Here is a 57,671-nt window from a genome sequence, read left to right as displayed (position 1 = left end):
ACAACCTCGCCCGGATCGTGCAGGACAACGTCGCCGCCGAGATGGTCTTCGCGAGCGACGCCGAGATCGCCACGGCCCTCAAGGGCCGCCAGGATCTGCTGTCCGAGGAGATCCTCAACCAGCTCGGCACCAACGGCACCGCCAACCCGGCCTCGTACAAGGGGACCGCCGCCACGGCGGCCACCGCCGCCGCGCTCGCGGCCGGCAAGGACGCGTGCCCCTGGCACCAGGCCCGGCAGGCCGCCGCCGGCGTCTGACCTGACACCGCCCCACCCCGTCACGGCTCCCTCCGGACACCGACGCGGACCACACACCGCACCGGTGCCCCGGGGGGAGCCGTTTGCCGATGTCACCGACCGAACGACGCAGCACCTCACCCCAGGGAACAACCCGTGCCCTCCAGCACCACGTCCAGACGCACCCGCACCACCCCCGTCCCGCGCTCCGGCCGCCGCGCCGACGCCCTCCCCCTCGTGGGCCTCATCCTCCTGGCCCTGAACCTCCGCGCGGCGATCACCGGCATCCCGCCCGTCCTCCCCACCCTCCAGAGCGACCTCCACCTCACGGGCACACAGGCCGGCGTCCTCACCACGCTCCCCGTGCTCTGCCTCGGCGTCTTCGCCCCCGTCGCGCCCGCCCTGGCCCGGCGCACCGGGACCGAGACCGTCCTCGCCGCCGCCCTCGCCCTCATCCTCGCCGGCGTCCTCATCCGCACCCTGCCCACCCAGGCAGCCCTCTTCGCCGGCACCCTGCTCGCCGGAGCGGGCATCGCCCTGGGCAACGTGCTCATGCCCGCGGTCGTCAAACGTGACTTCCCCGACCGCATCGGCACCATGACGGGCCTCGCGATGACCCTCATGGCCGCCACCGGCGCCCTCGCCGCGGGCCTCGCCGTCCCCCTCACCGCCGCCGGCGGATGGCGCACGGCCCTCACCGTCTGGGCGGCCCCCGCGCTGGCCGCCGCCACCACGTGGAGCCTCCTCGCCGTCCGCCGTACTCCGCCCCGGCCGCCGGCCACCGGCCCGCTCACCACGGTCCGGACCACAACCGGGACGTCCGTACTGCGCTCCCCGCTCGCGTGGGCCGTCTCCGCCCTACTCGGCATCGTCTCCCTGGGCTTCTACGTCCTCGTGGCGTGGACACCCCAGATCATGCGCGACGAGGGCTACCCGGCGGCCGAAGCCGGCGCGATGACGTCCGTGATGCTCACCATCGGCATCCCGCTCGGCCTGGCCGTCCCCGTCACCGCCGCCCGGGTCACCGACCAACGCCCCCTCGTCGCCGGGGTGATCGCCCTCAAGGCGGCCGGACTCACCGGGATCCTGCTCGCACCCCAGCAGGCCTGGGTGTGGACCGGCGTCCTCGGCGCCGCCATCGGCGCCGCGTTCCCCCTGGCCATGACCATCCTCAGCCTCCGCTCACCCGACCCGGCCACCGCCGCACGCCTGTCCGCCATGGCACAGACCGGCGGCTATCTGCTCGCCGGCTGCGGCCCCGCGGCCATCGGCATCCTGCACACCCTCACCGGCGGCTGGCACGCGCCGATCCTGCTGCTGATCGCCTGCACGGTGCCCGAGCTGCTCGTCGGCCTCGTCGCCGGCCGCTCCGGCTTCGTCGGCGCCCGCTGACCTCGCCCGCCCCTGCCGGGCACGCCGGCAGGGGCCGGTTCGGACGTGTGGGCAGCGTGCCCGGGGGCTCTACCGCGCGGACCGCCGGGCCGGGAGGCCGAGGGCGGCATGGTCGCCGGTCCGTGTCACGAGCGGTCTTCGGCGCCCGTCACGACGCCGTAGGTCACCAGCCCGTACGCCAGGTGCGGAACGATGTCCGACGTCCAGTCCTTCGCCGACCAGGTCGTCGGATCGCTGACCCCCAGCCGCATCATGGGCAGGTCGGTCGCGGCCATGGCCAGGGCGCCGGTAGCCACCCCGCCCAGCCACCAGGGCATGCGTACGCCGGCGTGCCGGAGCAGGGCGACTGCCACACCGGTGCCGCACCCGACGGCGATGCCCGACAGGGCGCCGAGACCGGAGAGCCGGTTGTCCCGGGTGTCTCCCTACCCGGTAACGGGATGTCCGACGTCCTCGGCGATCTTCTCCACGACCTGGGCCGGGGCCTCGCTCGACGGCCTGCCCCGCAGTGCCATGTCGGCGTACGCCACCGCGTTCAACACGGTCGTCCCGGCGGCGCCTGCCGCGCCACCGCGCACAAGGCTCTTGATCATGCCAGGCCGAGTTCCCCCCGGTGGAGTGTCCGAACCATGCCCGGACACCTGACCGGACACCGAGCCGCCCGGCCTCGACGGACGCGTTCCCACCGGGTGCGCCGGCACGGCAGGCGAGGGGACGGCTTCGCCCTGGTCAGGCGCCCGTGCCCACGAGGTCGTTGGGGCTGAAGGTGCGGCGGTAGGCGGCGGGGGAGACCCCGAACGCCGATCGCATGTGGGCGCGCAGGGAGTTCGCGGAGCCGAAGCCGGAACGGTGGGCGACCAGATCGATCGGCAGGTCGGTGGTCTCCAGCAACTGCTTCGCCAGTTCCAGGCGTTGCGCGGTGATCCACTGCACCGGCGTCATGCCGACTTCGTCGCGGAAGCGGCGGGTGAAGGAACGCAGGCTCATCCGGGCGTGCTCGGCGAGCCGGGGCAGCGTCAACGGCTCGCCGAGGTGTTCCAGGGCCCAGGCGCGGGTGGCGGTGGTGCTGGCCACGGTGGGCTCGGGGACCGGGCGGTCGATGTACTGGGCCTGTCCGCCGTCCCGCCAGGGCGGCACGACGCACATCCGGGCCGCCCGGTTGGCGGCGGCAGCGCCGTGGTCGCGACGGATCATGTGCAGGCACAGGTCGACGCCCGCGGCCACACCCGCGGAGGTCAGCACGTCACCGTCGTCGACGAACAGGACTTCCTCGTCGACCTTGACCCGGGGGTACGCCCGGCGGAACTCCGGGGCCAGGTTCCAGTGCGTGGTGGCCGGCCGTCCGTCCAGCAGCCCGGCGGCGGCCAGCACGTAGGACCCCGTGCAGATGGAGACCAGCCGGGTGCCGGGCCGGATGCCGGCGATGGCCGCGGTGACGTCGGGGGGCAGCGGGCCGCCATGGCCCAGCTCGGGCATGGCGTGGGTGGGCGGGACGATCACCGTGTCCGCGGCGGCCAGGGCCTCGGGTCCGGCCGCCGGCTGCACGGTGAAGCCGGCGTCGCTGAGCACGGGGGCGCCGTCGGCGGTGCAGACGGTGACGTCGTACAGCGGGCGGCCCTCGGCGTCCTGCACGCTGCCGAAGACACGCGAGGGGATGCCCAGCTCGAAGGGCGGGACCCCGGGCAGGGCGAGCACGGCGATCCGGTGCCGCCGGGGCGCCACCGCCGCACGGTCCTGCTCCACCCCGTCTGTCACCTGCCACGTTCCACTCATGGCCGAATCCTGTCACATAGTGGCCGTACGGCCAACACCATGCGGGGCCGGGGTGCCGGATCGTGGACTGCGTCGCGCCGGGGATCTCCCGGCCCGGCGAACCGATCGAGACAGAGAGCAAGGCGGAACAGCGATGCGCGCGGTGGTCGTGGAGCAGTGGGGCGGACCCGAGAACCTGGTCGAGCGGGAGGTCGAGCGTCCCGAGCCGGGACTGAACGAGGTCCTGGTGCGGGTGCACGCGGCCGGAGTGAACCCGGTGGACTGGAAGACCCGGGCCAGTGGCGGTCTCATCGAGTGGGGCGGCGTGCCGGCGGTGGGCTGGGACGTGTCCGGCACGGTCGAGGCCGTAGGCCCGGGTGTGGGGATGTTCCGCCCCGGTGACGAGGTCTTCGGGATGCCGCTCTTTCCGCGCCAGGCCGGCGGATACGCCGAGTACGTGGTGGCGCCGGCCCGGCACCTCGCCCGCAAGCCGGCGGGCCTGACGCACGTGGAGGCGGCGGCGCTGCCGCTCGCGGCGCTCACCGCGTGGCAGGCGCTGGTGGACGCGGCGGACGTGCGGCCCGGTGAGCGGGTGCTGGTGCACGCGGCGGCCGGCGGGGTCGGCCACTTCGCCGTGCAGATCGCCAAGGCCCGCGGCGCGTACGTCATCGGCACGGCCAGCGCCGGCAAGCACGACCTGGTGCGGCGGCTGGGGGCGGATGAGGTGGTCGACTACCGCTCGGAACGCTTCGAGGACGTCGTGACCGATGTCGACGTGGTGCTGGACGGGCTCGGCGGGGAGACGGCCGAGCGCTCCCTGAAGGTGCTCCGGTCCGGCGGCCGGCTGATCACCCTGCCCGGCCCGGACGACGTACCCGCCGCCCAGGACGGGGTACGGGCGGTCTGGGTCCTGGTCGAGCCCGACCACCTGGGCCTGCGCGAGATCGCCGCGCTGGTGGAGCGGGGCGCGCTGAGGCCGGTGGTCGAGACGGTCCTGCCGCTGGCGGAGGCGGCGAAGGCGCACGAGATCGGGGAGCGGGGCCGCACCACCGGCAAGATCGTCCTGACGGTCGGCTGATCCCCGGGACGGACACCGGCGTCCTCCTCGCGCCTCCCGAGCCAGGGCTCTGCGGGTTCGACGGCCGCGGGTCGGGCCGATCCGGCCGGCGACCCGCGCGTCGGCCCCCCTCGCCGGGAACCGTCGCATCCGTTCGTGTGCGGACAGGCATGGGTGGAGGAAAAGGGGGTAACCGCGGCTCTGCCGGCCGTTTCACGGCCGGCACTGGCAAGGGCTCGATCTCGGGAGGGGTTTATTCATGGCGCTCATGAGCATGCCGGCGACGGATACGCGGATGGCCGGACTGCCGGAGGTCGTGGACCCCTCACAAGTGGCGCCCAAGGACGCCCGCGAGCTGTCCCGGCTGTTCTTCCGGCAGCTGGCGTTGCTGGAGGAGGGCACGGCCGAGTACAGCTACGCCCGCAACACGCTGATCGAGATGAACATGTCCCTGGTCCGCTTCGCGGCCGGCCGCTTCCGCAGCCGCGGTCCGGAGGAGATGGAGGACATCGTCCAGGTCGGCATGATCGGCCTGATCAAGGCCATCGACCGGTTCGAGCTGACCCGGGAGACGGAGTTCACCTCCTTCGCCATCCCCTACATCGTGGGCGAGATCAAGCGGTTCTTCCGCGACACCACCTGGGCCGTCCACGTACCGCGCCGCCTGCAGGAGGCCCGCGTCCAGCTCGCCCGCGCCACGGAGGAACTCCGCAGCCGGCTGGGCCGTATCCCGACGGACAGGGAACTGTCGGAGCTGATGAGCCTGCCCGAGGACGAGGTACGCGAGGCGCGCCTGGCCGCCAACGGCTACAACTCCTCCTCCCTGGACGCCACGATCGGCGGCAGCGAGGACGGCGAGGCCGTCCTCCAGGACTTCATCGGCAGCGAGGACCAGGCGCTGGAACTGGTTGAGGACTTCCACGCGCTGGCGCCGCTGATCGCCGGGCTCGAAGAGCGGGACCGGCAGATCATCCACATGCGGTTCGTGGAGGAACTGACCCAGGCCCAGATCGGCGAACGCCTGGGCGTCTCCCAGATGCACGTCTCCCGGCTCCTGTCGCGCACACTGGCCCGGCTGCGTGAAGGCATGCTCACCACGAACTGAGGCCCACCGCTCGACGGAGCCCGCCGCACCCGCGGCGGGCTCCGACCCATCGACGGCAGGGGACCGCTCGTGCCGGAACAGCGGATACCCGAGCCGGAGGAGGCGACGTGTTCGACGGCTTCGAGCTGACGCGATGCCAGGGCGACGGGGCGCGGCTGCGCGTCCGCCACGGCGGGCAGGGCTCGCCCGTGCTGCTCCTGCACGGCCATCCGCGCACACACGCGACGTGGCACCGCGTCGCCCCGCTGCTGGCCGCGGCCGGGCACACCGTCGTCTGCCCCGATCTGCGCGGCTACGGCGAGTCCGAGAAACCCCCGACCGGCGGCACCGCCCTTACTCCAAGCGCGCCATGGCCGGTGACTGCGTGGCGGTGATGCGCCACCTCGGACACGACCGTTTCGCCGTCGTCGGACACGACCGGGGCGCGTACGTGGCCACTCGCCTCGCCCTGGACCATCCCCAGGCGGTGTCCGCCCTCAGCGTGCTCGACGCCGTCCCCATCGGGGAGGCGCTGCGGCGCTGCGACGCGACGTTCGCCGCCAAGTGGTGGCACTGGTTCTTCCTCGGACAGACCGACAAGCCCGCCGAACGCGTCATCAGCGCCGACCCCGACGCCTGGTACCGGGGCACCGCGGAGCAGATGGGCGCGGAAGCTTACGAGGACTACCGTCGCGCGATCCACGACCCGGCCACCGTGCACGCGATGTGCGAGGACTACCGGGCCGGGCTCGGCATCGACCGGGAGCACGACGACGCCGACCGGCAGGCAGGCCGACGGGTCGGATGCCCGCTGCAGGTCCTGTGGGCCACCCGTGACGACATGGCCGACCTCTACGGCGACGTACTGGGCGTCTGGCGCGACTGGGCGGGCGACCGCCTGGAGGGTGGCCCGATCGAGTCCGGACACCACATGGCGGAAGAGGCTCCGGACGCGCTCGTCACCGCCCTGCGCGCGTTCTGGCGGCTGTGAAGGCGGCCCGTGGCCGGTCCGGTCGAGGCCGGGTGGTCCGGTCGAGGCCGGGTACGAGGACGAGTACACAGCGCCACACCGCCCGGCCCGTCGCCGGGCGGTGCCCTCCGCCGGCTGCCACAATCGGCCTGTCCGGCGACGGAGGAGGAAGTCGTGTGCCGCCTGTTCGGCCTCAGCAGCGCCCCGAACCGCACCCACGCCACCTTCTGGCTCCTGGACGCACCCGACAGCCTCAGCCGGCAGAGCCGTCGCGACCCGGACGGCACCGGCCTCGGGTACTTCGCCGCCGACGGCACCCCCCACATCGACAAGGCCCCCATCGCGGCCTACCGGGACCGCACCTTCGCCGAGGACGCCCGGCAGGTGCAGTCCGCCACCTTCCTCGCGCACGTGCGCTTCGCCTCCACCGGCGGCCTGGACCCCCGCAACACCCATCCCTTCCAGCAGGACGGCCGGCTGTTCGCTCACAACGGTGTCATCGAGGGCCTGGACCAGCTCGATGCCCGTCTGGGTGACGACCGGTCCCTGGTCGGGGGCGACACCGACTCCGAGCGGTTCTTCGCTCTGATCACCCGGGAGACACGTCAGCACGACGGTGACGTCACCGCCGGCATCGAGCGCGCCGCTCACTGGATCACCCGGAACCTGCCCGTCTTCGCCCTCAACCTGGTCCTGATCACCCCTGATGAGCTGTGGGCGTTGCGCTACCCGGCGACCCATGAGCTGTATGTGCTCGAGCGTCAGGCGGGCGGCCAGTACGGAAGCCGCCATCTGGACCACAGCGGCAGCCACGGCCGCATGCGCGTCCACTCAGAGCATCTCGCCGACCACCCCGCCGTCGTCGTCGCCAGCGAACGGATGGACGACAATCCCCACTGGCGCCTGATGGAGCCCGGCGAACTCCTCCACGTCGGCCCCGCCCTGCACACCGACCGCCGGGTGATCCTGCCCGATCCCCCCTCGCACCAGCTCACCCTCGACGACCTGCGCCCCGAAGCCGCCGCCTCCCAGAAAGCGGCATAGCCCCGCCGCGCACGGCAGCCATCGGCCGCCGGGCGGCATCCGCGGGGAGTCAGGCCCGCGTGCGTCCCTCAGCCGACGTGGAGGATCCGGAAGCGATCGGGCGCCACCGGATCCCGGTCGGCGACCTGGATCGGGGGCCGGGCCCATTGCCAGACGCCGATGCCTGGCCCGCGGGAGAACCGGATCTGCCCGCGGGTGCCTTCGACTGCCACGCGCGGCCAGGCCGCGGCCGTGCGGGCCCGGTCAACGCCCTGAGAACGCAGCACCTCGGCGAGGACGGTGATCGTGTCGTAGCCCTCGAAGGCGACGAAGGAGGGCGCTTCGGCCAGCCGCTCACGAAGGGCCGCCTCGACCCGTGCACCCAGTGGGCCGAGGCGCTCGGGCAGGTAGCGCAGGAACGGGATCGCGGCGCCGTCGCCGCCCAGCAGCGACGCCCATTCGGCGAACTCCGGTTGTCCGGCCGGAGCACCGATCATCACCTCGCCGAGGCGCCGGTCGCGGCGGACGGACCTGACGATCGGCACCGCCGGCTCCGGGTGGCCGACGAGAAGAAGGAGGGCTGTCGCACGGCTGTCGACGAGTTCGTCGCACACCGCTGTGGGAGCGAGCGCCGCCATGTCGAGCTCGACGACGGTGCCGCCCCGCGGACGCAGACGGTCCCGCAGAATACGGGCCCCGGACGCCCAGTAGACGCTCGGCTGGGCGGCCACGGCGACTCGCCTGTGTCCCGCGGCGAGGAGGAAGTCCGCGTAGACGCGCCAGCCGTGGGACTGCGCCGGGGCGATGCGCGCGACCCAGTTCGTCGGCTGTCCGGTGAGCGCGTCGAGAACCGCTGACGAGCAGAGGTACGGCAGGCCGAGCGCGTCGGCCCTCGCAGCGGCGGCGCGAGCGACGACGCTGTGGTACTCCCCGGCCAAGGCGGCCACGCCCAGGGCGGCCAGTTCCTCCACGGCCGCCGCGGCCCTCTGCGGGTCGGCCGCGGTGTCCCGGACCACCATTTCCAGCGGGCGCCCGGCGATCCCGCCCGCGTCGTTGACTTCACGGACGGCCAACTCGAGTCCCGCGAGCAGGTGTTGTCCTGCCCCGACCCAGCCGGGCCGGGTCAGCGGAACGAGAGTGCCGATCCGGACGGCGGACCCGCCGGTCCGCTCCGCCCCGGGCGGCGATGGTGGCGTGGCCATGCGTTGACGTCTCCCGAACGGCGATCGGGCCGCGATGTGCCCGGAACACGGAGTGAACCTCCGCCGAGCGTAGCCGAGCCGGGAACGGCCGGTTCGGGCACCCCGTCCCATGACCGCCGGCCGGCCCGTGCCGCCGGGGCACAGGAGACGGGCGCCCTGCGTGCCGGCGGGAGTACGATCGGTAACGATCTCGGCGCAGCCCTTGCGAGGAGTGTGATCCGTTCTAGCCTCCGGCCATGGGAATTCTTTCAAGCCGCCGCAAACGAGCCCGTCTCGCACCGGAACTCGACGACCAGGAACTGGGCAGGCTGCTGAAGTCCCTGCTGGCGACGACCAGGACAGGCACCATCGCCACCACCGACCTGTGCATGGCGCAGCTGTCCCGGCTCCTGGACCAGGACCCGGGCGACCGGGACCGCCGCACCCACCGCATCGGCGTTCTGGCCGACTTCCTCTCCGCGTCCCACCTGCCGAAGTCGTGGGCCGCGCGCGAGCCCGGCAACGCGACCGCACTCGTCCTCCACGCCTGGACCCAGGTCGCGCAGGCCCGCACCCACGGCCAGGGGGGCGACACGTCCGACGCCGCACAGAGCTGTCTGCGCGCCGCCGAACTCGCGCCGGACGATCCCGTCCCCTGGGTGGCCCTGCTCAAGGTGGCGCGCCGGGAACGCTGGAGGCAGCCCCAGGTGTTCGGCATATGGAACGAGGTGCTCGCGCGGGACCGCTGGAACCGCGAGGCGTACCTGAACATGCTGGCCTATCTCACTCCGGAAGAAGGGGGCTCCCGGCTGCAGGTCCTGGACTTCGTCGACGCGCTGGTCGCCCGAGTGCCCGCCAACGCACCCTGTGTGGCCACGGAACTCACCGCCCAGGTCCTGCAGTACCAGGCCATCCTCGGCCGGGGTGGCTACGAGGCGTTGGTGGCGCGGACCCACTGGTCCCAGGGGATGGGCGCCCAGGCGCTCGACAGGGTGGCGCACACCTGGGGGCAGCCGGGATTCCTGCGTCACGCCAAGGCGCTCGCCGACCTGAACCTCCTGGCCTACGCGCTGATGGCCGGCGACCGCCGTGCCGAGGCCCGGGGGGTGTTCGAGGCGATCGGTGGGGTCGTCACCGCCTGGCCCTGGGAGATCGGCGGCGATCCTCTCGCCGAGTTCGAACAGGCGCAGCGCAGGGCCACCGTCGGTCTGTGAGCCGGCGGCGTGGCCCGGCTCACCCGTTCGGTTCCGCATGCGCCTTGCCGGGCAGGGCACTTGGGGCTGTGCGTGGGTAGTGCCCTGGGGTGGGGTGCCGCGGTCGGTCCCCGAGTACGGCCGCGGCACTCCGGCAGCCGTGCGCCGGACCCCCGCCCGAGGGGCTCACACGGTGAGGTGGGGCTGGGCCGGGCTGAGGTAGTACACCCGGGTCTGCGTGCTGTGCGGCACGAGCAGGCCCTGGAGTTCCTCGGCGGCCGTTGTGAGCGCGTGACCGTCGTCGGTGGCGTGCACGGTTTCGAGGACGAAGACGACGTGGGCGGAGTCCTCGGTGACGCGGGTGCGGTGGGCGTCGCGGTGGTTCCAGTGGCGGGTCAGTACTCCGGCGGCGTCGGCGTAGATGATCTCGCCGGGCTTGGGGTTCTCCACGGTGTCGGGTTCGCCGAGCGGAGTGAAGACCTCACTGCCGTCCGCGTGCCGGATGTCGACGTCGCCGCTGACTTGGTCGAGGTCGAAGGCACCGGCGGGCAGCGCGTGGCGGACGGAGACCGTGTTGTACGAGTCGACGGCCGGGTTGATACGCGGCAGTGAGCCCCTCTTGGCGAGGCGGCGGCCGAGGGCGTCGACGCTGGGGCGGATGCGGCGGGGGTTGGTGCCGAAGGAACGGTAGGCGGTGTGCCACGCCCCGATGCGCGGGTCGGTCTCGTCGGCGGGCCGCAGGCTGCCGTCGGCGAGCTGCTGCTCCAGGTCCGCCATGGCGGCGATGGTGCCCGGCCACGGTTCGCGACCGCGCAGGCCGGTGGCGGTGACCAGGGCGATGAGGGTGTCGGGGAAGGCGTCGGCGACGGCGGGACCGATACGGAAGGAGGTCATGAGAGATGTCCTGTTTCGTGCGCGTGCTGGGGCGGGGGTCAGGGCTTCCACGAGCCGATGCGGTCCAGGCGGCGCAGCTGCCCGCGCGCGGTGGGCACGTCGAGGCCCAGGCCGCGCTCGGTGAGGCGCTCGGCGACGGCGGTGCGGTGCCCGACGGGTTTGTGGTCGTCGTACTTGAACTTGGCCCGCACGTCCACGACTTCCAGTTCCAGGCCCCGGATGCCGGGCAGCATCCGTCCGTAGGGCGGCCGGCCGACGTCGATGGGAGCGTGGTCGCCGTCCGGCTGGAAGTGGGCCATCTGACGGCGCAGCAGCTCGGCCTTGGCCTCGGGGGCGTCGACGACATGGGCGCGGCAGGTGAACTGCACGGCCGCGTAGTAACTGGTGGGCACTCCGTCGCCGGGCGGGGTACCGGGCTCGGCGCGCCACGGGCCGGGGACGAAGGCGTAGTCGCCGATGACGGTGAGGGTGACCGCGGGGTCGTGCTCGATGGCTTCCCAGACCGGGTTGGGCCGGGCCAGGTGGATCAGCAGCCGGGTGTCGTCGCGGCTGAAGTGGGTGGGGACGACGACGGGCGCCCGGCCGGGCGGACCGTTGACGCTGAGCTGCCCGAAGTCGTGGCCGTCGGCGATCCAGGCCTGCCACTCGGCGTCGTCCAGTGCGGCGTCCCAGGGGTGGACGAACATGGGGTGCTCCTTGGTGGTGAGTCGCTCAGGTGAGGGCGAGGAGGCTGACGGCGACGGCGGCGGCGCCCAGGCCGACGAGCTGCCCGCGGTGGATGCGCTCGGCGAGCACCCCGCGGGCGAGCAGCATCGTGCCGGCCGGATAGAGGGCGGTGACCACGGCGACGACGGTCAGGTCACCGCTGCGGGCGGCGAGCAGGAACAGAAGGTTCGCCACCGAGTCCAGCACACCCGCGGCGGCCGAGACCGCGTAGGCGGGCTTCTCCGGTCCGAGCCGGCGGTACAGCAGCGCGGCAGCGGCCAGCGTGACGGCCGAGGAGACCGCTCTGCCGGTGATCAGCGGTGCCACACCGCTGTCGGACGGTGCCTGGTGGAGGAAGACCAACTGGAGGGCGATGGCTGCTCCGGCACCGAAGGCCAGCAGCAGCGCCGTCCGCGACGGACGTGCCGAGCCCGCGCCGTGCCCGGCGCTGACCAGCAGCACCGCCACCAGCGCGAGCGGCAGACCCAGCAGCCCGGCCGGACCCAGCCGCTCGCCCTGCAGCAGGCCCACGGCGACGGGCAGCGCGGCGGAGACCAGTGCGGTCACCGGCGAGAGCACGTTCATCGGGCCGATGGCGAGGGTCTTGTACAGCAGCGCGAACGCGGCGGCGGAAGCGACACCGGAGGCGGCTCCCCAGCCCACGGCGGCCGGGCTGAACGAGGCACCGAGCACCGGCCACAGCAGCAGCTCGACCGCGAGGCTGGCCGGGGCGGCGACCAGCACGGTACGCAGGACGTGGGCCCGGCGGGCGCCGAGGCCGCCCAGGAAGTCGGCGCAGCCGTAGGCGAGGGAGCTGCCCAGAGCCAGCAGGAGAGCGATCACGGTACGGTCCTCGGAGTTTCTCAGTAGAACGACTTGACCGTACAATGAAACGACCGCCCTTTGTCAACCAAATGACCGGACGGTACATTGCAGTGGTCGGCTCGTTGGGGATGGTGATCAGGTGGCCGAGACAGAGGCGGCTCTGCGCACGCTCGCGCGGAACGTCAGGGCGGCCCGGACTCGTGCGGGCCTGTCCCTGGACGAGCTCGGCCGGCGCGCCAAGGTCAGCAAGGGCGCCCTGGTCGGGCTGGAGAAGGCGCAGGGCAACCCGAACTTCGCCACCCTGGTCCGGCTCGCCGACACCCTTGGTATCTCGGTGTCCGCCCTCATGGAGGGACCGGCGCAGGACCGCGTCCGCGTGGTGTCCGCCGACGCCGTGATGCCCCTGTGGGCGGGGGAGCGGGGCAGCGAGGCCCGGCTCATGCTGACGACCGCCGGACCGGCCCCTGTCGAGGTGTGGCGCTGGCGTCTGCAACCGGGCGAGGAATATCCCAGCCACCCGCACCAGGGCGGGGTCGTCGAGACCGTCAGCGTCACCGCCGGGCGGATGACCCTGCTCGTCGACGGCGTCGAACACCCCGTCGAAGCCGGGCAGACCGCCGCCTTCGACGGCGACCTTCCGCACACCTACCGGGGCGCGGGCGACGAGACCTGCCACCTGATCATGACCGTCCACCTGCCACCGGCCGCCAGCACCACGTGACTCGGGGCACTCGCACGGGAACTCCGGGCACGCGCACGGCAACCCGTCCGGCATGATCCGGACGCGGATCAGCGCGGTGTGACGATGACGTGCTTCCCATGCCATGCCGAACTTGCCGGGGCCCCATGCCGACCCGGTGTTCCGCGGGGGACGTGAAGCTCGCCCCTGCCGACCACGTCGCCCGCGACCCGCGCCGGGTAGGCGAACCGCTGCTGAGGCGAGTGTGCTCCGATCTCGCCGGAGGCGGCCGCGCGGGCGACGGGCGGGGAAACCGTCACCGGTCGTCGGCTCGTGGCGAGGCGCCTGCGGTCGTACGGTGGAAGGAGCAGGAGGCGCGCCCCCGCACTCGCGACGGCGTACGTCTCGCACAGGCCGCCCACCGCCCCGCCGGCCGCTCCCGTGGAGCCGCCCCGCAGGCGAGCGCCGTGAGTGGCGCTCCGTCACCTCCACGAAGGGGAACCTCCATGCATTCCAGGAACCATCGAATCCGCCGGGTGTGTGCCGCCGCCGCAACGGCCCCGCTGCTCGTGCTGGGCGGCGCGGTCCACGCGAGCGCCGCCCCGGCGGGATCCGCCGCGGCGTCGGCCTCCGTCACCGGCGCCGTGCGGCAGTCGTCGCCGGGCGAGATCCTCTCCCTGGTCAACGCCGAGCGCGAGAAGGCCGGTTGCGAGCCCCTCAAGGAGGACCCCCGGCTGATGCAGGCCGCCCAGGCCCACGCCGACGACATGGCCGCGAACGGGCTCACCGGGCACGACGGCTCCGACGGGTCCACTGCTCTGTCCCGGATGGAGAAGGCCGGCTACTCGCCCGCGGGGCGGTCCTCGGAGAACGTCTCCGGACCGGGCTACGACTCCTCCAAGGCCCATGTGGACGGCTGGATGTCCAGCAGCCGGGGCCACCGCGAGACGATCCTCAACTGCGAGTTCAAGGAGACGGGGATCGGCACGAAGGGGCAGTACGCCGTCGAGCTCTTCGCCGTCAGGTCGCGGTAACCGCGCGCGACCGCTCGGCGTCCAAGGAAGAGGGAGATGTCCTGGCCGGCGCGGTTCGGCGCCGCCGCCACCCGGATGCGGCACCGCCGGGGCGGATTCCCGGCACGATCCCGGAAAGCAGGTGGGTCCCATGCGCACGTCGACCCGTATCGCCGGTGTCCTCACCGGCGTGACCCTCGCGCTCGGTGGCGCCGCTCTCGCGGCACCCGCCGCCCACGCGGACATCCCGGCCTGCGTCAACCAGGTCGAGCGCGAGCTGCAGGGCGGGGAGGCCCCGGACTCCGTCCGGATGGCGTGCTACGTCGGCCTGACCGGCCACCACGACCAGTGCGTGTCCGACCTCACCCGGGCCGGTGTCACCGAACAGACCGCGGGGAGTGCCTGCAGAGTGGCCCCCCAATAGCGATCAGCCGAAATCGGCGGAGCGGATCCGGTCCAACCAGTTGACCAGTTGACGCGGCCCGTCCACGCTGAGCGCCATGGTGCACGGACACATCCGGCGCGAGGCGGTATCGGACCAGCTCTTCGCCCTGCTCCGCGACAGAATCCTCGGCGGGGAACTCCCGCCCGGCTCCCCTCTCACCGCGGAACGGGACCTCGCGGCCGAGTTCGGTGTGAACCGGCATGCCGTCCGGGAAGCGGTCAAACGGCTTCAGCAGGCACGGCTGGTGGAGGTCAGCCACGGTGGCCGCACGCTCGTCCTGGACTGGCGGCGCAGTGCCGGGCTCGACCTCGCGGTGGGGATCGCGGCGGCCGACGGCGGGCCCTCGGTGGAGGAACTGGCGCGCGACGCCCTGGAGATGCGGGCGTGCATCGGTGCCGACGCGGCCCGACTGTGCGCCCTGCGGTGCTCCGGGCAGGCCGCCGCACGGATCGTCGAGGCCGCCGGCCGGTACGCGCGCAGCGGGCCTGATCTGGTGGAGCTGGCGGCGGCGGACATCGCCTGGTGGCGGCTGATCGTGGAGGGCTCCGGGAACGTGGCCTACCTGCTGGCCTTCAACAGCCTGGTGGACGGTGCGCTGCCGGTCGCGCACGTGCCCGACGACCTGCGGACCGCCGAACTCCTCGACGTGGAGACCCATCTGCGGCTCGCGGCCCACATCGAGGCACGGGAGGCGGCGGCGGCCGAACGGCTGGCGCGCGAGCTGCTGTCCCGCAGCGTGCCCGCGGCACACCGGAAGGCGGTGCGCTGAGATGATCCCGGCCGTGGTCTACGCGGTACCCGCGTTCGTGCTCCTGGTCGTCGTCGAGGCGCTGTCCTACCGCTTCCTGCCGGACGACGACGAACGCGGTTACGAACTGCGCGACACCGTGACCAGCATGTCGATGGGCGCGGGCAGCCAGGTCATCGCGGTGCCGTGGAAGGCGGCGACGATCCTGCTGTACGCGGCCGTCTTCACCCTCGCCCCCTGGCACCTTTCGCCCTCGTCCGCCTGGACTTGGCTGCTGCTCCTCTTCGCCGACGACCTGGCGTACTACACCTTCCACCGTGCCCACCACCGGGTGCGGGTGCTCTGGGCGAGCCATGTGGTCCACCACTCCAGCCTCCGCTTCAACCTGTCCACCGCCCTGCGCCAGAGCTGGACGCCGATGACGGGACTGCCGTTCTGGCTGCCCCTGGCGCTGCTCGGCATACCACCGTGGATGATCCTGATCCAGCAGGCCGTCAGCCTCGTCTACCAGTTCTTCCTGCACACCGAGCGCGTGGGCAGACTGTGGCGGCCGGTGGAACTGGTCTTCAACACCCCCTCCCACCACCGCGTCCACCACGGCTCCAACAACGTGTACCTGGACCGCAACTACGGCGGCATCCTGATCGTGTGGGACCGGCTCTTCCGCACCTTCGAGCCGGAGGGCGAGCGCGTGGAGTACGGCCTCACGAAGAACGTCGGCACGTACAACCCGCTGCGGGTCGCCTTCCACGAGTACACCGCGGCCTGGCACGACGTCCGTGCGGCCCGGCACTGGCGCGACCGTGCCGGACACCTCTTCGGTCCGCCCGGCTGGACGCCCGGTGCGAAGTCGTGACCGGCCGCACCCGGTCGGAAGGCCCGCGCTGTGCGGGCACGGAAGTGTCCTGCCGACGTGGCTGGGAAGGATCGGGCGTATCGGACGCACCGGAGGGTAGATGACCAATGCAGCGGTCCCGCGGAATCAGCAGTGGAACCTGCGCCTCCAGTTTCTGCGGGCCGCTGCACCCGGGTCTCGCGCCGCACCGCCGCACCGTCGTCAGGAGCCGGCAGCGGACGTCTGACGAGCCAACTCGGCGGCCAGGCGTTGCATGACCCTGCGGTTGGCGCGCCGCATCGTGGCCCGGACGGCGGGCGCCACCAGGCGGTCGGCGAGAGGAGCCCGCGCCCAGGTGTACGTGAATGAGACACGGCTCCCGCCGGCCGGCAGCGGTTCGATGGTGTAGACGCCGTGGGCCAGACGTCGTCCGGCCGCGCTGACGTTGCGTTCGACGATGCGCCGGGGTGCGTCGGCCGCCACGACCTCGATGGTGACCTCGGTCTTCGTGCCGCCGAGCGCGGCGGTGACCGTGGCGCACGATCCGACGCCCCGGCCGGGGCCGCTGTAGCGCCAGTCGGTGAGGTAGTGGTTCGTGAACCGCTCGTGGTGAGCGATGACATCGAGGAAGTCGTAGACCTGCTCGGGCGTCTGCGGTACGTCGATCGACACGGTGACAGACTTCATGTACCACACGGTACATGCGTCATGTACCAATTGGTACGCTCGTGTCGTGGCGAATGACGACGACGGGCGTTCCGCGGGCGAGGCCGCGCGCGGCAGGGACGGAGACCGGCGCGCTCGACTGGTGGACGCGGCCGTCGACCATGTCGCGGCACACGGCATCGCGGATCTGAGCCTGCGCCGGCTGGGCGCCGCGATCGGTGTCAGCCACCGCATGCTGATCCACTACTTCGGCTCCAAGGAACAGCTGCTCGCCGAGATCGTCAGGGAGTCGGAGCGGCGTCAGCGCGATCTGCTGACACGGCTGCGTCTGGAGCCCGGACGCTCGCCCGTCGATGTCGCGCGCCTGCTCTGGCGGCAGTTGACAGACCCGGCGACGGCCGGTCAGGAGCGGCTCTTCTTCGAGATCAACGTGGACGCGCTGCGGGGCGGTCCCGAGGCCGTCCGTGTCCTCGAAGGACTCATGACGGACTGGCTGGAGCCGCTCGTGGCCGCCGAGACGGCCGGCGGGGCGGACCCCGCCGCGGCCCGAAGGCGCGCCAGGCTGGGACTCGCCACCGTCCGCGGACTGCTGCTCGACCTGCTCACCACCGGTGACCGCGCCGGCGTCGACGCGGCGATGGAGGAGTTCCTCCGGCTGTACTACGGCACGGAGTGACGCGGCCACCCGTCCCACCGGCCCGCCGGCCGGACGACGTACGCACGACGAGTTCGCTCAGGCGACCCAGGCGGTGGTGAGGTCCTGTACGGCGGAGCCGTCGACGTCGGTCAGCTTCGTGCCGACGAAGCTGCGGGCCCAGTCGGTGGTCTGGATCCGGAAGGCGGGCCGGTCGGAGTGCAGAGCCTCCATGACCGCCTCCGCCGCCCCGGCCGGGGTCTGGGCGCTGCCGTCCAGGAACTGCTTGGTGGTGCGGTCGATGTAGCTGTGCAGCGCGGCGGTGTAGGGACCGGCGTCGATGGCGGCGCCGAGGTCGACACCGAGGTTGTTCACGAACTCGGTGGCCACGGCACCGGGTTCCACGACGGACACGCTGACCCCCAGCGTCCGCGCGACGGGGGCGAGGCTCTCCATGTAGCCCTCGACGGCGAACTTGGCGGCGCAGTAGGCCTCGTTGAACGGCTGGCCGACGACACCGCCGACGCTGGTGACGGTGATCAGCCGGCCGCCGGTGGCGCGCAGGTGCGGCAGTGCGGCCTTGGAGACGGTCAGCACGCCGAAGAAGTTGACCTCCATCACCTTGCGGATGTCTTCCACGGTGTCGTTCTCCAGGGTGCCGAGGTGGCCGGCGCCCGCGTTGTTGACGACGGCGTCAAGGCGGCCGTAGTCGCCGAGCACCCCGTCGACGGCGGCGGTGACGGACGCTTCGTCGGTCACGTCGAGCTGCCGGATGTCCAGCTCGACGCCCGCTTCGGCGGCGGCCTGGCGCAGCGCGTCGGCGCGGGAGGTGTCGCGGAGGGTGGCGACCGTACGCCAGCCCGCCCGGGCGGCGGCGACGGCGGCGGCGAGGCCGATACCGGAGGAGGTCCCGGTGATGAGGACGGTGCGGGGGGCGGTGGACGGCGTGACGGGCGAGGGGGAGGACGGGGTGGTGGACATGGCGGGGCCTTTCACGATCAGTTATGTGCGTGCACACACAACATAGCTTTATGTGTGCGTGCACGCAACTCGCCTATACTTGATCCATGCCGAAGAAGCTGCCCCAGGCCGAGATGCCCGCCGCGGACTACGCCTTCTACGGGCTGGTCTGGGCGGGCACGGTGATGACCGAGCGTGTGGACCGGGCCCTGGCGAAAGCGCACGATCTGCCGGTGTCGTGGTTCGAGGTGATGCTGTGGCTGGCGTCCAGCCCCGAGCCCGTGCCGGCCTCCGTCCTGGGCAACAGCACCATGCTCAGTCGCAGCCAGGTGTCCCGGGTCGTGGACGCGCTCCAGTCCCGGGGGCTGGTGACCCGTACGCCGTCGGCGCGTGACGCGCGGTCGGTGGAGGTCTCGCTCACCGCCGAGGGCCGCCGCGTCTTCGAGGAGGCCGACGCCACCCGCCGTGAGGTCCTCGCGCCGGTCTTCACCGACCTCCTCGACGAGCACGACATCGAGGCCCTCGGCACGGTGTGGCGCAAGCTCAAGGCGGAGAAGGAGAAACTGGAGGCGGACCCGGGGGCCGGGTCCGGCCGGTCGCATCGCTGAGGCGGCGGACGCGACGTCGGGCGCCGCGGCCGGGGGTGCCGCCACCGGTGGGCGGCCGGGCGATCACAGCGGACTCGCGGCCGGGGGTCGCGCCGCCCTTCGCACCCTGAGCCCGGGGCCTTGCTGCCGCGCCGGCGTCAGCCCTGTTCGCGCAGGCCCCACGGCGAGCCGTAGTCGGCGAGCAGGTCGAGGAAGGGGCGGGGCGGAAGGGCCTCGGGGCCGAGGACGCCCCGGCCGGACCAGATGCCGGTGGCGATCAGTTCGAGGGCGACCACCGGGTTGACGGCCGTCTGCCAGACCACGGCCTGTGAGCCGTACTCGCGCATCGACCACTGGTTGTCGACCACGTGGTAGAGGTACACCTCCCGCGCGACGCCGTCCTTCGTGCCCTTCACCCAGGTGCCCGCACAGGTCTTGCCGGTCATCCGCTCGCCGAGCGTGGCCGGATCGGGCAGGCAGGCGGCGACCACGTCGCGCGGGGACACCCTCACGGGGCCGTCCGCACCGGGGACGGTGACCCTCTCGGTGGAGTCCAGGCCCAGCTCGTGCAAGGTCTTCAGCTTGGCGATGAAGTCGTCGCCCAGGCCGTACTTGAAGGTCACCCGGCGGGCGTCCACCCAGCGCGGGATCAGCAGCACCTCCTCGTGCTCCACGTTCACGCACTCGACCGGGCCGATGCCCTCGGGAAAGTCGAAGACCTCCGGCTCACTGAACGGCGCGGTGGTGAACCAGCCCCGGTCCTTCTCGTAGACCACCGGGGGGTTCAGGCACTCCTCGATCGTGGTCCAGATGCTGAAGGACGGGGCGAAGTCATAGCCCTCGACGACCAGGTCGGCCCCGTCACGGACGCCGATCTCCTCGATCTCGTCGAACAGCTCGTCCGCGGCGTACCGGGCGAAGACGTCGGACAGACCGGGTTCCACCCCCATGCCGACCAGGGCCAGCCGACCGGAGTCCGCCCACCGGTGCGCCAGCTCGAACTGGCCGTCGCCGAGCTTGACGCCGCACTCCTCGTACGGGCGCTCGGGGTGCGGGGCGGACAGGGACATCGCCATGTCGAGGTAGTGCGCACCCGCCGCGAGTGCCGCGCGGAACAGGGGCATGACGAACCGGGGATCGGTGGCGTTCAGCAGGACGTCACAGCGCTCCTCGGCGAGCAGCCGGCGCACGCCCTCCTCGTCGGAGGCGTCCAGCCGCCGCGCGCTGAACCGGTCCGCGCGGTCCTCCAGCGCGGCGACGGCGGCCTCTGCCCTGGTCAGGTCGTAGTCGGCCACGACCATGCGGGTCAGGAAACCGCGACGGGCCGCGATCCGGGTGACGGCGGTTCCGACCCCGCCCGCGCCCACGAGCAGTACTCGCATGTCACACACCTCTCTCTTCGAGCACACGCCAACGAGATGCCCTGATGCAACGGGACGGCTCCGGATAGAGTCAACCGTGTTGGCATAAGGGCCGACGGCATGCCGAGGACAGAGGGTGAGGTCCGTATGGCCAAGCAAGTGGTGCCGGAACCGGCGCGGCGCAGGCGCCGGCCGACTCGGCGGGGCACGGTGCTGTCCGAGCGGCTCATCGTGCACACCGCGCTGCGGGTGCTGCGGGAACACGGCAGTACGGGGCTCACCGCGCGCCGGCTGGGCACCGCCCTCGGCGCCGACCCCAGCACCCTCTACCGCTACTTCGCCGGCATGGACGACCTCACCCGGGCCATCGGCGAGGAGCTGATGGGGCAGGCGCTGGACCGCTGGACCGCCACCGGTGAGTGGCGGGCCGACCTGCGTGCCCTCGGCCGCGCCATCCACTCCTCGTACCTCGCCCATCCGCAGGCCGCCGCCCTGACCGCGAGCCGGGTCACCGGCCGGCCCCGGGAGATCGCGGTCGACGAGACGATCCTCGGCATCCTGCGCACCGCCGGCTTCCCGGACCCCGCCGCGGTGCGCCTCTACCACGCCTTCATCGACCTGAGCCTGGCCTTCGCCGCCCTGGACGCCGGAGCGCTCGCCCTGGCGGAGGAGGCCCGCGCGACGGACGAGGAGATGTGGACCTCCACGTACGCCCAACTCCCCGCCGAGTCCTACCCCCACATCGCCGCGACCGCCCGCCTCCTGGCCGCCCGCATGCCCCACAGCGCCTACCCGGTCGTCCTGGACGCCCTGCTGGACAACGCCACCGCACAACTGACCGCCCCACGCCCGGAGCCGACGCCCCCCGCCGGGCCCGCCCGGCCGGGGCGCCAGTCCGCCTCCGGGTCATAGGAGTGCGAGGGTGAGGAGCACGCCGTCGCGGTGATCCCTCGGCCGTGCGTGCGGCCGCCTGCCGTGCCCACTGCGGCTCGGGATCGGTCGCGAGGCGGGCGTGCAGATGGCAGTCACGGAAGGCGTCCCGGCGTCCCGCCTGCCACATCGCGTCGCGCAGCGTCCCCTCGCAGCGGAAGCCGCACCGCTCGGAGACCGCGCACGACGCGTGCTTCGGGCGACACCCAGTAGCCCACGGAGGCCGACCGCATCACGCGGACGACCCGGCTGACTGGGGTGAATTATTCGGCCATCTTTTCGAGTTGCAGGATTCACGCCGGCCACCCCGGGGTCGCAAGAAGATGACGCAGGGCGATGAACGGTCGGGTGGGGCGGACGTGAGCAGAGGATGCCAGCGCATGGAGTGATCTGTTCCGCATTTTGACCAGGGGTTGTAAATCAGCCAGTTGGCCCGTTGTGGCGTAGCACACACTTGAACATTCCTTGGAGTTCTTATTACCTCTGTGGCCTTTGTGTGTGTCAGCTGTGACGTTTCGGGGTGGAGTAGTGAACGAGCGACGGGGGCGCCGTGCTGACGGCGGACCGAGAACGAGAAGAAGACGGCCACGCTCGGTGGCATTGGGCCTGGGAGTCACCCTGTTGTCGGCACTGCTCGTGCCGGCGACGACGGCCCAGGCCCAGGACGAGCCCCTGCTGACGGTCGAACAGCAGGCGCTCGCCAGAGCGCAGGAGACCGGTGAGCGGGTCGAACTCACCGGCCAGCGGACCGAACACACCACGGTGTTCGCCAACCCCGACGGCGCGACCTTCCACCTGGAGGAGTCGTCGGTGCCGGTTCGGGTCCCGACGGAGAACGGCGGCTGGCAGGCTCCGGACCCGACACTGGAGGTCCGGGCGGACGGCACGGTCGTGCCGAAGGCCGCCGCGGTGGACATGGAGTTCTCCGGCGGCGGTACGAAGGACCCGCTGGTCAGGATCACGGGACGAGGCCGCTCGCTGGCTCTCGGCTGGCCGGGCACGCTGCCGAAGCCGGAGCTGCACGGATCCAGCGCCCTCTACTCCGACGTCCTGCCCGACGTCGACCTCAAGGTGACGGCGTCCACCGAGGGCTTCCAGCACCTCCTCATCGTCAAGACGCCCAAGGCGGCCGCCAGTTCGCGGCTGAAGCAGGTCACCTACGCCCTGAAGGCGTCGGGACTGGACCTGCACGAGGGCAGGGCCGGCAACCTCCTGGCCGTCGACGGTGACGGACAGACCGTCTTCCGCGCGCCTCCCGCCCAGATGTGGGATTCCGCGGGTGACGCGACCCAGCCCGGTACACCGACCACAGCCGGGACGGCCGCCGCCTCACCTCGTGCTTCGGCCCCGCGTACCGCCGAGGCACCGGCGACGTCCGGCACCCTGGCCTCCGTCGCCTCCCGTCGTCAGCCGGCCGTGGCATCGGCGAAGGCTGCCGCCCCGGCTTCCGTGGCCTCCGGCGCCGCCCCGGCTTCTGCCGCCCCGGCTTCCGCCGTCCCGGGCGCGACCGCCGCCGACCCCGCCGCCGCGACCGCCGCCGACTCGACCGAACCCGGAGCCGGCGACAAGGTCGCCAGGATGGGCGTCGAGATCACCGAGGACTCGCTGTCCGTCACGCCGGACCCGGCCATGCTGGGCAGGACGGCCGCCGAGCACTTCCCGCTGTTCATCGATCCGAACGTGACATGGAGCGAGTCGGAGCGCACCCTGCTGCGCAGCGACGGCTACGAGTCCTACGGCTGGGGCAACGGCGACGACGGCCTCGGCAAGGGCGCAGGCAAGTGCGGCTCCTGGAACTCGTACTACTGCGGTCCGGGCTATGTGCAGCGCCTGTACTTCGAGTTCTCGCCGGCCAGCCTGAAGGGCAAGCGCGTCCTCGACGCCACCTTCCGCGTGACCGAGCCCTGGGCGTTCCAGTGCGACCCCCGCTGGGTCGACCTCGTGCGCACCGACAACATCTCCTCCTCCACCACCTGGTCCGGGCGCCCCAGGGAACAGGACTGGATGGTCGACCGCTACGTGTCGGCCGGCCGTGGATCGCTGTGCGACCCCGACTCACCGGACGCGCCGATCGAGTTCAACGACAACCCGGAGGAGTCGAACGAGAACCTCACCCCCACCGTGCGTGACTTCGCGGCCGGCAAGTTCTCCCGGCTGACCCTGGAGCTGCGCGCGCACGACGAGGGTGACACCGGCGCCTGGAAGCGGTTCAAGAACGACGGCGTGCTGTCCGTGGACTTCGTCGGCCTGCCCGCCAAGCCGACCTCCATCGGCGTGGCCACCGGCACCGGTACCGTCTGCGAGACCAAGGAGTCCGACCCGGCCGTCGTCTCCAGCCCCGAGCCGCAGCTGCGGGCCACCGCCCAGACCGCGTCCGGCGGTGAGAAGGACGCCCAGCTGCGCGTGGCCTTCGACGTCGACGCCAAGAGCGGCGGCACCTGGACCGACGCCCCCATCTCGACGAACGGCGACATCCGGCCTTCGGCGCCCGCCTACGCCACGGACAACGCGGCCGTGTCCCTGAACTGGCCGAAGCTGACGGAGAACACCCTCTACAGATACCGGGCGTGGGTGCGGTCGTACTACAACAAGGGCCAGGACTATCTGGCCGGGCCGTCGAACGCGTCCACGACCGGCTGGTGCTACTTCAAGGTCGACCCGACCGCCCCCAAGGCGCCGCAGATCAGCGTCGCCTCGCCGTACACCCTGTGCACTTCCACCGACTGCACGGCGCACGGCGGCCCCGGCCAGAAGATGACCTTCACCTTCGCCAAGGGCGCGGCCGGTGACACCAACATCGCCGGCTACCAGTACAAGCTGAGCACGTCCGCGCCCTGGTCGTCGACGCTGCCCGCGAGCAAGCCGACGCTGACGGTGGTACCCAACCACTCCGGCACGCTGCGCATCTACGCCAGGGCCGTCGACGACGTCGGCAGCGGCCGGCCCGGAGCCCAGAACGTCGTCGACGTCCTGGTGGACGCGGGCCAGCGAGCCGTCGGACGATGGCAGTTCGGGGAGAGCAGCGGGGCGGCCGTCGACTCGGCCGACGCCCCCGGCACCACCCGGCACGACGCCGCCCTCGCCGGCGGCGCGGCCCGGGACGACCGGGGCCGACGCGGCCTGATCACCCACGACGCCTCCGGCGTACCGCTGGAGGAGCCCGTCACCGACCGGGGCCTGACGCTCGACGGCAGTACCGGCTACGCGGCCACCGGTGGACCGGTGCTGGAGACCAGGTCGTCGTACACGCTCTCCGCCTGGGCACGGGTCGACCCCGGCCAGACGGGCACGGACACACTGCTCAGCCAGGACGGCGGCACCTACACGCCCTTCTACCTGTCGTACAACCTCGACGGTTCGGGCGCGTGGAGCATGCGGATGCTCACGGTGAACGGCACCACCCGCACCTGGAGCACGGTGCGTGCCAAGCAGCCCACGCCGAGGGGCGTGTGGACGCACGTGGCCGCCGTGTACGACGGCGAGACCAACAAGGTGCGGCTGTACCTCAACGGGGTGCCGCAGGGCGAGGCGGACGCCGGCACCCCCTGGGCCGCGAGCGGTGCCCTGCAGTTCGGCCGGGCCAGGTGGCTCGGCGAGAACACCGACTACTTCGACGGCTCCGTCGACGAAGTGGCCGTCTGGCAGCGCGCCCTGGGGGAGACGGAGGTCGCCGACGAGGCCCGGCTGCTGACCTCGCAGGGCTTCGCCGGCGCCGAACTGGTCGCCGACTGGAACGCCGAGCGCGGCTCGGGCACCACCGTCGCCGACACCACCTCCGGATACGGCAGGCAGCTCGCGCTGGCGGGCGGGGCCTCGCTGAGCGGCGACGCCATCGTCCTGGACGGTGTGGACGGCGCGGCCACCGCGAGCGGGCCGATCGTGGACGACACCGGTTCCTTCACCGTGACCACGGCCGTCGAACTGGACGGGAGGAAGCTGGCAGGCAAGAGCGTCGGCTACATCGGACAGGTGGTGGGGCAGCGCACGTCCGACGGTTCCGGCTGGGGGCTGTGGTACGAGCTGACCGGCAAGGACACCGTGCTGGACGAGGAGACCGGCGAGGAGCGGACGGTCCCGTCCGGCAAGTGGCACTTCGGCCGGCTGCGTGCGGACGGCGGTTTCGACTCCGTCGTCTCGGACGAAGCCGCCGCCACCGACAGCGTCGTACGGCTCACCGGTGTCTTCAACGCGCAGGACGGCACGGTGAGTCTTTACCTGGGCCACAACCAGAACGGCGACGACCTGGTGTTCACCGCGCAGGCGGGAAGCGGCGACTTCGCCGTGGGCAAGGGCTTCACGGGCGGCAGCTGGAAGTACTACCTGCCCGCCCGGATCACCGAGGTCCGGTTGTGGTCCGGTGCCATGGCGAGCCCGGACCAGATCGACGAACGCGTGGGTGACTGAGGCATGTCACGCGTGTGAGGCGTGGGCGGCGTCCGGAGGCGCCGCCCCGCCGTGGCCGGGCGCGCGCGGCGCGCCTGGACGTGACGGAATCGCAGTCCGGCCGGGGGCCGGAGGAAACGGTGGGGCGAACACATGAGATTTGGCAGGGGCGCGTCACGCATACGGCGTGACGCGCGGCTCTTGACCGCGGCGGTGTCACTGCTGCTGGTGGCACCTCTCGGCCTCGCGCCGACGGCAGCGGCGGCGACCGGCACCCACGGCCGGCCCGCCGTGCCCGACCAGCGCGTCAGCAAGGTCAGGGCGATCACCGGCCCGGGCGCGAAAGCGGCCCGGCAGAAGGCGGCGAAGTTCCGCGCGGCCAACGCCGAGCAGATCCGGCGCGGCGCCCGCGACCGCGACGCCGCCTGGCCGAAGGCCGGCCGCGCCGACGTCGCCCTCGACGGCGACCGGGATGTCACGGCCGAGCCCGCCGGTATCCCGCTCACACTCCGGCCCGTCGGCACGGCGAAGGTCACGGAGGGCGCGAAGGTCACAGAGGGCGCGAAGGAGAAGGAGGGCGCCAAGGAGAAGGAGGGCGCGAAGACCGGGGAAGGCGCCACGACGAAAGCCGGGGCCGGTGCGCGCGCCCACGCCGCCCGGGCCCAGGTCCGGGTGCTGGACCAGAAGACGGCCGGCCGGGCCGGTGTCACCGGCGTCCTGCTCACGGCCGGCGCCGACACCGCCGGGCGCGTCCGCCTCGCCGTCGGCTACGGCTCCTTCGCCGGCGCTGTCGGAGGCGGCTGGGCGGAGCGGCTGCGCCTCGTCCGGCTGCCGGCCTGCGCCCTGACCGCGCCGGCAAAGGCCGAGTGCCGCCGCCAGACTCCGCTGACGTCCGTGAACGACGTCAGCGACCGCACGGTCACGGCCGAGATCCCGCTGCCCGCCACCGCCGGGCCCGCCACCGCGGCCCGCGAGGGCGGCGCCAAGGCCACCGCGACCGCCGCCCCCGCCGTGCTCGCCGTCACCGCCGCCGCGGCCGGCGCCGGGCAGTCGCCGGCCGGCACCGGCGACTACTCGGCGACGGCGCTGTCCCCGGCCTCCACCTGGGAGGCCGGCGGCAGCTCCGGCTCCTTCACCTGGACGCACAAGTTCCCGCTGCCGCCCGCCGCGGTCGACCCGACCCCGACACTGACCCTCGGCTACGACTCCGGAAGCGTGGACGGCCGTACCGCCGCCACCAACAACCAGGGCACCGCGGTCGGCGAGGGTTTCAGCCTCACCGACTCCTACATCGAGAGGTCGTACGGCAGCTGCGACGACGACGGCCACACCGACGTCTTCGACCGCTGCTGGAAGTACGACAACGCCCGCCTCGTCCTCAACGGCAGGTCCACCCGGCTGATCAAGGACGACGACACCGGCGGCTGGCGCCTGGAGGATGACGACGCCTCCAAGGTCACCCGGGGCACCGGCGCCGACAACGGCGACGACAACGGCGAGTTCTGGACCGTGACCACCGGCGACGGTACCAAGTACGTCTTCGGCTTGGACAAGCTCGACGGCGCCACCGACCAGCGCACCAACTCCACCTGGACCGTGCCCGTCTTCGGCGACGACGACAAGGAGCCCGGCTACGACAAGGGCGCCGGCTTCGCCGACCGGGCGCTGACCCAGGCCTGGCGGTGGAACCTCGACTACGTCGAGACCACCCGGGGCAACGCCGCCACCTACTGGTACACCAAGGAGACCAACCACTACCGGAAGAACAAGGCGGAGACCGCCGACACCCCCTACACCCGCGGCGGATACCTCAAGGAGATCAAGTACGGCCTGCGCAAGGACGCGCTGTTCACCGACGACGCCGACGCCAAGGTCACCTTCACGCACGCCGAGCGCTGCACCGCCGACGACTGCTCCTCGCTGACCAAGGACACCGCCAAGAACTGGCCCGACGTCCCCTTCGACGCGATCTGCTCCGACGGCGACAAGGAGTGCAACTCCGCCGGCCCGGCGTTCTTCACCCGCAAGCGCCTGACCGGCGTCAGCACCTTCTCCTGGTCGGCCGCCGACAGCAGCTACAAGCCCGTCGACAGCTGGGAGTTCGTGCAGAAGTACCTCGACGGCGGTGACATCGGCGACAGCAGCGACCAGACCCTGACACTGACCGAGCTGCGCCGCACGGCCAAGGCGGGCAGCACCGAGATCGCCTCCGACCCCATCGCGTTCACGTACCAGATGCGGCCCAACCGGGTCGACGGCACCGACGACATCCTGCCCATGCACCGGCCCCGCATCGCCACCATCACCTCCGAGACCGGCGCGCTGACCACGGTCACGCTGTCTCCCGAGGAGTGCGTGCGCAGCGCCGTCATCAACGCCCCGCAGGACACCAACACCCGCTCCTGCTACCCGCAGTTCTGGAACATCAACGGAGCCGAGAAGGCCTCCGTGGACTGGTTCCACAAGTACCGGGTGCTGGCCGTGACCACGGCCGACCCGGCCGCGAACAACGTGGCCGTGGAGAACTCCTACGACTACTCCGGCGCCGCCTGGCACCACAACGACGACCCGTTCGTCCCCGCCGACGAGCGCACCTGGTCCGACTGGCGCGGCTACCGCCAGGTCACCGTCTACAAGGGCGCGACCGGCACGACCCGCTCCAAGACCGTCTCCCTGTACCTGCAGGGCATGGACGGTGACACGAAGGCGGACGGAACCACCCGCTCGGTGGACGTCGCCCCGCTGGCCACTCCCGCCCTCGGCCTCGCCACCCTGGCCGACAGTCCCCAGTTCGCGGGCCAGTTGCGCGAGCGGATCGTCTACGCGGGCGCGACGCCCGTGACGGCCACCGCGAGCGAACCGTGGTCCAAGGAGACCGCGCACCAGTCGGTGCCGGGCGCCGCCGACCACCGCGCCCGCTACGTGCGCCCCGCCAAGAGCACCACGTACACCTATCTCACCGCGCCGAAGACCTGGCGCGCCCGCACGGTCTCCAACAGCTACGACGACTACGGCATGCCCGTCTCCGCCGACGACTCGGGTGACGCCGCCAAGAGCGGTGACGAGACCTGCACCCGCACCTGGTACGCCCGCAACGACACCGCCGGCATCACCAGCCTGTCCTCGCGCGTCAGGACCGTGGGCAAGAGCTGCTCGGTCGGTGACACCTCGCTGGCCCTGCCCGCGAGCAGCGACAAGCGCGGCGACGTCCTGTCCGACACCGCCTCGGTGTTCGACGACCCGACAGCGACCGCCTGGAAGGACAACCAGCAGCCGACCAAGGGCCTCGCCACCTGGACGGGCCGGGCCACCGCCTACCCGGCCACGGCCGACGCCCAGGGCCGCCGTCAGCCCACCGGCTGGCAGACCGTCAGCACCACCGGCTACGACACCCTCGGCCGCACCACCGCCGTCACCGACGCCAACCAGCAGACCACCCGCACCGACTACACCCCGCCCACGGCCGGGCCGCTGACCAAGACCGTCGTCGTCAATCCCAAGCAGCACAAGACGACCACCTTCATCGACCCGCGCCGCGGCCAGCCCGAGCGCACCTACGACGCGAACCTCAGGAAGACGGAACTGACCTACGACGCGCTGGGCCGGCTCACCGCCGTCTGGCTGCCCAACCGCAGCCGCACCGGCGGGGACGCCGCCAGCTCCACGTTCGCGTACCAGGTCAGCGCCTCCAAGCCGTCGTGGGTGTCCACCTCGAAGCTGAAGGCGGACGGCAAGACCTACACCACCAGCTACGACCTGTACGACGCGCTGCTGCGCAAGCTGCAGAGCCAGTCACCCACTCCGAGCGGCACCGGGCGCATCCTGACCGACACCCGCTACGACTCACGCGGCCTGCCGTTCGAGACGTACGCGGACATCTTCGACAACACCAGCACTCCCACGGGCACCTACACCCGCACCGAGTACGGCCAGTCACCGACCCAGACGCGCACCACGTACGACGGCGCCGAACGGGAGACCGGCCGCACCGTCCTGTTCTACGGCGTGGAGCGGTGGACCAGCACCACCGAGTACACCGGTGACTCCACCGCCACCTCCGCCCTCAAGGGGGGCACGGCCCGCCGCACCATCGTGGACGCGCGCGGCCGGACCGTCGAGACGCGTGACTACGCCGCGCAGAGCCCCGCGGACCGGGAGTACGGTGCCGTGGGCGCCGCCTTCACATCGGTGCGCACCGGTTACACGCTGGACGACAAGGAGCTCGAGGTCACCGGCCCGGACGGGGCCAGGTGGAGTTACGGCTACGACCTGTTCGGCCGCCGCACCGACACCACCGACCCGGACAAGGGCAAGGCGCACACCGACTACAACGCCCTCGACCAGGTCGTGAAGGTCACGGACGCCAACAACAAGTCGGTGCTCACCGAGTACGACGAGATCGGCCGCATCACGGGCACCTGGGAGGGCTCCCGGACCGACGCCAACCGGCTCACCAAGCAGACCTACGACGACGTCTCCAAGGGCAAGCCGTACGAGTCGGTGCGCTACGTCGGCGGACTCTCCGGCAAGGCGTACACCCGCAAGGTCACCCAGTACGACTCCCTCGACCGGGCGGTGGCCACCCAGCTGACCCTGCCCGCCGACGACGCCCTGGTGAAGGCGGGCGTCCCGCAGACCCTGGACTTCACCAGCTACTACAACCTCGACGGCACCCTGCAGAACACCAAGGAACCGGCGCTCGGCGGACTGCCCGCCGAGACCGTGTCGTTCGGCTACACCGACCTCGCCCAGGTGAAGTCGGTGAGCGGCTCCACCGGCTACCTGCTGGACACCGACTACTCCATGCTCGGCCAGCCGCAGCAGCTGGTCCTGGGCACCGCCAACACCGAGGACGCGAAGAAGACCTATCTCAACAACACCTTCGAGGAGGGCACCGGCCGGCTGCTGCGCAGCTATGTCACCGACATCTCCCGGGGGCTGGTCCAGGACCTGAACTACGCCTACGACGACGCCGGCAACATCACCTCGGTCAGCGACCCGAGCACCGCCGCGGGCGCCAGGCCGGACACCCAGTGCTTCGCCTACGACGGCTTCCGCCGGCTCACCGACGCCTGGACCCCGGCTTCCAGCAAGTGCTCCGACACCCCCGCGGCCGGCTCGCTCGGCGGCCCGGCTCCGTACTGGACCACCTACACCTACACCGACGCCGGCCAGCGCAAGACCGAGACGGAGCACACCGTCACCGGCGGCACCACGACCACCGCGTGTTTCGCCGGCACCGCGAAGCACGCGGTGACCGGCACCACCACCAAGGGCGACTGCACCAGTCCCGAACGCCTCTACGACTACGACAAGGCCGGCAACACCTGGCACCGTCCCGGCGCGTCGGGCAAGCAGGAGCTGACCTGGTCGGCGGAGGGCAGGCTCGGCAGGCTCACCGAGGGCTCCAGGTCGACCGACTACGTCTACGACGCCGACGGCAACCTGCTGCTGCGCTCGGCCGACGACGGTGAGCGGGTGCTGTACGCCGGCTCCACCGAGGTCCACCTGCGCAAGGACGGCACGACCTGGGCGCAGCGCCACTACGGCACCCAGGAACTGACCGTCGCCGTACGCACCAACCAGAGCGGAGCCAACAAGCTCTACTTCCTGGCCGCCGACCACCACGGCACGGCGAGCCTGGCCGTCGAGTCCGGCACCCAGGCCGTCACCCGGCGCCTGCTGAACGCCTTCGGCGAGGAACGCACGGGCAACTGGGTGACCGACCGCGGCTTCCTCGGGAAGACCCTGGACAAGGGCACCGGGCTCACCCACATCGGCGCCCGCGAGTACGACGCCGTCCTGGGGCAGTTCATCAGCGTCGACCCGCTGCTGGAGACGGGCAAGCACCAGTCCCTGAACGGCTACGGCTACGGCGAGAACAACCCGGTCACCTTCTCCGATCCCAGCGGCCAGGGCTCGATCCAGTGCACCATGGGTGTGGACTGCCCCGACGGCTGGGAGGACGTGGAGGAGAACGCGGCCTCGCCGTTCCCCGGCGGCAACTCGGGCAGCGGCAGTACCTCCGGGACGGCGGGATCGCCGTCCGTGATCCCCAGCGGTGGTATGCCCCCGGCGCTGCTCCAGCCCTACCAGACGGTGGTCCTGCTCATGGGACCGGACCCGCTGCCCGTGGAGTACAAGGAGAAGGGGGCGACGGCCAAGTTCCTCAGGATGCTGATCGAGAGCCAGATGGCCAACCGCCCGATCGGCCACCTCGCGAACAACGACCACGGCGGCGACGGAAAGGTGAAGAGCGGCGGCCCCTGGAGCCTGGCGCTGCGCTGGCTGTGGGGCAGTCCCGAGCTGAAGAACACCACGAAGCAGGTGAACTTCGACGGTGACGACGAGATGACGCAGTACCTGATCAAGAGCACCAGCATGGCCGACGCCCGGGCGGCCGTCGCCGTCGAGTACGACCTCAAGGGCAAGAAGAGCGGCCGGGCCGACTACAGCGTCACGAAGAACCGTGAGGGGGAGGACCTCAACGCCCTGCAGATGGCCGGGGTGTACGCCTCCGACCTGGGCGGACTCGCTTTCGGCAAGGAGGACCGCAAGGCCCAGGGCGTGCTCGGCTCCTACTCGCTGGAGTACCACGTCACCAAGACCAAGGGAGATACACTGACCGTCCAGTACAGGGCGTGGACCGACATCGACAACGAGTCGTTCATCCCGGGCCACGGCAAGTGGCAGCAGATCTTCAACAAGACGCCCCAGTACACCGGTGGCTATTTCGCCGGGTACCGCGTCGAGGTGAAGTGGCAAGAGACGATCTACAAGTAGGCGGAACATGAAGGCGATTCGTGGGCGCGCGACCGCCGTCGCCGTGTCCGCCGTCCTCGCCGTCCTCGGCACGGCCCCCCTCCTGGGCGGCTGTGCCGGCGACGGCCGGGACAAGCTCGTTCCGCGCGAGGTCGCCGGGGTCTGGAAGGGCCCCGGCGGCGGTCGCGTCGAGTTCCAGGGCGACGGCACCTTCCGGATGTCGGGCATTCCGCGCAGCGCCGTCGAGTTCGGCTTCAGCAAGCCCACGACCGGCAGCGGGCCGCTGTCCGGGCGGGGCAGCTGGGAACTGGAGGGCAACACCCGGCGGAGCGACAGCGTCGAGCTGCGCTTCGCGGCCGGGGGTTCCTTCCGCGACGACTCGGAGTCCACCCTCCTGCGGGTGGCCAAGGGCGGCGACCGTCCGGTGCTCTACTTCGACACCAACTCCGACAAGGGATACGGCTACGAGGTGCGGCGCACCGGACCGGCTCCACAGCACGCCGACTGAGGGCAGGCCGCCCGCCCTGCCCGAAGCCGCTGCCATCTCGCCAGGGGGTGCGCCCGTCGGGGATCCTGAAGCATGCGACCGGATGACTGGCACCTCACCGAAGCCCTCGACGAGTTCCTCGCCCGGGCCGGAGACTTCCTGCACTCACGCCCCGCACTGCACAACACGCCGCTGACCACGATCGAGAAACTGCGCAGGCGTGCGGCGGACGCGTCGGGTGCCACGGTATTCGGCCGACTCGAATCGGGGGGTGAGGTCCGCGCCGTCTTCTACCGCCTGCCGTCCGGCCGGCTGACCCTCACCGCCCTCTCCCCGGAGGAGGCCGACAGCCTCGCCGCCCACCTGGCCGGGATCGGCCACACCCCCTCCGGCGTCACCGCGGACCACGCCACCGCCACCGCTTTCGCCGAGGCGTGGCAGCGGCACACGGGCGCGGCGCCGGTACGCGACTGGCGGGGCCGTCTCCACCGGCTCGGGACGCTCACCCCACCGCGGACGTGTCCACAGGGCCGGGGCCGCATCGCGGACGAGCCGGACCGGGAGCAACTCATACGCTGGTGCAACGAGTTCGCCGCCGACGTCGGAGAGGCATCCTCCATCGACGCCGGCTCCTGGGCCGGCACCCGGTTCGCGGACAAACACTTCACGTTCTGGGAGACCCCGGACGGCACTCCCGTCTCCATGGCGGGCTCGACCTCGATGATCGCCGGGATGGTCCGGGTGGACCCCGTCTACACCCCGGCCCCCCTGCGGGGCCGCGGCTACGCGGGCGCGGTGACGGCCCACGTCAGCAGGGCCGCACTGGCCGCGGGCGCGACAGACGTCGTCCTGTTCACGAACCCGGCCAACGCCACCAGCAACGCCCTCTACCGGCGCCTGGGTTACGTCCCGGTCACCGATTTCACCGGGTACGACCTGTCGCGTACCGCACCGGGAACCGGTTGAGAACACGCCGTCCGAGCCGCACCCGACGACTCACGCCGCGTACGGACCGGTCACCCGAGGGAGTCGAGGCCGAGCTCGTGGTTCTTGACCGCCTCGCGGACGGCGCCCACGAAACCGTTCCAGAAGTGGTCGGCGTAGGGGGCGGCGGTGCTCGGCACGCCGGCCGTGGTCCGGCGCTTGGCCGCGCCGGAGAAGTCGCCGAACATCGCTTGGCGCAGGGCGGTGGACAGCTCCAGCTGGGCGCCGGCGCCGGTGCGGGTGCGGTTGGCGATGTTGGCCGGGTCGTCCCCGTTGATGGGGTCGGTGGCACCCGCGAAGACCACGGTGACGTCCCGGTCGGCGTCGGTCGCGGGCGAGGTCAGACCGTACTTCGTGAAGGCCGCCAGCAGGTTGCGCTTGAGCCGCTCGTCCCGGCCGCCGATGATGATCTTCTTCACCGTCGTGTCGTCGAAGCCGTGCAGGGAGACGGCGTAGAGGTTGTTGGCGCAGACGGCGAGGGCGGCCGGGTCGTCGCAGTGGGTGGCGGTGACGTGCTGCGCGGTGGAGTTGGCGATCGCCTCGAACATCCAGTAGTCCCGCTGCGGCTCGCCCGGCAGGGCCGCGGCGGCCGGGTCGGTGTTGGCGTCGAACGGCGTGTAACCGGCGACGGCCAGGCACAGCTCGCTCGTACCCGCCTCTATCCCGCCGCCGTGCGGCGCGATCACCGCCGTGCTGCTGACGGCGCTGCTCGTGCTGCGGGCATTGTCCGTGACCTGCACCGGGGCGCCGATGCGGAATCGCCGCATCCAGTCGGTGCCCTCCTTGGCGGCGGTGCGGGTGTACAGGTCGGTGTTGCTCTTGTACTGGTCGGCTGCCGCGGCCGGCGTGGCGCCGGTGCCCACCACGGCGTTGAGAGTGGGCAGACCGGCGGCCACGGCGGCGGCGGAGGCGAGGACGGAGCGTCTGCTGGTGTTCTTCATGGGGCGATCTTGCATCACGGCACCCCGCCCGCCCCCGGCGGGCCCCGCGTCGAGCGGGACCGGCCACGAAGCCATGGGCACAGCCCGCGGATCCGGGGGAGCGGTGTGGGTGATGAGGTGGTCGACGACGTCGGGGAGGCTGGAGCGGCGCTGGTGGACGACGCGCTGGCGGTCGGCGCCGTTGCCGTCTGCGCACAGCCGGTTCCATCCGGTTCGGACCAGCTCCAGATCACCGTGGTCCCGCAGGGCGGGCTCGACCGCTGCCAGGCACTGTTCGATGTGGACGGGAGAGGGGATCAGGGCGCTGGTGACGGGGTCGAGGCTGTGTCCGGTCAGGCCGTCGCGGGCGGCCCGCCAGCACGCCGCACGCAGGACTTCCGGCCGGGGCCGTGGCGCCGGCTCGCCGTCGGCGACGGCCTTGAGCGCGGTCGCTGCCAGGGCTCGTACGACGGCACACAGCAGCAGGGTCTCCTCGGCGGTGGTGACGGCGTCAGCGACCCGGATCTCCAGGGTGGGGACGTGATGTGAGGGCCTGATGTCCCAGTACAGGCCGCCGCGGTCGAGGATGGCGCCGGCCTCCAGAAGACCGCCCACCAGGTCGTCGAAGTGGCCGCGCGACGCGAAGTACGGAGGGGGCCCGGAGACCGGCCAGCGCGCCCAGGCCATCGTGCGCCAGCTGGCGTAGCCGGTGTCCCTGCCCAGCCAGTAGGGCGAGTTGGCCGACAGGGCGATGAGGACGGGGAGCCGGCAGCGCATGTGGTTGCTGACCTGGACCGCCCGGGTGAGGTCCGGCATGCCGATGTGGATGTGCAGGGCGCAGGCGGTCTGTTCGTCGTCCAGGGCACGGAAGGTCGCGGCGCTCAGGGCGTAGCGGGGCCCCCGCGACAGGGGCGGGGGAGCGGCCGGACCCAGGACGGGGGATCCGCTGGAGACGATCCGCAGGTTCAGCTGCGCGGCACTGTCCGCTACGGCGGCCCGCATGGCCCGGATCTGTTCACCGAGGTCCTTGGACTCGACGTGCGGATCGGTCCGGGCCTCGACCTGATAACGGGTCAGCTCCACACTCACCCGGTCGCCCAGACCGGACGAGGAGGCCAGGGCGACCACCTGGTCACCGGCCGGATCGACCTCTCGCGTCACGGGGTCGACCAGCAGGTACTCCTCTTCCACGCCCACGGTCAGCTGAGTGGTGCCGTCGTTTCCACTGGTCACGGTAACCATCCTGTCGCGTGTGTGGCCGCCGCGTCGGTGAGCGGCGGACCCTTGGGCAGGCCGAGCGCGGAGCGAGCACGAGTGAGACGACGCAGGTGCTGGTCACCGGCGGCGGCCCGCGAGCGCGACCGCGGCAACCGTGCCGTCACCGCAGGGGTCCGAGGTGACGCCGCCGGAGCGGAGCCGTTTCCCCCGCCGTCACGTAGGAGAGCCCCTGCTGCCGTCCTTGCTGCCCATTCTGGACGTACTCGACGCCCGGGCGGCGGTCGAGCGAAACGGATTCGTCCGGAAGACGGGAGGATTCCACGGCCGGAGTGGCCGGGAACGACCCCCGGGCTTCGGTGATTTGGGCGCCGGCCGGCGGAGAGCGCGGGCGTCATCGGACGGCTCCGCCGGAGCGCCTCTACGGCGCCTGGAACCGGTGCTCGGCGCGGAGGCTTCCCGACGGGAGGGGGCGGGAGACCGACGCGATCATGATCGAGGCCGCCTCGGGCGGGTCGCCCCGGCAGCGGACCTGCCGGGGGTGCCCGGGGCGGAAGCCCGACCGCCGGGGAGGCGGACGGCTCACGGGGTGGTCGTACGGGCCGGCGCGCGGCCGGAGACCGGAGCAGGCACGCCGGTTCCCGAATCACAGCCGGCACTCACCCGTGTGCGGGTGTCAGTGAGAGTGCCGTCTGCCAGGGCCGTGCGCGGCATGAGCGCAGGCGCGGGCCGGCCGGTGTGTCAGTGAGGTACGCAGCCGAACCAGTTCACCGTGTCCTTGCTGGTGGTGTAACCCAGGCACCTGATGGTCCTGTCGTGCAGGGTCCGGGTGCGGTCGACCCCTCCGTCCAGATAGTCCGTCTTGTAGTGCGGCTGTACGAGGGCGTCGATCTCGACGATGTGCCAGCGGTGACCGCTGGTCGGGACGCTGCAGTGGTGGCCGGTCACGTTGCGGCTGGGCCCTTCGCTCCATATGGGCCGTTCGGCGCGGTCGCAGTGGGCCCTTTCGGCGGCGCCGGCGGTGCCGACGCCGGTGCCGAGCAGGGCCGTGGCGCCGGTGGCCACCGCCGCGGTAGCGCCGAGCAGGCGCTTGAGGATGGGGTTCATCGATCGTTCCTCCTGCCAGATGTGGTGACGTCCGGGGATTGCCGAGCCACCTTGAAGTGATAGTCACACTTATCCGGCATGTCCGGCCTGGCAGCCGACGGTGCAGTCCCTCGACCCGGTGACATTCGTGATGCCAATGCAGCAGGGCGCGCAATCGCCATGGCCGGCTCCGAGGGGCTTCCTGTCCGAACCCGGAATCGGGTCCGGCGGCAGGGCCCGGGCCGCCCCCGCCGCTTCTATCGCTTGTCCGCGTTCGGTCGTGAGGTGGTCTTACGTGCCGGCCGGTGGATGAGGTCGTCGTCTCCCTCCTGGCGAGGGATGTAGGAGAAGCCCTCCTCGGTGTCGGGGTCGTAGTGCACGACCGCGTTCTGCTCCGCCAGCATCTCCTTCCACGACTTCAGCCGGTCCCGCTCGTTGTCGGTGAGGTCGCGCCCGTCGCGAAGCCGGGCCTCGACGCGCAGCATGGCGACCGGGTACTTCCAGCGGTGCCGCTCGTCGACCTCCCACGGGATCAGGTCGTCGTCGCGGGTGATACGTCGGTCCAGGCCCCGACGCCGCCTGAAATTGCCCCACATGGAGGCGACGGTCTCGATGTCGTACTTGCGCTTGTACTCGTCGATCATCCACTGGTACGTCCTGCCTTCCTGGAACCAGCGGATCACCTCCTGCTCGTCCTGGATCTTCCTCTTCGCCACGCCGCTCCCCACCCTCACGATCATGAATGTAAGCTACACTTACACGCCCCTGTGCAGGCGTCAACCTGCCCGCGGCGTCCTCGGTTTCGGTTCCGGGCCGTGATGGACATCGACGGCCTCGGTGACGAGAATGGGCCGCCCACCAACACATCGGAACTTCTGCCCGGTGACGGAGTCGGTGCGGGGCGCGTGCCCCCTCCCCGCGCCAGCACTGGACGGTTCCAGGCGGCGACCACGGGTCGGTACCCCGGGCACCGACGACCCAGATGAGCCGCCCCGCCGGGCAGCGAAGAGGACTCGCCGTGCCGTCGGCGAACTACCGTTCCCTGCTGCGTACCCCGGGTGCCGCGGCCTTCTTCCTGCCGGCCTCGCTGGGCCGCATGGGCATCGCGATGACCAGCCTCGGCATCGTCTGGCTCGTGCACAGCCACACCGGCACCTTCTCCGCGGCCGGTCTGGTCAGCGGCGCGTTCGCGGTGACCGACGCGCTCGTGGCGCCACAACTGGCCCGGCTCGTCGACAGGTTCGGGCAGACCCGGGTCCTGCCGCCCACGCTCCTCGCCCACGGCCTCGCGATGGCGGTCCTCGTGTGCCTGGTCGCCGCAGACGCCCCGGACGCCCTCCTGGCACTGGGCGGAGCACTGGCCGGGGCCAGCCTGCCCCAGCTCAGCGCGATGTCCGCGGCGCGCTGGGCGGCACTGCTCCGCACCGGCCGGGCGGCCGAGCTGCCCAGCGCCTTCGCCCTCGAGTCGATCAGCAACGCGGTGGCCTACCTCGTCGGCCCGATGCTGGTCAGCGCACTGGCCGCGGCCGGGCATCCCGGTGCCGGGACGGTACTGGCCGCCTCCCTGTCGGTGGTCGGCGGTCTGCTGCTCGCGGCGCAGCGCGGCACCGCACCCGTCCCAGAGGCCGACAGCGCCCCGCGCGCCCGTGCCGACCGGTTGTCGCCGCGCGGCGATGTCCTCGTCCTGATGGGCCTCAACCTCGCCCTCGGCGTGTTCTTCGGAGCCATGCAGGTGTCGGTGACCGCGTTCGTGGTGGAGCACGGTGCACCGGGCGCCGCGGCGCCGATCCTCACCGCCTCCGGATGCAGCGGCCTGCTGGCCGGATGGGTGTACGGGCTGCGCCGGTGGCGGGCCACCGCCCCGGTGCAGCTGCTGGCGGCGACCGGTGCGCTCCTGTTCGGCACGTTGCTGTTGCTCGTGGTCGGCTCACCGTTCGGTCTCGGACTGGTCGTGGTCCTGACCGGCGCCACGATCCCGCCCCTGCTCGCGCTCTTCCCCGTGCTCACCGAGTCGACCGTCCACCGGTCCGTCCTCACCCAGGCGTTCTCCTGGCTCGGATCCGCCAGTGCGGCGGGCTCGGCCGCCTCGGCGGCGGTCTCCGGCTGGGCGATCGACTCGTTCGGGGCACGCGGTGGCTTCGCCGTCACGGCCGCGTCCGCCGCCGCGATGACGCTCCAGAGCCTCGTCGGCGTACGAGTGCTGCGCACCGGGGTGGTCGACGGGCGCGGAGCCCGCGAGGAACCGAGCCCGCGGTCCGACGGCTGCTGAGGACGGAAGACGACGACGTCCGGGACGTGGACCGGAACGGACCACCGGCCGGCCACCCGCACGCGCAGTGCGCCGCGCCGCGCCGTGCCGCGCCGTGCCCAAGGGGGCGCGGCGCACCGGACGCCCCCGCAAGAGGTGTCCACCGGCCGCTGACATCACCGTGCACGGCTAGGTCGCCGGCCGGCCGTCGACGGGGATGCCCAGACGGTCGGCCACGGTGGTCAGGGCCGATCCCAACGGGAGCGCGACGCGGGTGCCGGCGTGCACGTCACCCCGGGTCGGGTCACGGTTGACGATCAACACCGGCTTTCCGTCCCGGGCAGCCTGACGGACGAACCGGAGCCCGGACATCACCGTGAGCGAGGAGCCCAGGACCAGCAGCGACGTCGCTTCACGGACCAGCTCGCGACAGTGCTCGACCCGCTGCGGCGGTACGGCTTCACCGAAGAACACCACGTCCGGTTTGAGGACGCCTCCGCAGACCGTGCAGGGCAGCACGCGGAAGTCGCCGACCTGTTCGTCCGTGAGGTCGGCGTCACCGTCCGGGTTGATCGTGGCCGACACCGGGTGGAAGCCCGGATTGGCCGCCCCGAGCCGCCGGGCGAGTTCCCGGCGCGGGCTCACGGCTCCGCAGGAGAGGCAGCGGACCCGGTCCAGGCTGCCGTGGAGTTCCACGACGCTCCGGCTGCCGGCGGCCTGGTGCAGGCCGTCGACGTTCTGGGTGATCAGCCCCGAGAGCAGGCCGCTCCGCCCGAACGCCGCCACGGCCCGGTGTCCGGCGTTGGGGCGGGCACGGCCGAAGGTGCGCCAGCCCAGGTGGCTGCGCGCCCAGTACCGGTGCCGGGCCTGGGCGCTCGCGGTGAAGTCCTGGTAGGTCATCGGGGTGTGCCGGCTCAGGCTCCCGCCCTCGCCCCGGTAGTCGGGGATGCCGGACTCCGTGCTGATGCCCGCCCCACTGAGCACCAGCACCCCACCGGTGCCGATCGCATCGGCGACCGGACCGAGGTCCGTGGTGCCGGGCGGCAGGTCCGCGCTGGGGGTCCAGCTCAAGGTGGGGCGCATGCGCATGCCGCCAGGGTACGAAATACCGGCCGCCTTCGGCCGCTCGCAGCGGTCCGTCGCCTCCTCGGCCGGGGGCGGCCGGGAGAATCCGGACAACGGGCCGCGGGCCCGGACCCCCCATCGCGATCCGGGCCCGCGGCCTGCCTGCCGTATGCCGTCCTGGCGTCGTCAGACGGTCGGGACCCCGCCGGCGTTCCGCACCTCGGACAGCGCCTTCTTGATGGTGACCTTCGCGAAGTAGCCGCCGCCGAAGAAGATGCACTGGACGACGTACCAGAACTTCTCGGCCCCGGTCATCTCGACCAGCCCGTACTCGCTCAGTGCCTTCTTCACCGGGACCTTCTGGAAGTAGGCGGCACCGAAGTAGATGCAACCCAGGACGTACCAGAACTTCTCCCAGGAGGTGTTGGTGCCCTGACCGAGGTACTGCCGTTGTGCCATGATGTTTCTTTGCCTTCCGATGACCGTGAGGATCCGGGGAACGCGCCGATCCGGACCCTTGCGGGCAGGCTCGGGCAGCAGTCGGGCGCGCCGGCGTGAAACGCCTGCGCGGCGTGCTGGAGCACGAGTTGAGATGGCGTGGGTGATGCGCACGTGTCGCGGTGCTGGTCGTCATGACGGCCAGCCGCCCCCCGGATGTGCAAGCCGCAGCATAGGGCAAGAGCCCTTGATCGTCATCTCGGGTGCCCCGCCCGCCTCGCCGCCGTCCGTCTCCCGTGCGACGGGCCCGGCCGGGACCGCCGACTGCACCGAAATCCGGTGCCCACCCGCAAGCCCTTCGCACACGGTCGGACGCCTCCTCATCCCGGGGCTCCGCCCGCCGCTCGCACCTGTCGTAGTGATCGGTGCCGACGTTCAGCGTGGTGCCGGGCGACAGGCCACGGCACAGGTGAGCATGGTGGCGGCGCGGACCGGGCGGGAGGACGCGCGGTGTCCCTCCCGGCGAGCCGACGCGGCCGAGAAGGGATTCCCGTCATGACCGGACCCCGGCTGGTCCTCTTCGACGTCAACGAGACTCTCGGCGACCTGTCTTCACTGCGTGCCCGACTTGAGGACATCGGTGCTCCGGGGAGCCTGCTCGCCCTGTGGTTCGCCGGGACCCTGCGCGACGGGTTCGCGCTGACCGCCGCCGGAGGGTACGGCGACTTCAGGGAAGTGGCAGGTGCCGGACTGCGTGCCCTTCTGGCCGGTCTTCCCGGCTGGCGAGGCGACCTCGGCGATGCTGTCGCACACGTCCTGGACGGCTTCGCCGAGCTCCGCGTGCATCCCGATGTGCCCGATGGCGTACGGAAACTGAAGTCCGCGGGGCTCCGCCTGGCCACCCTCACGAACGGCTCAGCCGCCACGAGCAGGCGCCTGTTGGAGCGCGCCGGGCTGCTCGACTGCTTCGAGGCGTTGCTGGACGTCAGCACCCCGGCCGCGTGGAAGCCCGCCCGCGCCGCCTACCGGTACGCCACCGACACCCTGGACGCGACCCCGCAAGAGACCGTCCTGGTCGCCGTCCATCCCTGGGACGTCGACGGAGCCCGCCGCGCCGGACTGAGGGCCGCCTGGCTCCGGCGCACCGCACCCGCCTACCCGGACACCATGACGCCTCCGACCTACACGGTCCGTGATCTACGGGACCTCGCCGGCACGCTCACCGCCGACTGAGTCCGGCGGCGGCCTGCCGTCCGAGACGCGAAGCTGCCCCGCGAGCATGTCCACCCAGGATCTGTCGGGCCAACACCCGCACACCCCCTAAGGGAGTTCACGGGCGAACAGCTGGACGGGATGGCCGCGCGGTCACCCCTCGCCTACGTCGCCCAGCCCGAGCGGATCGCCGCCGCCATCGCCCACCTGGCATGCGACGACGCCGGCCACATCACCGGCGCCGTCCGTCGACGACGGGTGGACCGCCGTCTGACCGCCTGCCGCCCGGGAAGGCGGCTCAGGGCGCGGTGAACAGGGTCGGGAAGCGGGGGGCAAGCCACGGCCGGGGGCCCCAGGCGAACACCTTTCCCTGGGCGATGGCACGCCAGGGATTCAGCCGACCCAGCGCGATGAGCAGGAAAGCGACCGGATCGAGCAGTATCGTGCAGGCGGCGCGTTCCGCGGGCGCTCCCGGGGTCACCCGCACGGCGCCCTCGGCCAGCGACACGGCGAACGCCTCGCCCCCGCGCAGCCGTATGTGGTAGCGGGCCGTGAGCCCGGCCGTGGCCGCGGGGTTCGCGACACGCGGCATGACGGAGAGCATGAACGGCATGCACAGGCCCACCCGGGCCCGGTCGATCATGTGCGGACGCTTCAGCGCACGAGCCAGGTCGTATCCATGACCGAGCATGTGCGTGAGCAAGTACGACGCGAGGACCGACCGGTTCATCGGGCCCAGGGGCGTGACCGGTGCCGGGCCGTCGGCCGAGGCGCGCGACAGAGCGTCCAGGAACGCCTCCGCCCGCTCCGTGATCATCCCGGCGAGAGGCTCCGCCCGGCGCTCCGCGTAGACGGTGAGGGATGCCGCGTTGGCCCCGGCGAGGCTCTCGGGCGTTCCGTCGCCGTAGGGCCGCTCGCGCCCGGCCGCCAGGTCGGCCATCAGTTCGTTGGCCAGTGCCAGGTGGGCGGCCGCCTCGCCGACGGTCCACTCCGACCCCGGCACGGCCAGCGCCGTGTCGCCCGCGTCCCGCACCAGTGCGGCGATCTCCTCGGCGGTGTCCCGGATCGCCTCGACCAGCCCTTCGGGCAAGGGCCATGAGCCGTCCTGCCGTACCGTCGTGTGCACGTAGCCCGCCCTACTTCCCACCTGCCGGTACGCCCGACGCGCCCGCGGCGCTGGTACCCAACCAGACACGGGAGCCCGGCGGCAAGCCCTCCCGCCGGCCCGCCGACGGCGCGCTGGACGACCCGCCCGTGCCGGCCCGGCCTCCGAGACGAGTGACGACCGGGTGACGCCCGCCGGCGTCCGCGCCCGATCAAGCCGACATCGCACGGTCGTCGGACGTCTTGACGGCTGCCGGCCTGACAGCGAAGAAGCCCAGTGCCGCGAGGACCGCCACGCTCGCTGCGAGCACCAAGGCTCCTGGCAGGGACCGGGCCGCGACCGGTCCCGCAACCGTCGCCCCCAGGGCGAACCCCGTGATCTTCAAGCTGGCGCCGGTAGTGAAGATCTGTCCGCGGAGCCGCTCGGGGGCCTCCCGGTGGCGGACTGCGAACACGGCGGCCAATTGGGGCCCTTCACCGATCCCGGCGACGAGTACGGCCACGATGAGCACGACTGGCCGGCCCGAAGCGGCCAAGGCCAACGCGGCGGCCTGGACAAGGGCACTGGCCCAGATGATCGTGTCGGGGGCGACGGAACGTGGAAACCGCGCGAGTACGGCGTTGGCCACCAGGGCGGAGGCCGCCGAGCAGGAGAGCACCACCGCGCCGCGGCCGGCCCCTCCCAGGACGCGCTCACCCAGGAGCGGGATGCAGGCCGTCAGCATGCCCTGAGCAGCACACGAGAGGACCGAGGTGAGGGTCGCTCGGGCCAGTGGCGGGCTTCCGACGACGACCCGCAGACCGCCGGCGAGATCGCTGACCACCGAGGTGGTCCGAACGCCCCGCGCCCGACCGGGGCGGGTGGGCAGCATCCAGGCGGCGGGCAGGGCCGAGCCGATGAGCACCGCGGAGACGGCCACGGCCGTCGGGGCCCCCAGCGTCTGTGCCACGCCGCCGGCCAAAGCCGGACCGGCCAGACTCGCCACGCTGAACGTCATGGCATCGAGCGCGTTCGCCCGGGGCAGGTGGTCTTCCGCCGTCACACGGGGCAGCTGGGCCGTCCAACCGCCCGACAGAGCCGGCCCCGACAGCCCCGCCACCACAGCGATCGACATAGTGACGGCGAACGGCACACGGCCGAGCCCGGCGAGAATCGCCCCCAGACCCGTCGCGTACAAGACGAGCGCTCCGGACAGCAGGCGACCTGGGCGTTCTGCTCTGTCGAGGAGCGACCCGAGTACCGGACCCCCTACCGCGGCGGAGATCGTGATACCCGCGAGCAGTAACGACGCGTCGGTGGTCGATCCGGCCAGGGCGAATCCGGCCAGCATCAACGCCGGCCCTGACATCTCGTCCCCAGCACGAGCCGCCACGGCTCCGGCCAGGTAGCAGGGAAGTGCGTAACGTCTGTTCACAGCGATGACGTTACGGAGGTAACTCAAAACTCTGCAATATGCGTTACATTCCACAGGTGTCCTCCACCATCGACGACTGGTCCACCCGGCACTCCGTCCTGAGTACGGCTCGGCGGACCGCCGCCCTGATCAACGCTCTCGCCTGCGACCGCCCCGGGCCGGCCGACGTCGCCGACGTGCTCCGCGCGTACGGTGAGGAGGACCCCGTCAACCTCACCGACCGAGATGTCGCTGAGATGCGCACAGCTGCCGCCTTGCTGCGAGAGGTCTTCGCTGCCGAGCACGCCGACGACGCCGCCACCACGTTGAACCGCCTCCTGCGGGAACGCACCGGACCGATCCGCTTGTCGTCGCACAGCGGCAGCACCCCGTGGCATCCTCACCTGGACCACGACGACGACGCCCCTTGGGGCGAGTGGCTCCTCGCCTCGTCCTGTATGGCCCTGACCGTCCTCGTCTGGGATCGCCAGCGCCCGCCCGGCAGGATCTGCGCGTCACCCAGGTGCCAGAACGTCTTCATCACCCAAGGCAGCGGTCCGGAACGTCGCTACTGCTCCCGCCGATGCGCGACCCGCGAACGAGTCGCAGCCCACCGGCGCTCCCACTCCACCGGGCAGTCCAGCCAAATGAAGTAGGCCCCTGGGCCGGCTCACGGTGGCCCAGCTGTACTGTGACGTTGATCTCATGGTGACGGAGGGTCGCAGAGCCGTGATTTCAGTAAGAGGCCGGTAAGGCTGCTTTCACAAGCCGCGCACAGGATCCACATGACTCCCTCGTGCGCGGTCTGGTTACCACCCGTAACTGCCCCTGGCCATAACGTCCTTGCCGTGGGAATGGCCGTCATGCCTATGGTGACGTCCACTCCTGGAAGGACCTGACCAGTCCGCTGGTCCGGGAGTGTCTGGCGTGTCCGCGGGGGGAGCGCCGTCTACCACATGAGGCCCCATGCGCGGGGCCTGACGTGTCCCTCCCTGGAGTGCGCCTGCACCAGCCACCCCCTACAGAGAGGGATACGCGTGTTGCGTAGACCTGTACGGAAGCAGGGCGAACGCCCCAGATGGATGGCAAGGTTGGCGTCTCCGGTCGTCCCGCTCGCCTCCCTCGCTCTCCTCGCAACCGTAGCGGTGCATCCGGCTTCGGCCGCGGGCCGCGATCCGAGTACCAGCCCGGCCGCCGACTCCTACGACGGGTTCGATGCCAAGGCCGCCGAGCAACTGCGCTTCGACCAGTGTCTGATGGCCGACGGTCTGCGCAGGGGCGGCCCGAATCTGTACGGCCTGGCCAGTAGCTCCGTGTCGTTGCCGGCGGACCAGCTGCACCAGAAGGCGGACCGCACCTACGGCACTGGCGCGTACGAACTGGCCTGGCAGAAGGACAGTGACGACTCCGACGCCTGGGTGAAGAAGACGCAGGACACCCGTCAGTCCTGGGCCAGCACTGTCAGCGGCCTGGACGACTACCCCGGCTCCCCCGAGGGGGAGAACTTCTTCGACAAGGCGGGGCTGCTTCCCTGGCTCTACCAGTCGTACTGGAAGACGACCGACCTGATGTCGCCGTTCTACGACCCGTCACCGCAGGCGGACGACAAGACCAAGCAGGCCGCCCTCGCCATCGGCGACCCGCAGTACACCAGTGGCGGGACGAGCCAGGAGCAGGAAGCCTGGAAGCTCTGGAAGAAGAACTCCGGCCCCATCGTCCCGAACGAGATCTTCGTGCCGCGGGTGTTCGCCGACGACGCTCGTATCTTCCTCGCCTCCGGCGGCTTCCCCAGGACCGCGCCCGCACCGGACGCCCCGGAGTTCCGCATCGCGGTCGAGGACCTGAAGACACGCTTCGCCTCATGCGCGTGGCACGACCCGATCGACCCCGACCGGGTGCTCGGCAAGGAAGTGGCGCAGGCGTCCGCCGAGTGGCAGCAGGAGATCGCCTCCCAGGCCTCGCAGCGCAACCAGATCCTCGCCGCCAGCAGCACCGCCAACAACGCCTTGCGGGACGGCACGTTCGCGCTGGGCAAGTTGCTGGGGCAGTCCTGGATCGCGGACTACTCCACCCGCTGGCTGGACTACTACACCGAGGGCGGCCTCGGCTGGGTCGGCGACGGTGAGCTGGAGATCCAGGTACCCGGTGCCGCCGGAAAGTGCCTGGATGTCGCGGGCGCAGGCAAGACCAACGGCACCCCGGTGCAGATCTACACCTGCAACGGCGGCGCCGCCCAGAAGTGGCAGCGGTGGGCCACCTACGACGGCGGCTACACCCTGCGCAACACCAACTCGGGCAAGTGCCTGGAGGTGCTGAACGGCAACAGCGCCGACGGCACGAAGATCCAGATCCGGGACTGCGGCAGCAGCAAGGCCCAGCAGTGGAAGTTCGACGTCCGCTCGGCGGGCGAGCTGCGCAACGCGGCCACCGGCAAGTGCCTGCACCTGCCGACGTTCGACAACAGCAAGGACGCCGTGCTGTCGACGTGCAACGGCTCCAGCGCGCAGAAGTTCAGGATCGTCGCCAAGACCCACACCGGCACCGCACCGGCGAAGGCCGATGTGGACAAGGCCAAGGCGAACATCACCGCCGCGCAGGCGGAGGCGAAGAAGCAGCTCGCCGCTGTCAAAGCGCAGTTGACGACGGCGCAGAAGGCGGCGACCTCGTCGGACACCGCGCTGCAGGCGGCGTACGGCATCGCTGATGCGGCGGGTGCTCCGCGTGGCCGGGGTCTGCTGGTGGGTCTGCAGAAGGACCAGGTCACCAAGGGTGCGGCTGCCGCGCTGACGGCGCTGGAGAAGGCCGGCGAGACGGCGGAGGCCGCCACGCGTGCCGCGGCCGGGGACAGTGCGACCATCGCGCAGCGCGCGATCGCCCAGGCGGCGCAGTCCAAGGCGGAGTTCCGCAAGAAGGCCGCCGAGGCGGCCGAGTTGCAGGCCAAGGCCGCCGCCGACGCCGCCAAGGTGCACCGCGACAACGCCAAGAAGGACAAGGAGACCGCGGAGGCCAAGCTCGCCGTCGCGGTGAAGGCCGAGGCTGACGCCAAGGCGGCCGCCGCCGACGCGCACGCCAAGCGGCTCGCGGCACAGGCCGAGGAGAAGACGGCCAAGGCGGAGAAGGAGAACGCCGCCGCCAGCCGCGCCGAGGCCGCCGAGCACCGCAAGAACGCCGAAGCGGAGGCGACGAAGGCCAAGGACGCCAAGGACAGGGCCGAGGCCGCCGAGAAGACCGCCGAGAGCAGGCGCGACGACGCGGTCGCGGCCAAGGACCACGCCAAGGAGATGCGCGACGACGCGTGGGACGCCGAACAGAAGGCGGACGCGGCCCGCGCCAAGGCCGACGCGAAGAACGCCTACGCCGACAAGCTGGAATCGGGCGAGGCGGCGGACGCGGCTCGTACTGCGGCGAATGACGCGGACAAGGCGGCCGACGACGCCGAAGCGGCGGCGGGCAGGGCCCGTTCGCAGGCCGATGCCGCCACGCAGGCGGCGGCGGACGCGGACGCCGCGGCGACCCGCGCGGAGGCCGCGGCCAAGCGGGCCCGCTCGGACGCTGACGCCGCGCAGGCGGCCAAGCTGAGGGCGGACGCGGCGGTGAAGACGGCCACCAGTGCCGCCGCGGACGCGATCACGGCTTCGCAGCATGCCGCGTCCGAGGCGAGGACGGCGGTGAAGCTGGCCGACGAGGCCGAGCAGCACGCCAAGGACGCCAGGACCCAGGCCGACGCCGCGAACAAGGAGGCGGGTATCGCGCTCGCCGCCTCCGCCAAGGCGGCCGGGTTCGCGCACGTCACCGCGCAGGCGGCCGTGGACGCCGGCAAGGCGGCCCAGCAGGTCGCCGCACCCGCCAATGACGCCGTTGAGCTCGGCTCGCCGTACGTGGACACGGACTCGGCCGCCGGTCTGGTGGTGCTGACGGGGCAGTCGTCGAAGACGATCGCCGAGCAGCAGCAGGCCGTCGCCGACGCGCACGCCAAGAACGCCGCCGCCGAGGCCGACGCCGCGAAGAACATCGCGGACCAGGCCAAGGGGGACGCGAAGGAGGCCTACCAGCACGCGGCGAACGCCGCCAAGTACGCCGCCGACGCCCGCACCTACTCCAAGGAGGCCCTCGGCTACGCGGCCGACGCAGCGAAGGCCGCCGCGGCGGCGCAGGCGTCACTGGCCCGCACCATCACCTACGACCAGCAGGCCGCCGACGACGCGGCAGCAGCCGACAAGGCGGCCGGCAACGCCGAGGGCTACGCCAAGGACGCCCGCGACTCCGCCGACGCCGCCGAACTCGACGCCGAGGCCGCCCGTTCCGCGGCCAGCCAGGCCGAGCAGGAGGCGAAGGACGCCCGCGCGGCGGCCGACCGCGCCGACGCCGCCGCGACCGAGGCCGAACAGGCAGCCAAGGACGCCGACAAGTACGCCAAGGAGGCCCAGGACGCGGCCGACCGCGCCGAGAAGGCGGCCAAGGCCAAGCAGATCAACGACGGAACCGTCACCGACGAGCGTGGCTCCATCGGAAACGTCTTCTACGTCATCGACCGCATCGAGAAGGTCGGCGAACCGAAGGTCGTCGACAAGACGAGCAGCTGCGACAGCTGGGTCAGCAAGCTCGCCTACAAGGGCGACTGCACCATCACCATGGAGGTCCGGTACAAGGCCGTTCTCAGCCTGTACCTGTGCGCCGCCGAGGGCATCGACCCGCAGAAGTTGATGTGCCCGACCGAGGCCACGACGTATCTCGGCGAAGTCAAGACCGACGAACTCTCCGAGAAGGTGAAGCACCAGATCACGATCGCCGAATGGCAGGAGAACGTCGACCCGATCGACATCCTCTTCGGCAGCTGGATCAAGTGCGCCCAGAAGCTCACCCCCGGTGGTGCGGGCGGTAGTTGGGGAGGCTGCGCCTGGGCGTCCCTGGACGTCGCGAGCCTGTTCGCGGGCAAGATCATCCGGCCCATCGCGGAAGCCCTGCGTGCCGTGGACGCCGCGTTCGTCACCGGCATCGGCGTCCGGGACGCGTTCAAGGCGCTCAAGGCCATCGAAGGCATCGACGCGGCGGCGGTCGCCGCGATCGAGCGGGACGTCGAACTCTACGAGGAGGTCGCGACCTCGTGCACCCGGAACAGTTTCCCGGGCGGCACCCAGGTGGTGATGGCCGACGGCACGCGCAGGCCGATCCGGGACGTCCGCGTCGGCGACCTGGTGCTGGCCACCGACCCCGCCTCCGGCAAGGCACGACCGGAGCCGGTCACCGACACCTTCCGGCATGACACGAACCATCTGGTCGACATCACCCTGGCCGACGGCGGCACCCTGACGAGCACGACCGGACACCGCGTCTATGTGTCCGGACGGGGCTGGGTCCACGTTTCCGACCTGCGCGTCGGGGACCGGCTGCGCGCTGCCGACGGCTCTCCGCAGACAGTGACCGCTCTACGCGACCGGGCCGGCGTGCCCGCCCAGCGCGTCTACGACCTGACCGTCGACGACCTCCACACGTTCTACGTGCGTTCGGAAGGGCGGCACGCGGCGGACCTGCTGGTTCACAACTGCATGAACCTGAGCGACGAGACGGTCTACCCGGAATCGGGGGCGCACACCCTCTCGAAGCATGTCAATCCCACTCCCGCAGAGGCCGTCCGGGACGCCCAGGCGAACAAGGACAAGGGCCTGGCCCCGATCAGCACGCTGTGGACCAACGCCGACATCGCGCAACAGGCCGTCGACCGGGTTCTCGCCGATTACTTCTTCCCCAACGGCAGGAAGAATGCCAAGAGGCTCGCGGCGCTGGACAACTTCCTGGCCAAGCGGAAGGGATGGGCGGAGAAGCCTGAGTTCCCGATCACCGGCAAGTGGGACATGTACGAGTCGCTGGGCACCGTGTACAAGGCGAGCGGTCCCCCGGAGGCCGCGGGGAACGGGGTACGAGTGGTCCTGAAGAGGCTTCCGGGCAAGAAGGGCCACGACGGCTTCATCGTGTTCGACTCCTATCCGATGCCCAAGGAGCCCTGACAGGCACTGGGACACATAGCGTGAACGACTGACATCCACCATGGGTGGCTCGTCCCGGCAACGGGACGAGCCACCCGACCACGTTCCCGAAGGCAGGGCAGCCATCATGGCGAGACAGCGTGAACAGTACGCCGTCCTCTACGAGGGCGATTTCGGCCTCAGTGCACTCGCCGGCGAACTGTCCGCGGCGGACGGCCCCCAGGGCGAGGGGCGGTCACTGCACCTCGCCTCCGAAGTCGCCGCTGCCGCCGAGGGCGAGGGCGCCGTCGAGCTGGGCGTCGACGTGCGCTGTCTGCTGGACTCCCGGTTGCCGGACGACGTCATCCGCACAGCGTGGCTCGCTGCCACGCGCGGGCGCTTCGACCCGGCGGAATGCGAGTCGGGCGTCCGGGGCTGGCTGCGTCGGCTCGCCGAGCGCTGGCCTGGACGGGAGCGCGAGCAGGCCCCCGGACAGTGGGTCATCCGGCCGAGCATCTCCGAGGAGGAGCTACGCACGGCCGTCGTGGCGGAGATCCGCGCATCGGCGGAGCCACTGAGCCAAGGTGTTGCCGGCAGCGACCACGTCGCACTGCCGGACGGCGCGGTCGCCCAGGCCTTGGAGGCGGTCGCCCGGCAAGGCGACGGCGACCTCGGACTCCGCCTCTTTCTGCGCGTGTTGAAGACGTACGACGTACCGGTCGGCAAGGAACAGTACGACCGTCTCATGGCGCTGGACACCGCCCTCGGCTTCCCCGGGCCACTGGTGTACGACGGCCTCAACGTGATGTGGCCCCCCATCGACACGGCGCGCCGCGACGCCTCGGGCGACTTCGGGTTCTCAGCGCTCACGTGGTGGTTCGAAGAACCCGGTCAGGAGGACACCGCCCGTGAACGTGTCCGGCGGGCGGCAGCCGCCGACGACAGCGCCCAGACCCCGGGCTCGGCGGCGGCCCTGATGCTCGCGGACACACACCGCCTGCTCGCCTCCCCGTTGCCCAGCGAGACGATCGAGGTGCTGTGGTTGTCCGCCACGGGCCGGGGCTACAACATCGACCGGCTCGGAATCGACGCGAGGGACTGGCTCCGGCAGATCGAGGACGTGTGCGAGGAGCGGCTGAGGGAGATCGCCCCCCGATACCACCATGCCGCGCAGCCTGTCCGGACCGATCTGCGGGACGCCGTGCTGCGGACGGTGAGGGAGGCGGCACCGCTCCTGACGGACATGAACATCAGTCCGCACTGGGAGCCGATTCCCGGCACCAGCGCGCTCACCGCCGTGGAGGCGGTCGTCACCGATGTGGATGCCGACCTCGGCTTCCGGCTGTTGCTGCGGTTGCTCCGAGTGCTCGCCCCCACTCTCACCCAGGAGCAGTACGGCCACTACCAGACACTCGGCAGGCGGTTCGGCTACGGCGAGGACCACGTAACCGAGGCACTGGAACGGCTTCACGTCGCCCCCTGAGACCGCCGGAGAGGCTGTCGCATGGCCGGGCCCCGCCATACTCGGTCGCCTCTCGCCTCCCCCCGTGGGCGCCGCTTTGCCGGACCGGCAACAGGAGTGGCGCGGCCGGAACGCGATGGGCAACGGTGGACGCGTGACCGACAACATCGCAGCATCGCCGACGTCCGACGTCCCCTCGCCCGCCGACGGACTCTCCGACGCGCCCCCGCCCACCGACGGACATGACGCATACGTCGGAGACCCCGCAGTGCGCGAGGAGTGGGACAACCGCTACACCGACCGGCAACAGCTGTGGAGCGGCCGGCCCAATGGTGCCCTCGTGGCCGAGGTGGCCGGGCTCACTCCCGGGCGGGTGCTCGACGTCGGCTGCGGCGAGGGCGCCGACGCCGTATGGCTCGCGCGCGGCGGCTGGGACGTGACCGCGGTCGAGGTCTCGGGCGTGGCACTGGAGCGGGCGGTCAAGCACGCGCGGGACGCCGGCGTCGCCGTTCGCTGGGTACACGCGGCACTGACGGAGGCGGCGCTCCCGCCGGGCTCCTTCGACCTGGTCTCCGCGCAGTATCCGGCCCTGCTGCGCACCCCCGGCTCCGTGGCCGAGCGAGCGCTGCTCGCGGCCGTCGCGCCGGGCGGTGTGCTGCTGCTCGTCCACCACGCGGGGATGGACACCCAGCACGCGCACGACAGCGGCTTCGACCCGGCCGACTATGTCTGGCCCTCGATGGTCGCGGCCCTGCTCGACGACGACTGGGAGGTGGAGGTGGACGAGCAGCGGCCTCGTGCGGCACCTGACGGCGGTGCCGGCGCGCACCACACCGACGACGTCGTGCTGCGCGTGCGCCGGCTGCGCTGACCGTCTGAGCCCGCAGTGGGCCGGCCGGCGTACCGCCGTCAGTCCGACCAGCAAGTGGGGGCGCAGCGCGATGACCACGTAGATCACGGGGAGGCCGCCGCCCGGGCCCCGTCGACCCCCTAAGCTCCCTCGTGACGCATCAAGCAAGTTGTCGTCATGCCGGCGGACCGGACGGACGTACCGTGGCCCCTCGCCGCACCCGCCAGTGGATAGGGTCGGGGTGTGGACCGCAGTGACAGGCAGCCGGACGGCGCGTTCGCCGGGGAAGCGCCGGGCGAGCTGTCGCCCCGGGCGGCCCGGGCCCTGTGGTGGGGGTCGGCCGCTCTGGTGCTCGCCGTGCTCGGCACCTCGGTGCTCGTGGCCGGCGCGGAGCACGCCGGACGGCTGCCCGTGGCCGTCGCCCTGGTGATGGTGCAGGCGTGCGCCCTCAGGTGGCAGACGCGCGCCCCGGCCGTCGTACTGGCCACGAACGCGGTGACGGGGCTCGCGGTGTGGGCGCTGCTGCCCGCGGTGACCCTGACGGGGGCACTGCTCGCGGCACAGGTCGCCCTGTGCGTGCTGTCGGCCACCAGGCCGCGGCGGGAGTCGCTGTGGGCGCTCGCGCTGATGTGCCTGGCGGCTCCGCCGGCCTACGCGGTGGGCGGTCCAGCGGGTCTGGCGGTCTATCTGCTGACGGTGGTCCTGGCGTGGACCGCGGGGCAGTGGCGCAGGGCGCAGCAGGCGCGGACGAGGGAGGCGACGCGTCGGGCTGTGCTGGAAGAGCGCGCGCGGATCGCGCGCGAGGTGCACGACGTCGTGGCGCACACCCTGTCGGTGCTGGTCGTCCAGGCGGCCGCAGCCGACGACGTGTTCGCCGAACGGCCCGAACAGGCCCGCCGGGCGCTGCGGGTCATCGAGACGAGCGCCCGTTCCGCGCTCGGTGAACTGCGTCTGCTGCTGCGCGCGTTCCGGCCCGACGCGGGGGAGGACGGGGCCGGGGAGGAACGGGCGGGGGAGCAGCGGGAGCCGAGGCCCTCCCTCGCGCGCCTGGACGAGCTGGCCGACACCGTGCGCGCGACCGGGATGACCGTGGACGTGCGTCGCGAGGGCGCCACCGACGGGCTGCCCGCCGCGGTGGACCTGGCGGCGTACCGGATCATTCAGGAGGCCCTCACCAACACGCTGCGGCACGCGGCCGGTGCCGGTGAGGTGAGCGTGCGTGTGACGGTGGAAGAGGAGTGCGTGGAGGTGACGGTGGTCGACGACGGGCGGCCCTCGCAGGGCGGCGGCGTGGGCGCGTCGGGAACGGGACGCGGGCTTCTGGGGATGAAGGAGCGCGTACGGCTCGTGGGCGGCGACCTGCGTGCCGGTCCGCTGCCCGGAGGCGGCTTCGAGGTGGCCGCGCGGCTGCCGGCGGAGCGCGCGTCATGACGCTTCGCGTGGTGGTGGCCGACGACCAGATCCTGGTCCGCACCGGATTCCGCATGATCATCGACGCCCGGGACGACCTCGAGGTGGTGGGTGAGGCGTCCGACGGCCAGGAGGCCGTGCGGCTCACGCGGGACCTGACGCCCGACGTGGTGCTGATGGACGTACGCATGCCCGTCGTGGACGGCATCGAGGCGACCCGGCGGATCGCGGAGAGCGGCAGCCGGGCCAGGGTGCTCGTGCTGACCACCTGGGACGTGGACGCGCACGTCGTCGCCGCCCTGCGAGCCGGAGCGAGCGGCTTCCTGCTGAAGGACATCCGCCCCGCCGAACTCGTCGACGCGATCCGCCTCACCGCGCGCGGCGACGCACTGCTGGCGCCGACCGTGCTGAGCCGTGTCCTCGACCGGTTCCTGCGCACCACCCCCGACCCGGCGCCGCCACCCTCCCTGGAGAACCTGTCCGCCCGCGAGCGGGAGGTGCTCACCCTGATCGGGCAGGCGCTGTCCAACGCGGAGATCGCCGAGCGGCTCGGCCTGTCGGAGGCCACCGTGAAGAACCATGTCACCGCGGTGCTGCGCAAACTGGGCCTGCGCGACCGCGTCCAGGCCGTCGTCGCCGCCTACGACCACGGCCTCGTGCGGCCACGCCACCCCTGACGGCGCTGTCTCCTCCTCAAGGAGGAGGCCGGCCCGCGATCCTCCTGCGTTCCTAACGCCAGTCCGTTCCCTGGGCCGATCCGGGGCCCGGGTGTCCGGCCATAGCGTCGAGATGTGATCGACGACCTGCCCCGCCTCATGTATCTGCTCGCCCACGACGACGCGGCCGACGGCCCCTACGACCGTTCCCGCACCGAGCTGCTCGTCCGTGCCGCCGCCCTGACCGACCTCACGTTGCGCGGTCGGCTGGTGGACGACGACGGCACGGCCACCGTGTCCGGCACGGAACCGACCGGCGACGCCGTCCTGGACGGCGTCCTGCGGGACGCCGCCGACGGGCACACCTGGAAGCACCTCGTGCGCCGCCACCGCGGGCGGACCCTGACGGAGGTGGAGGACCGGCTCGCCGCGGCCGGACTCCTCAACGTGCGGGCACCCCGCACCCGCTTCGGCACACGGCGGCTGACCGTGACCGACCGCGCCCTGTCCGCCGCGGTCCGCGCGCGCGTGTCCACGGTGCTGCACGGGGACGGCCCCGTGCGGGAAGTCCCCGCCGCCGACGCCGCGCTGCTGGCGCTGGCCGCGGCGGGAGGCATCCGCTCGGTCGTGTCGCGGCAGGACCACAAGACCTTCCGGGCCCGTATCGACGCCTGCACGGGGAGCCTCGCGGCCCTCGCGCCCGGCCTGGAGAAAGCCGTACGCGCTCTGCCGACGACCATGATCGCCGCTCAGGGCGGCATGGGCGGCAGCTGACCGGACGGGGAGAAGACGACCATGCACCGTGTCCTGACCAGCACCCTGGGCTGCGCCCTGACCGCCGTCCTCGCGACGGCCTGGTCCGCAGGGCCACCGCCGGGGCACGCCCGGCCCGCCGCCACGACCGTACTCACCCACGCCGGCCCGGTGCGGGGCGCCGCCCACGACGGCTACCGCACCTTCGATGGCATCCCCTACGCGGCGCCCCCGGTCGGCAGGCTGCGCTGGGCTCCGCCCCACCGCGCCGCCCCCTGGTCGGGGGTGCGGGACGCGACCCGGCCCGCCGGCGCCTGCCCGCAGCCGGCCGGCGAGGTGCCCGGCGGCAGCACCGACGAGGACTGTCTCCACCTGAACATCACGACGCCCGACGGCGCGGGACCGGCGCGCCCCCGTCCGGTGCTCGTGTGGCTGCACGGCGGCGGCTTCACCACCGGGGCGGGCAGTACGTACGACGCCCACCGCATGGCCGTCCGCGGCGGCGTCGTGGTCGTCACCGTCGACTACCGCCTCGGAGCCCTCGGATTCCTCGCCCACAGCGGGCTGCCCGGCTCCGGCACCTTCGGCCTGGCCGACCAGCAGGCGGCACTGCGCTGGGTCCGCTCCGAGATCGGCGCCTTCGGCGGGGACGCCCACGACGTGACGCTGGCCGGTGAGTCGGCGGGCGGCTACAGCGTCTGCGCCCAGCTGGCCTCACCCGCCGCCGCGGGGCTCTTCGACCGGGCGATCATCCAGAGCGGCCCGTGCACAGGGCGCCCCGACCGGCCCTTCGCCCCGTCCTCCGTCCCCCTGTCCACGGCGCGGACCGCGGGCGCGGACCTCGCGGCGAAGGTCGGCTGCGGATCCGCCCGCGACGCCGTGGCCTGCCTGCGGCGCGTGGACGTCACCAGGCTGCTCGCGGCCCAGGACACCGACCAACAGCCCGCCCACGCCACCCCGTTGCTGCCCGCCGACCCCGCGGCGGCGATCGCCGCCGGCCGCTTCCACCGCGTCCCCGTGCTCGTCGGCAACAACCACGACGAGGGCAACGGCTGGGCCGCCGGCATCGTTCAGGCCGGTTATCCCGTCACTCCCGGCACCTGGCCCGACGTCGTGGCCGCCTTCTTCCCCTCTTCGGAAGGGAAGGCGATCGTCCGCGAGTACCCGGTACACCGCTCCGACGGGGGGCCGGTGTTCGGCGCGGTCATCGGCGACGCGGACTTCGCCTGCCCCACGGCGCGCACCGACAGCCTGCTGGCCGCCCATGTGCCCGTATGGCGCTACGAGTTCGCCGACGAACACGCACCGCCGCTCACCTCGGGCACACCGCCGTTCCCCCTGGGCGCACCGCACGCGAGTGAACTGCCCTACCTGTTCGACCTGGGCGGCCGCCCCCGCGACCTGACCGCGGCACAGCACCGGCTGGCCGACACCATGATCGATTACTGGTCGCGCTTCGCCCGCACCGCCGACCCGAACGGCCCGTCGTCACCGCGCTGGCCCCGGCGGGCGGTCCTGTCCCTGGCGCCGGACCACATCGTCCCCACCCGCACGGCGCACCCCCGCCACCACTGCGCTTTCTGGGACGCCCTCGGGTGACCAGGGAGACGACCACCGTACGTACTTCACTCCAGCCCAGCCCCCGACACCGGCGGTTACCGCTCGCTGTCCGCGTGACGGGCCCTCGCCCAGTGTTCCTCGAACTCGCTCCGACTGATCTCCTGGCCCGCGAGCGTCGGATCGAAGAGGTCCGCGACCGGCGGGTTGAACGGCCAGTCGTCCGGGCGGAGAGGTGATGGCCCACTGGGTTCCGATGCTGTCGGGGTAGGCGGACAAGCCGCCGCCGGCGACGACCGCACCTCAGGGGGCGTTCGACCAGGCGGAGTCCGTATCGGCCGCCGGGCCACAACCGCTGGACTTTCGCGCTGGACTTCCGCGCTCACCGGTCCGGTCCGGTTGCTCCCTCCCGGTGAGTGCCGGCGAGGAAAGGGTGAAACCGCATGGGGCGATGATTTCCGCTCGGCCGGCCGGTCGTTGGCGAGAGGAGAAGGAGGTCCGTCATGCCCACACCAGGACCCGCCGAGCGGCCGTCGGCACAGCAACCGACGA

At 72.0% G+C, this 57,671-nt stretch carries 45 protein-coding genes and 3 pseudogenes (2 of these 48 only partly in view); 31 read left to right on the top strand and 17 right to left on the bottom strand.

The features are described 5' to 3' along the window. Nucleotides 1-257, top strand: partial view of a hypothetical protein gene (locus tag AB0B40_RS13220; RefSeq protein WP_362263925.1) — the end only. 922 nt of this gene lie to the left of the window's left edge; only the last 257 of its 1,179 coding nucleotides appear in the window; the start codon falls outside the window, past its left edge; its stop codon occupies nucleotides 255-257. 135 nt (nucleotides 258-392) lie between these two features. Further along, nucleotides 393-1,628, top strand: a complete 1,236-nt coding sequence (locus AB0B40_RS13215) for an MFS transporter (RefSeq protein ID WP_362263924.1) — start codon at nucleotides 393-395, stop codon at nucleotides 1,626-1,628. A gap of 125 nt (nucleotides 1,629-1,753) precedes the next feature. Here AB0B40_RS13215 and AB0B40_RS13210 read toward each other — a convergent pair. Together AB0B40_RS13210 and AB0B40_RS13205 are read right to left on the bottom strand one after the other, a co-directional pair. After that, nucleotides 1,754-2,221, bottom strand: a pseudogene (locus tag AB0B40_RS13210) (hypothetical protein). Nucleotides 2,222-2,357: 136 nt separating this feature from the next. Continuing rightward, nucleotides 2,358-3,401: a helix-turn-helix domain-containing protein gene (locus AB0B40_RS13205; protein WP_362263923.1), complete on the bottom strand. Its 1,044-nt coding sequence runs from the start codon at nucleotides 3,399-3,401 to the stop codon at nucleotides 2,358-2,360. A 133-nt stretch (nucleotides 3,402-3,534) separates the two neighbouring features. On the opposite strand from AB0B40_RS13205, the gene AB0B40_RS13200 reads away from it, so the two are divergent. The 4 genes and pseudogenes from AB0B40_RS13200 to AB0B40_RS13185 all read left to right on the top strand — a co-directional run bounded on the left by AB0B40_RS13200 (nucleotide 3,535) and on the right by AB0B40_RS13185 (nucleotide 7,535). Continuing rightward, a complete protein-coding gene (locus tag AB0B40_RS13200) occupies nucleotides 3,535-4,458 on the top strand; it encodes an NADP-dependent oxidoreductase (RefSeq protein WP_345060411.1) in 924 nt (307 codons plus the stop codon). Between the two features lie 238 nt (nucleotides 4,459-4,696). Beyond that, the gene (locus AB0B40_RS13195) at nucleotides 4,697-5,542 is read left to right on the top strand and encodes an RNA polymerase sigma factor SigF (RefSeq protein WP_345060413.1); all 846 of its coding nucleotides are present in this window, start codon (nucleotides 4,697-4,699) and stop codon (nucleotides 5,540-5,542) included. Between the two features lie 107 nt (nucleotides 5,543-5,649). After that, nucleotides 5,650-6,512 (top strand): annotated as a pseudogene (locus tag AB0B40_RS13190) (alpha/beta hydrolase). 153 nt (nucleotides 6,513-6,665) lie between these two features. Then, nucleotides 6,666-7,535 (top strand): class II glutamine amidotransferase, encoded by an 870-nt coding sequence (locus AB0B40_RS13185; protein ID WP_362263922.1) that lies wholly within the window; start codon nucleotides 6,666-6,668, stop codon nucleotides 7,533-7,535. A 68-nt stretch (nucleotides 7,536-7,603) separates the two neighbouring features. Here the strand turns inward: AB0B40_RS13185 and AB0B40_RS13180 are convergent, their stop codons facing one another. Further along, a complete protein-coding gene (locus AB0B40_RS13180) occupies nucleotides 7,604-8,716 on the bottom strand; it encodes an ABC transporter substrate-binding protein (RefSeq protein ID WP_362263921.1) in 1,113 nt (370 codons plus the stop codon). Between the two features lie 236 nt (nucleotides 8,717-8,952). Here AB0B40_RS13180 and AB0B40_RS13175 point away from each other — a divergent pair, with 236 nt between their 5' ends. Further along, nucleotides 8,953-9,909: a hypothetical protein gene (locus AB0B40_RS13175; RefSeq protein WP_345060420.1), complete on the top strand. Its 957-nt coding sequence runs from the start codon at nucleotides 8,953-8,955 to the stop codon at nucleotides 9,907-9,909. Nucleotides 9,910-10,074: 165 nt separating this feature from the next. Here AB0B40_RS13175 and AB0B40_RS13170 read toward each other — a convergent pair whose 3' ends face one another. The 3 genes from AB0B40_RS13170 to AB0B40_RS13160 are packed head-to-tail and all read right to left on the bottom strand — an operon-like array spanning nucleotide 10,075 to nucleotide 12,330. Then, the gene (locus tag AB0B40_RS13170) at nucleotides 10,075-10,782 is read right to left on the bottom strand and encodes a phenylalanine--tRNA ligase beta subunit-related protein (RefSeq protein WP_345060422.1); all 708 of its coding nucleotides are present in this window, start codon (nucleotides 10,780-10,782) and stop codon (nucleotides 10,075-10,077) included. Nucleotides 10,783-10,820: 38 nt separating this feature from the next. Further along, nucleotides 10,821-11,468, bottom strand: coding sequence for an FMN-binding negative transcriptional regulator (locus AB0B40_RS13165; RefSeq protein ID WP_345060424.1), 648 nt, complete (start codon nucleotides 11,466-11,468; stop codon nucleotides 10,821-10,823). A gap of 25 nt (nucleotides 11,469-11,493) precedes the next feature. After that, the gene (locus AB0B40_RS13160; protein WP_362263920.1) at nucleotides 11,494-12,330 is read right to left on the bottom strand and encodes an EamA family transporter; all 837 of its coding nucleotides are present in this window, start codon (nucleotides 12,328-12,330) and stop codon (nucleotides 11,494-11,496) included. A 121-nt stretch (nucleotides 12,331-12,451) separates the two neighbouring features. On the opposite strand from AB0B40_RS13160, the gene AB0B40_RS13155 reads away from it, so the two are divergent. The 5 genes from AB0B40_RS13155 to AB0B40_RS13135 all read left to right on the top strand — a co-directional run bounded on the left by AB0B40_RS13155 (nucleotide 12,452) and on the right by AB0B40_RS13135 (nucleotide 16,053). Further along, nucleotides 12,452-13,033: an XRE family transcriptional regulator gene (locus tag AB0B40_RS13155; RefSeq protein ID WP_345060428.1), complete on the top strand. Its 582-nt coding sequence runs from the start codon at nucleotides 12,452-12,454 to the stop codon at nucleotides 13,031-13,033. A gap of 464 nt (nucleotides 13,034-13,497) precedes the next feature. Further along, nucleotides 13,498-14,025, top strand: coding sequence for a CAP domain-containing protein (locus AB0B40_RS13150; RefSeq protein ID WP_345060430.1), 528 nt, complete (start codon nucleotides 13,498-13,500; stop codon nucleotides 14,023-14,025). Between the two features lie 130 nt (nucleotides 14,026-14,155). Then, nucleotides 14,156-14,428: a hypothetical protein gene (locus AB0B40_RS13145; RefSeq protein ID WP_345060432.1), complete on the top strand. Its 273-nt coding sequence runs from the start codon at nucleotides 14,156-14,158 to the stop codon at nucleotides 14,426-14,428. Nucleotides 14,429-14,504: 76 nt separating this feature from the next. Then, complete coding sequence (locus AB0B40_RS13140; protein ID WP_345060434.1) at nucleotides 14,505-15,218, top strand: GntR family transcriptional regulator; 714 nt, start codon at nucleotides 14,505-14,507, stop codon at nucleotides 15,216-15,218. A gap of 1 nt (nucleotide 15,219) precedes the next feature. Beyond that, nucleotides 15,220-16,053: a sterol desaturase family protein gene (locus AB0B40_RS13135; protein ID WP_345060436.1), complete on the top strand. Its 834-nt coding sequence runs from the start codon at nucleotides 15,220-15,222 to the stop codon at nucleotides 16,051-16,053. A gap of 201 nt (nucleotides 16,054-16,254) precedes the next feature. Here AB0B40_RS13135 and AB0B40_RS13130 read toward each other — a convergent pair whose 3' ends face one another. After that, nucleotides 16,255-16,719, bottom strand: a complete 465-nt coding sequence (locus AB0B40_RS13130; protein ID WP_345060438.1) for an SRPBCC family protein — start codon at nucleotides 16,717-16,719, stop codon at nucleotides 16,255-16,257. A gap of 46 nt (nucleotides 16,720-16,765) precedes the next feature. On the opposite strand from AB0B40_RS13130, the gene AB0B40_RS13125 reads away from it, so the two are divergent. Then, nucleotides 16,766-17,374 (top strand): TetR/AcrR family transcriptional regulator, encoded by a 609-nt coding sequence (locus AB0B40_RS13125; protein ID WP_345060440.1) that lies wholly within the window; start codon nucleotides 16,766-16,768, stop codon nucleotides 17,372-17,374. Nucleotides 17,375-17,431: 57 nt separating this feature from the next. Here the strand turns inward: AB0B40_RS13125 and AB0B40_RS13120 are convergent, their stop codons facing one another. Continuing rightward, nucleotides 17,432-18,313 (bottom strand): SDR family oxidoreductase, encoded by an 882-nt coding sequence (locus AB0B40_RS13120; protein ID WP_362263919.1) that lies wholly within the window; start codon nucleotides 18,311-18,313, stop codon nucleotides 17,432-17,434. Nucleotides 18,314-18,399: 86 nt separating this feature from the next. Between AB0B40_RS13120 and AB0B40_RS13115 the strand changes: the two genes are divergently transcribed. Continuing rightward, the gene (locus AB0B40_RS13115; protein ID WP_362263918.1) at nucleotides 18,400-18,900 is read left to right on the top strand and encodes a MarR family transcriptional regulator; all 501 of its coding nucleotides are present in this window, start codon (nucleotides 18,400-18,402) and stop codon (nucleotides 18,898-18,900) included. Between the two features lie 137 nt (nucleotides 18,901-19,037). Here AB0B40_RS13115 and AB0B40_RS13110 read toward each other — a convergent pair whose 3' ends face one another. Next, nucleotides 19,038-20,261 carry a saccharopine dehydrogenase C-terminal domain-containing protein gene (locus AB0B40_RS13110; RefSeq protein WP_362263917.1) on the bottom strand — a complete coding sequence of 408 codons (1,224 nt, stop codon included), beginning with the start codon at nucleotides 20,259-20,261 and terminating at the stop codon, nucleotides 19,038-19,040. 126 nt (nucleotides 20,262-20,387) lie between these two features. Here AB0B40_RS13110 and AB0B40_RS13105 point away from each other — a divergent pair, with 126 nt between their 5' ends. Then, nucleotides 20,388-21,152 carry a TetR/AcrR family transcriptional regulator gene (locus AB0B40_RS13105; protein WP_345060448.1) on the top strand — a complete coding sequence of 255 codons (765 nt, stop codon included), beginning with the start codon at nucleotides 20,388-20,390 and terminating at the stop codon, nucleotides 21,150-21,152. A 73-nt stretch (nucleotides 21,153-21,225) separates the two neighbouring features. Here the strand turns inward: AB0B40_RS13105 and AB0B40_RS13100 are convergent. Then, a pseudogene (locus tag AB0B40_RS13100) lies at nucleotides 21,226-21,360 on the bottom strand (GNAT family N-acetyltransferase); the annotation flags it as partial. Between the two features lie 404 nt (nucleotides 21,361-21,764). Between AB0B40_RS13100 and AB0B40_RS13095 the strand changes: the two are divergent. From AB0B40_RS13095 to AB0B40_RS13080, 4 genes are all read left to right on the top strand, one after another. Continuing rightward, nucleotides 21,765-25,574: a LamG domain-containing protein gene (locus AB0B40_RS13095; RefSeq protein WP_362263916.1), complete on the top strand. Its 3,810-nt coding sequence runs from the start codon at nucleotides 21,765-21,767 to the stop codon at nucleotides 25,572-25,574. Between the two features lie 132 nt (nucleotides 25,575-25,706). Next, complete coding sequence (locus AB0B40_RS13090; protein ID WP_362263915.1) at nucleotides 25,707-32,336, top strand: RHS repeat-associated core domain-containing protein; 6,630 nt, start codon at nucleotides 25,707-25,709, stop codon at nucleotides 32,334-32,336. Between the two features lie 7 nt (nucleotides 32,337-32,343). Beyond that, entirely contained in the window at nucleotides 32,344-32,823 is a 480-nt protein-coding gene (locus tag AB0B40_RS13085; protein ID WP_345058532.1) for a hypothetical protein, read from the top strand. Nucleotides 32,824-32,895: 72 nt separating this feature from the next. Continuing rightward, the gene (locus tag AB0B40_RS13080; RefSeq protein ID WP_345058530.1) at nucleotides 32,896-33,768 is read left to right on the top strand and encodes a GNAT family N-acetyltransferase; all 873 of its coding nucleotides are present in this window, start codon (nucleotides 32,896-32,898) and stop codon (nucleotides 33,766-33,768) included. Nucleotides 33,769-33,818: 50 nt separating this feature from the next. Here AB0B40_RS13080 and AB0B40_RS13075 read toward each other — a convergent pair whose 3' ends face one another. The 3 genes from AB0B40_RS13075 to AB0B40_RS13065 all read right to left on the bottom strand — a co-directional run bounded on the left by AB0B40_RS13075 (nucleotide 33,819) and on the right by AB0B40_RS13065 (nucleotide 37,747). Then, nucleotides 33,819-35,939, bottom strand: coding sequence for a glutamate--cysteine ligase (locus tag AB0B40_RS13075; RefSeq protein WP_345058528.1), 2,121 nt, complete (start codon nucleotides 35,937-35,939; stop codon nucleotides 33,819-33,821). A gap of 723 nt (nucleotides 35,940-36,662) precedes the next feature. Further along, nucleotides 36,663-37,028, bottom strand: a complete 366-nt coding sequence (locus AB0B40_RS13070) for a hypothetical protein (protein ID WP_345058526.1) — start codon at nucleotides 37,026-37,028, stop codon at nucleotides 36,663-36,665. 236 nt (nucleotides 37,029-37,264) lie between these two features. After that, entirely contained in the window at nucleotides 37,265-37,747 is a 483-nt protein-coding gene (locus AB0B40_RS13065) for a hypothetical protein (protein WP_345058524.1), read from the bottom strand. A 242-nt stretch (nucleotides 37,748-37,989) separates the two neighbouring features. Between AB0B40_RS13065 and AB0B40_RS13060 the strand changes: the two genes are divergently transcribed. Continuing rightward, nucleotides 37,990-39,276, top strand: a complete 1,287-nt coding sequence (locus AB0B40_RS13060; protein WP_362263914.1) for an MFS transporter — start codon at nucleotides 37,990-37,992, stop codon at nucleotides 39,274-39,276. 168 nt (nucleotides 39,277-39,444) lie between these two features. Here AB0B40_RS13060 and AB0B40_RS13055 read toward each other — a convergent pair whose 3' ends face one another. Further along, nucleotides 39,445-40,344 carry an NAD-dependent protein deacetylase gene (locus AB0B40_RS13055; RefSeq protein WP_362263913.1) on the bottom strand — a complete coding sequence of 300 codons (900 nt, stop codon included), beginning with the start codon at nucleotides 40,342-40,344 and terminating at the stop codon, nucleotides 39,445-39,447. A 162-nt stretch (nucleotides 40,345-40,506) separates the two neighbouring features. After that, on the bottom strand, nucleotides 40,507-40,779 hold the full coding sequence (locus AB0B40_RS13050) for a hypothetical protein (protein ID WP_362263912.1): 273 nt from the start codon (nucleotides 40,777-40,779) through the stop codon (nucleotides 40,507-40,509). A 534-nt stretch (nucleotides 40,780-41,313) separates the two neighbouring features. Between AB0B40_RS13050 and AB0B40_RS13045 the strand changes: the two genes are divergently transcribed. After that, nucleotides 41,314-41,991, top strand: a complete 678-nt coding sequence (locus tag AB0B40_RS13045) for a haloacid dehalogenase type II (protein WP_362263911.1) — start codon at nucleotides 41,314-41,316, stop codon at nucleotides 41,989-41,991. Between the two features lie 120 nt (nucleotides 41,992-42,111). Then, nucleotides 42,112-42,282 carry a hypothetical protein gene (locus AB0B40_RS13040; RefSeq protein WP_345058515.1) on the top strand — a complete coding sequence of 57 codons (171 nt, stop codon included), beginning with the start codon at nucleotides 42,112-42,114 and terminating at the stop codon, nucleotides 42,280-42,282. Here the strand turns inward: AB0B40_RS13040 and AB0B40_RS13035 are convergent. After that, nucleotides 42,269-43,096 (bottom strand): maleylpyruvate isomerase family mycothiol-dependent enzyme, encoded by an 828-nt coding sequence (locus AB0B40_RS13035; protein WP_362263910.1) that lies wholly within the window; start codon nucleotides 43,094-43,096, stop codon nucleotides 42,269-42,271. The genes AB0B40_RS13040 and AB0B40_RS13035 overlap by 14 nt on opposite strands. Nucleotides 43,097-43,286: 190 nt before the next feature. Further along, a complete protein-coding gene (locus AB0B40_RS13030; protein ID WP_362263944.1) occupies nucleotides 43,287-44,459 on the bottom strand; it encodes an MFS transporter in 1,173 nt (390 codons plus the stop codon). Nucleotides 44,460-44,527: 68 nt separating this feature from the next. On the opposite strand from AB0B40_RS13030, the gene AB0B40_RS13025 reads away from it, so the two are divergent. From AB0B40_RS13025 to AB0B40_RS12985, 9 genes are all read left to right on the top strand, one after another. Further along, nucleotides 44,528-45,124, top strand: a complete 597-nt coding sequence (locus AB0B40_RS13025; protein WP_345058512.1) for a CGNR zinc finger domain-containing protein — start codon at nucleotides 44,528-44,530, stop codon at nucleotides 45,122-45,124. Between the two features lie 426 nt (nucleotides 45,125-45,550). Then, nucleotides 45,551-50,473 (top strand): ricin-type beta-trefoil lectin domain protein, encoded by a 4,923-nt coding sequence (locus tag AB0B40_RS13020; protein ID WP_362263909.1) that lies wholly within the window; start codon nucleotides 45,551-45,553, stop codon nucleotides 50,471-50,473. A gap of 106 nt (nucleotides 50,474-50,579) precedes the next feature. Further along, the gene (locus AB0B40_RS13015) at nucleotides 50,580-51,914 is read left to right on the top strand and encodes a hypothetical protein (protein WP_362263908.1); all 1,335 of its coding nucleotides are present in this window, start codon (nucleotides 50,580-50,582) and stop codon (nucleotides 51,912-51,914) included. A gap of 133 nt (nucleotides 51,915-52,047) precedes the next feature. Beyond that, nucleotides 52,048-52,764 (top strand): class I SAM-dependent methyltransferase, encoded by a 717-nt coding sequence (locus AB0B40_RS13010; RefSeq protein WP_345058506.1) that lies wholly within the window; start codon nucleotides 52,048-52,050, stop codon nucleotides 52,762-52,764. Between the two features lie 222 nt (nucleotides 52,765-52,986). Next, on the top strand, nucleotides 52,987-54,174 hold the full coding sequence (locus tag AB0B40_RS13005) for a histidine kinase (RefSeq protein WP_345058504.1): 1,188 nt from the start codon (nucleotides 52,987-52,989) through the stop codon (nucleotides 54,172-54,174). Next, entirely contained in the window at nucleotides 54,171-54,830 is a 660-nt protein-coding gene (locus AB0B40_RS13000) for a response regulator transcription factor (RefSeq protein ID WP_345058502.1), read from the top strand. The genes AB0B40_RS13005 and AB0B40_RS13000 overlap by 4 nt, the downstream gene beginning before the upstream one ends. 114 nt (nucleotides 54,831-54,944) lie before the next feature. Continuing rightward, nucleotides 54,945-55,583, top strand: coding sequence for a GPP34 family phosphoprotein (locus AB0B40_RS12995; RefSeq protein ID WP_345058500.1), 639 nt, complete (start codon nucleotides 54,945-54,947; stop codon nucleotides 55,581-55,583). A 21-nt stretch (nucleotides 55,584-55,604) separates the two neighbouring features. Further along, entirely contained in the window at nucleotides 55,605-57,161 is a 1,557-nt protein-coding gene (locus AB0B40_RS12990; RefSeq protein ID WP_345058498.1) for a carboxylesterase family protein, read from the top strand. 461 nt (nucleotides 57,162-57,622) lie between these two features. After that, a protein-coding gene (locus AB0B40_RS12985) for a pyridoxamine 5'-phosphate oxidase family protein (RefSeq protein ID WP_362263907.1) crosses the window boundary here: on the top strand, nucleotides 57,623-57,671 show its 5' portion. Its footprint extends 524 nt past the window's final position; 49 of the gene's 573 nt are visible here — the first part of the coding sequence; the start codon lies at nucleotides 57,623-57,625; its stop codon lies off the right edge, out of view.

Source organism: Streptomyces sp. NPDC042638 (assembly GCF_040647235.1).
GTDB classification, from domain to species: Bacteria; Actinomycetota; Actinomycetes; order Streptomycetales; family Streptomycetaceae; genus Streptomyces; species Streptomyces rameus.
The sequence above is the reverse complement of the archived record's forward strand: the minus strand, read 5'-3'. Positions and strand labels throughout refer to the sequence as shown.

Excerpts from the sequence above, each read along its gene's own strand:
- AB0B40_RS13200 (WP_345060411.1), top strand. The coding sequence starts at position 3,535 with ATGCGCGCGGTGGTCGTGGAGCAGTGGGGCGGACCCGAGAACCTGGTC.
- AB0B40_RS13180 (WP_362263921.1), bottom strand. The coding sequence starts at position 8,716 with ATGGCCACGCCACCATCGCCGCCCGGGGCGGAGCGGACCGGCGGGTCC.
- AB0B40_RS13170 (WP_345060422.1), bottom strand. The coding sequence starts at position 10,782 with ATGACCTCCTTCCGTATCGGTCCCGCCGTCGCCGACGCCTTCCCCGAC.
- AB0B40_RS13145 (WP_345060432.1), top strand. The coding sequence starts at position 14,156 with ATGCGCACGTCGACCCGTATCGCCGGTGTCCTCACCGGCGTGACCCTC.
- AB0B40_RS13150 (WP_345060430.1), top strand. The coding sequence starts at position 13,498 with ATGCATTCCAGGAACCATCGAATCCGCCGGGTGTGTGCCGCCGCCGCA.
- AB0B40_RS13135 (WP_345060436.1), top strand. The coding sequence starts at position 15,220 with ATGATCCCGGCCGTGGTCTACGCGGTACCCGCGTTCGTGCTCCTGGTC.
- AB0B40_RS13000 (WP_345058502.1), top strand. The coding sequence starts at position 54,171 with ATGACGCTTCGCGTGGTGGTGGCCGACGACCAGATCCTGGTCCGCACC.
- AB0B40_RS13120 (WP_362263919.1), bottom strand. The coding sequence starts at position 18,313 with ATGTCCACCACCCCGTCCTCCCCCTCGCCCGTCACGCCGTCCACCGCC.
- AB0B40_RS13050 (WP_362263912.1), bottom strand. The coding sequence starts at position 40,779 with ATGGCACAACGGCAGTACCTCGGTCAGGGCACCAACACCTCCTGGGAG.
- AB0B40_RS13070 (WP_345058526.1), bottom strand. The coding sequence starts at position 37,028 with ATGAACCCCATCCTCAAGCGCCTGCTCGGCGCTACCGCGGCGGTGGCC.
- AB0B40_RS13085 (WP_345058532.1), top strand. The coding sequence starts at position 32,344 with ATGAAGGCGATTCGTGGGCGCGCGACCGCCGTCGCCGTGTCCGCCGTC.
- AB0B40_RS13130 (WP_345060438.1), bottom strand. The coding sequence starts at position 16,719 with ATGAAGTCTGTCACCGTGTCGATCGACGTACCGCAGACGCCCGAGCAG.
- AB0B40_RS13055 (WP_362263913.1), bottom strand. The coding sequence starts at position 40,344 with ATGCGCATGCGCCCCACCTTGAGCTGGACCCCCAGCGCGGACCTGCCG.
- AB0B40_RS13045 (WP_362263911.1), top strand. The coding sequence starts at position 41,314 with ATGACCGGACCCCGGCTGGTCCTCTTCGACGTCAACGAGACTCTCGGC.
- AB0B40_RS13080 (WP_345058530.1), top strand. The coding sequence starts at position 32,896 with ATGCGACCGGATGACTGGCACCTCACCGAAGCCCTCGACGAGTTCCTC.
- AB0B40_RS12990 (WP_345058498.1), top strand. The coding sequence starts at position 55,605 with ATGCACCGTGTCCTGACCAGCACCCTGGGCTGCGCCCTGACCGCCGTC.
- AB0B40_RS13110 (WP_362263917.1), bottom strand. The coding sequence starts at position 20,261 with ATGCGAGTACTGCTCGTGGGCGCGGGCGGGGTCGGAACCGCCGTCACC.
- AB0B40_RS13140 (WP_345060434.1), top strand. The coding sequence starts at position 14,505 with ATGGTGCACGGACACATCCGGCGCGAGGCGGTATCGGACCAGCTCTTC.
- AB0B40_RS13195 (WP_345060413.1), top strand. The coding sequence starts at position 4,697 with ATGGCGCTCATGAGCATGCCGGCGACGGATACGCGGATGGCCGGACTG.
- AB0B40_RS13115 (WP_362263918.1), top strand. The coding sequence starts at position 18,400 with ATGCCGAAGAAGCTGCCCCAGGCCGAGATGCCCGCCGCGGACTACGCC.
- AB0B40_RS13025 (WP_345058512.1), top strand. The coding sequence starts at position 44,528 with ATGCGTTACATTCCACAGGTGTCCTCCACCATCGACGACTGGTCCACC.
- AB0B40_RS13175 (WP_345060420.1), top strand. The coding sequence starts at position 8,953 with ATGGGAATTCTTTCAAGCCGCCGCAAACGAGCCCGTCTCGCACCGGAA.
- AB0B40_RS13105 (WP_345060448.1), top strand. The coding sequence starts at position 20,388 with ATGGCCAAGCAAGTGGTGCCGGAACCGGCGCGGCGCAGGCGCCGGCCG.
- AB0B40_RS13020 (WP_362263909.1), top strand. The coding sequence starts at position 45,551 with ATGGCAAGGTTGGCGTCTCCGGTCGTCCCGCTCGCCTCCCTCGCTCTC.
- AB0B40_RS13090 (WP_362263915.1), top strand. The coding sequence starts at position 25,707 with ATGAGATTTGGCAGGGGCGCGTCACGCATACGGCGTGACGCGCGGCTC.
- AB0B40_RS13165 (WP_345060424.1), bottom strand. The coding sequence starts at position 11,468 with ATGTTCGTCCACCCCTGGGACGCCGCACTGGACGACGCCGAGTGGCAG.
- AB0B40_RS13205 (WP_362263923.1), bottom strand. The coding sequence starts at position 3,401 with ATGAGTGGAACGTGGCAGGTGACAGACGGGGTGGAGCAGGACCGTGCG.
- AB0B40_RS13015 (WP_362263908.1), top strand. The coding sequence starts at position 50,580 with ATGGCGAGACAGCGTGAACAGTACGCCGTCCTCTACGAGGGCGATTTC.
- AB0B40_RS13065 (WP_345058524.1), bottom strand. The coding sequence starts at position 37,747 with ATGATCGTGAGGGTGGGGAGCGGCGTGGCGAAGAGGAAGATCCAGGAC.
- AB0B40_RS13060 (WP_362263914.1), top strand. The coding sequence starts at position 37,990 with ATGAGCCGCCCCGCCGGGCAGCGAAGAGGACTCGCCGTGCCGTCGGCG.
- AB0B40_RS13040 (WP_345058515.1), top strand. The coding sequence starts at position 42,112 with ATGGCCGCGCGGTCACCCCTCGCCTACGTCGCCCAGCCCGAGCGGATC.